Source organism: Megasphaera hominis (assembly GCF_014269395.1).
In the GTDB taxonomy this organism is placed as follows: Bacteria; Bacillota; Negativicutes; order Veillonellales; family Megasphaeraceae; genus Megasphaera; species Megasphaera hominis.
Genome location: NZ_JACOGK010000012.1, coordinates 1 through 57,671, shown reverse-complemented (window position 1 = coordinate 57,671; position 57,671 = coordinate 1). Strand labels below are relative to the sequence as shown.

The 57,671-nt window shown below is 50.2% G+C and carries 39 protein-coding genes (1 of these 39 running past the window's edge); 34 read left to right on the top strand and 5 right to left on the bottom strand.

Annotation, left to right across the window (positions count from 1 at the left end):
- From H8J70_RS05470 to H8J70_RS05450, 5 genes are all read left to right on the top strand, one after another.
- Positions 1-5,359, top strand: partial view of an autotransporter outer membrane beta-barrel domain-containing protein gene (locus tag H8J70_RS05470; RefSeq protein ID WP_186502852.1) — the 3' portion only. It extends 1,001 nt beyond the left edge of the window; 5,359 of the gene's 6,360 nt are visible here — the last part of the coding sequence; its start codon lies beyond the left edge, outside the window; the stop codon is at positions 5,357-5,359.
- Between the two features lie 471 nt (positions 5,360-5,830).
- A complete protein-coding gene (locus tag H8J70_RS05465) occupies positions 5,831-9,955 on the top strand; it encodes an autotransporter outer membrane beta-barrel domain-containing protein (protein ID WP_186502851.1) in 4,125 nt (1,374 codons plus the stop codon).
- A 438-nt stretch (positions 9,956-10,393) separates the two neighbouring features.
- Positions 10,394-13,879: a hypothetical protein gene (locus tag H8J70_RS05460; protein WP_186502850.1), complete on the top strand. Its 3,486-nt coding sequence runs from the start codon at positions 10,394-10,396 to the stop codon at positions 13,877-13,879.
- A gap of 557 nt (positions 13,880-14,436) precedes the next feature.
- Entirely contained in the window at positions 14,437-15,651 is a 1,215-nt protein-coding gene (locus H8J70_RS05455) for an MFS transporter (protein ID WP_186502849.1), read from the top strand.
- Between the two features lie 232 nt (positions 15,652-15,883).
- A complete protein-coding gene (locus H8J70_RS05450) occupies positions 15,884-17,047 on the top strand; it encodes an iron-containing alcohol dehydrogenase (protein WP_186502848.1) in 1,164 nt (387 codons plus the stop codon).
- A 177-nt stretch (positions 17,048-17,224) separates the two neighbouring features.
- On the opposite strand, the gene H8J70_RS05445 is transcribed toward H8J70_RS05450, so the two are convergent.
- Positions 17,225-17,680 (bottom strand): Rrf2 family transcriptional regulator, encoded by a 456-nt coding sequence (locus H8J70_RS05445; RefSeq protein ID WP_186502847.1) that lies wholly within the window; start codon positions 17,678-17,680, stop codon positions 17,225-17,227.
- Between the two features lie 119 nt (positions 17,681-17,799).
- Here H8J70_RS05445 and H8J70_RS05440 point away from each other — a divergent pair, with 119 nt between their 5' ends.
- From H8J70_RS05440 to H8J70_RS05380, 13 genes are all read left to right on the top strand, one after another.
- Positions 17,800-18,777 (top strand): SIR2 family NAD-dependent protein deacylase, encoded by a 978-nt coding sequence (locus H8J70_RS05440; RefSeq protein WP_186502846.1) that lies wholly within the window; start codon positions 17,800-17,802, stop codon positions 18,775-18,777.
- Positions 18,778-18,789: 12 nt separating this feature from the next.
- Positions 18,790-19,620 (top strand): SIR2 family NAD-dependent protein deacylase, encoded by an 831-nt coding sequence (locus H8J70_RS05435; protein ID WP_222433593.1) that lies wholly within the window; start codon positions 18,790-18,792, stop codon positions 19,618-19,620.
- Positions 19,617-20,171, top strand: coding sequence for a hypothetical protein (locus H8J70_RS05430; RefSeq protein WP_186502845.1), 555 nt, complete (start codon positions 19,617-19,619; stop codon positions 20,169-20,171). The genes H8J70_RS05435 and H8J70_RS05430 overlap by 4 nt, the downstream gene beginning before the upstream one ends.
- A 3-nt stretch (positions 20,172-20,174) precedes the next feature.
- Positions 20,175-21,635, top strand: a complete 1,461-nt coding sequence (locus H8J70_RS05425; RefSeq protein ID WP_186502844.1) for a nicotinate phosphoribosyltransferase — start codon at positions 20,175-20,177, stop codon at positions 21,633-21,635.
- A 323-nt stretch (positions 21,636-21,958) separates the two neighbouring features.
- Positions 21,959-22,534, top strand: a complete 576-nt coding sequence (locus tag H8J70_RS05420) for a class I SAM-dependent methyltransferase (protein WP_222433592.1) — start codon at positions 21,959-21,961, stop codon at positions 22,532-22,534.
- A 15-nt stretch (positions 22,535-22,549) separates the two neighbouring features.
- Positions 22,550-23,170 (top strand): undecaprenyl-diphosphatase, encoded by a 621-nt coding sequence (locus H8J70_RS05415; RefSeq protein ID WP_186502842.1) that lies wholly within the window; start codon positions 22,550-22,552, stop codon positions 23,168-23,170.
- Positions 23,171-23,845: 675 nt separating this feature from the next.
- Positions 23,846-24,127: a thioredoxin domain-containing protein gene (locus H8J70_RS05410; protein WP_186502841.1), complete on the top strand. Its 282-nt coding sequence runs from the start codon at positions 23,846-23,848 to the stop codon at positions 24,125-24,127.
- A 170-nt stretch (positions 24,128-24,297) separates the two neighbouring features.
- A complete protein-coding gene (gene hslO, locus H8J70_RS05405) occupies positions 24,298-25,182 on the top strand; it encodes an Hsp33 family molecular chaperone HslO (RefSeq protein ID WP_186502840.1) in 885 nt (294 codons plus the stop codon).
- Between the two features lie 15 nt (positions 25,183-25,197).
- Positions 25,198-25,992, top strand: a complete 795-nt coding sequence (gene mtnP, locus H8J70_RS05400) for an S-methyl-5'-thioadenosine phosphorylase (protein ID WP_186502839.1) — start codon at positions 25,198-25,200, stop codon at positions 25,990-25,992.
- Positions 25,992-27,053: an S-methyl-5-thioribose-1-phosphate isomerase gene (gene mtnA / locus H8J70_RS05395; protein ID WP_186502838.1), complete on the top strand. Its 1,062-nt coding sequence runs from the start codon at positions 25,992-25,994 to the stop codon at positions 27,051-27,053. The genes mtnP and mtnA overlap by 1 nt, the downstream gene beginning before the upstream one ends.
- A gap of 3 nt (positions 27,054-27,056) precedes the next feature.
- Positions 27,057-28,298: an adenosylhomocysteinase gene (locus H8J70_RS05390; protein ID WP_186502837.1), complete on the top strand. Its 1,242-nt coding sequence runs from the start codon at positions 27,057-27,059 to the stop codon at positions 28,296-28,298.
- 12 nt (positions 28,299-28,310) lie between these two features.
- Complete coding sequence (locus tag H8J70_RS05385; RefSeq protein WP_186502836.1) at positions 28,311-29,600, top strand: amidohydrolase; 1,290 nt, start codon at positions 28,311-28,313, stop codon at positions 29,598-29,600.
- Between the two features lie 94 nt (positions 29,601-29,694).
- Positions 29,695-30,102, top strand: a complete 408-nt coding sequence (locus H8J70_RS05380) for an arsenate reductase/protein-tyrosine-phosphatase family protein (protein ID WP_186502835.1) — start codon at positions 29,695-29,697, stop codon at positions 30,100-30,102.
- A gap of 44 nt (positions 30,103-30,146) precedes the next feature.
- On the opposite strand, the gene H8J70_RS05375 is transcribed toward H8J70_RS05380, so the two are convergent.
- Together H8J70_RS05375 and H8J70_RS05370 are read right to left on the bottom strand one after the other, a co-directional pair.
- Positions 30,147-30,329, bottom strand: coding sequence for a hypothetical protein (locus H8J70_RS05375; RefSeq protein ID WP_186502834.1), 183 nt, complete (start codon positions 30,327-30,329; stop codon positions 30,147-30,149).
- A gap of 34 nt (positions 30,330-30,363) precedes the next feature.
- Positions 30,364-30,522: a hypothetical protein gene (locus H8J70_RS05370; protein ID WP_186502833.1), complete on the bottom strand. Its 159-nt coding sequence runs from the start codon at positions 30,520-30,522 to the stop codon at positions 30,364-30,366.
- Between the two features lie 301 nt (positions 30,523-30,823).
- Between H8J70_RS05370 and H8J70_RS05365 the strand changes: the two genes are divergently transcribed.
- From H8J70_RS05365 to H8J70_RS05350, 4 genes are all read left to right on the top strand, one after another.
- Complete coding sequence (locus H8J70_RS05365) at positions 30,824-31,795, top strand: alpha/beta hydrolase (RefSeq protein ID WP_186502832.1); 972 nt, start codon at positions 30,824-30,826, stop codon at positions 31,793-31,795.
- Between the two features lie 13 nt (positions 31,796-31,808).
- The gene (locus H8J70_RS05360; protein WP_222433591.1) at positions 31,809-32,381 is read left to right on the top strand and encodes a nuclear transport factor 2 family protein; all 573 of its coding nucleotides are present in this window, start codon (positions 31,809-31,811) and stop codon (positions 32,379-32,381) included.
- A 13-nt stretch (positions 32,382-32,394) separates the two neighbouring features.
- Positions 32,395-33,801: an MBL fold metallo-hydrolase gene (locus H8J70_RS05355; RefSeq protein WP_186502831.1), complete on the top strand. Its 1,407-nt coding sequence runs from the start codon at positions 32,395-32,397 to the stop codon at positions 33,799-33,801.
- Positions 33,802-33,947: 146 nt separating this feature from the next.
- Positions 33,948-34,847 carry an AraC family transcriptional regulator gene (locus tag H8J70_RS05350; RefSeq protein WP_186502830.1) on the top strand — a complete coding sequence of 300 codons (900 nt, stop codon included), beginning with the start codon at positions 33,948-33,950 and terminating at the stop codon, positions 34,845-34,847.
- Between the two features lie 105 nt (positions 34,848-34,952).
- Here the strand turns inward: H8J70_RS05350 and H8J70_RS05345 are convergent, their stop codons facing one another.
- Positions 34,953-35,447 (bottom strand): RrF2 family transcriptional regulator, encoded by a 495-nt coding sequence (locus H8J70_RS05345; RefSeq protein ID WP_186502829.1) that lies wholly within the window; start codon positions 35,445-35,447, stop codon positions 34,953-34,955.
- Between the two features lie 180 nt (positions 35,448-35,627).
- On the opposite strand from H8J70_RS05345, the gene H8J70_RS05340 reads away from it, so the two are divergent.
- From H8J70_RS05340 to H8J70_RS05330, 3 genes are all read left to right on the top strand, one after another.
- The gene (locus H8J70_RS05340; RefSeq protein ID WP_186502828.1) at positions 35,628-36,011 is read left to right on the top strand and encodes a pyridoxamine 5'-phosphate oxidase family protein; all 384 of its coding nucleotides are present in this window, start codon (positions 35,628-35,630) and stop codon (positions 36,009-36,011) included.
- A gap of 219 nt (positions 36,012-36,230) precedes the next feature.
- Positions 36,231-37,007: a lytic transglycosylase domain-containing protein gene (locus H8J70_RS05335; RefSeq protein WP_186502827.1), complete on the top strand. Its 777-nt coding sequence runs from the start codon at positions 36,231-36,233 to the stop codon at positions 37,005-37,007.
- A gap of 207 nt (positions 37,008-37,214) precedes the next feature.
- Positions 37,215-38,096 carry a MaoC/PaaZ C-terminal domain-containing protein gene (locus H8J70_RS05330; protein WP_186502826.1) on the top strand — a complete coding sequence of 294 codons (882 nt, stop codon included), beginning with the start codon at positions 37,215-37,217 and terminating at the stop codon, positions 38,094-38,096.
- A gap of 64 nt (positions 38,097-38,160) precedes the next feature.
- Here H8J70_RS05330 and H8J70_RS05325 read toward each other — a convergent pair whose 3' ends face one another.
- Positions 38,161-39,087 (bottom strand): LysR family transcriptional regulator, encoded by a 927-nt coding sequence (locus H8J70_RS05325; protein WP_186502825.1) that lies wholly within the window; start codon positions 39,085-39,087, stop codon positions 38,161-38,163.
- Positions 39,088-39,442: 355 nt separating this feature from the next.
- Between H8J70_RS05325 and nifJ the strand changes: the two genes are divergently transcribed.
- The 9 genes from nifJ to H8J70_RS05280 all read left to right on the top strand — a co-directional run bounded on the left by nifJ (position 39,443) and on the right by H8J70_RS05280 (position 57,448).
- Positions 39,443-42,958, top strand: a complete 3,516-nt coding sequence (gene nifJ / locus H8J70_RS05320; RefSeq protein ID WP_186502824.1) for a pyruvate:ferredoxin (flavodoxin) oxidoreductase — start codon at positions 39,443-39,445, stop codon at positions 42,956-42,958.
- Between the two features lie 340 nt (positions 42,959-43,298).
- Positions 43,299-44,495 carry a trans-sulfuration enzyme family protein gene (locus H8J70_RS05315; RefSeq protein WP_186502823.1) on the top strand — a complete coding sequence of 399 codons (1,197 nt, stop codon included), beginning with the start codon at positions 43,299-43,301 and terminating at the stop codon, positions 44,493-44,495.
- Positions 44,496-44,730: 235 nt separating this feature from the next.
- A complete protein-coding gene (locus tag H8J70_RS05310; protein WP_186502822.1) occupies positions 44,731-46,044 on the top strand; it encodes an MFS transporter in 1,314 nt (437 codons plus the stop codon).
- A gap of 185 nt (positions 46,045-46,229) precedes the next feature.
- Positions 46,230-47,408 carry a M20 family metallopeptidase gene (locus H8J70_RS05305; RefSeq protein WP_186502821.1) on the top strand — a complete coding sequence of 393 codons (1,179 nt, stop codon included), beginning with the start codon at positions 46,230-46,232 and terminating at the stop codon, positions 47,406-47,408.
- Positions 47,409-47,705: 297 nt separating this feature from the next.
- Positions 47,706-49,292 carry a bifunctional aspartate transaminase/aspartate 4-decarboxylase gene (locus tag H8J70_RS05300; protein ID WP_186502820.1) on the top strand — a complete coding sequence of 529 codons (1,587 nt, stop codon included), beginning with the start codon at positions 47,706-47,708 and terminating at the stop codon, positions 49,290-49,292.
- A gap of 19 nt (positions 49,293-49,311) precedes the next feature.
- On the top strand, positions 49,312-51,042 hold the full coding sequence (gene aspT, locus H8J70_RS05295; protein ID WP_186502819.1) for an aspartate-alanine antiporter: 1,731 nt from the start codon (positions 49,312-49,314) through the stop codon (positions 51,040-51,042).
- A 231-nt stretch (positions 51,043-51,273) separates the two neighbouring features.
- A complete protein-coding gene (locus H8J70_RS05290) occupies positions 51,274-52,764 on the top strand; it encodes an ArnT family glycosyltransferase (protein WP_246415275.1) in 1,491 nt (496 codons plus the stop codon).
- A 154-nt stretch (positions 52,765-52,918) separates the two neighbouring features.
- Entirely contained in the window at positions 52,919-55,438 is a 2,520-nt protein-coding gene (locus tag H8J70_RS05285) for a 3'-5' exonuclease (protein ID WP_186502818.1), read from the top strand.
- Positions 55,439-55,870: 432 nt separating this feature from the next.
- Entirely contained in the window at positions 55,871-57,448 is a 1,578-nt protein-coding gene (locus H8J70_RS05280) for a tetratricopeptide repeat protein (protein WP_186502817.1), read from the top strand.
- Positions 57,449-57,671 lie beyond the last annotated feature (223 nt).

Genomic DNA, 57,671 nt, shown 5'->3' with positions numbered 1-57,671 from the left:
TGGCGGAGGCATGGTGGAGCTTATGACAGTCAGCCTCACAGCTTCGCTAGACGAAACTGCTACTGTAGCTGCCGCTTCTGATACCACCTTGCCGGAAAAGCTGACGCTTTCGGCCTACAAAAATACGGTTACCTTGAACCAAGGCAGCGAAATCAGTGATGCCGTCTATGGCGGTGCCGCTGCTCTCGGCCTTTCCTCTGAGGATTTTCCTGTAGAAGAAGAGTATGTCACCAATTCCAACCTGTCGTTGGCGGATAGCCTGACCGCAAACGGGACTGAGACCACTGGTGAACTTTCTTCCGACACAGCCAATCAATTGACAACCGTTTCCTTGAGTGCTGCAGAGAATGAAGTAATAGGAACCCAGGCAGCTGCGGGAGCCATTTATGGCGGGGCGGTGTATGCACCGTCTGTGTATACACCGTTTGTTCCTGCCAGCATTGCTGCAATTCAATATACGGATGGCGGGGCCAACAGCAACACGGTGACCCTGACTAATATGGAACGCGTTTCCTCTACATTTGGCGGCTATGTCGTAAATGGCGCACAAGCGGCGAACCTCACGGCTAATGCTAACCAGGTGAAAATCACAGGAGATGAAAATGGCCAGGGCAGCTGGTATGGGACCACTGTAGGCGGCTTCAACACCTTTGGCGAAGCGGCAAACAACTACGTGACCATTACGGGAACCCTGCTGTCCTACCCCGAGGAAATAGCCGCACTTCAGGTGCAGAGCACAGCTGCTGGAACCCAAAAGGTACCTAATATCGGACTGACAACAGTTTACGGCGGCGCCGTGGAAAGCGGCTCGGCCACGGAGAACCATGTGTCTATCACAAATGCTAGTGCATCCGGCGACCTCTACGGCGGTGCGGCTGGCGGCAGCGTAAGTGACCTTACCGACTCTAGACAGGTGGCTGCAGCAGCTTATACGAATACAACCTCCACCAGTGATATGACAGATTTACTGAGTTCATCTCTGGTGAGTGCGCAAGCGATTCCTTCATACGTAGACCCCGAAGGACTGACCAGCTTGCAGCTGCAGGCCGATAAAAATACTGTGCAGGCAAGCAGCACAACCGTGTCTGGATCCGTGTATGGCGGCGCAGCCGGGGATAGTTCGTCCTCGTATTTCTCAACCACTATGGCCACGCTCTCGCCGGAGATTTCTATTAAAGCAGACGGAAATACGGTCACCTTAGATACAAACACAACTATACAGGGGAGCGTCTACGGCGGCTATGCCGGAGACGGCGGCAGCCTATACATCCCTATCTATTTGTATACTGTGCAGACCGCGGCTGACGCCACAGAGACAGAAACACCGCTCACCACGCTCACGTCCAGCCAAAGCGCCAGCGGCAATAAAGTGATCCTTACCAATGCAGCTGTCACGAGCGAACTCTCTGCGAATTTCTGGCATAAGACATCGGACGGGGATGATTTGCCTCTTACGGGCAGGGTAGGCTATGTCTTATCAAAAGGCGATGTCTATGGCGGCTATGTTTCTTTGCCAACCCCGGACTCCCTTAATATGAATAGTGCCTCCACCCTCAAGGCGTCCTATACGCTGCAGGCAGATCACAATGCGGTGGGACTGACCGATTCTCCCGTTGCCGGCAATGTAGTGGGTGGTTTTATCGGCACCACGCCTTATAACTATTTTAATGAAACGGTGTATGATGAGGGGAATACCGATGCTACGAGCACCTCTGCTGCTGTGGATACGGAGTTACAGACAGATACGCTGACCATAGCCACCAGCGATTTACTGGGGACCTCGTTATACGTGGTCAGCACAGGCACCAATGCAGAGTCGCTTGCGTATACGCTCAGTGCCAACAACAATACGGTAAAACTGGTCAATAGTGACGTGAGCAGTTTCAACAAGTCTTTCTTAGAAGCGGCAAGAGAATTAAATTCATCTATTTCTGAGACGGCCACCGTTTCTCCTTATTCCACCCTGGTTTACGGCGGCAATGTCATCGGCGGCTATGTAAGTCTGGGCAGTAGCAGCCTTTCCGGTATGACAGGAGTTGCTGTTTCCAATGGATCGAGTGCAGCAGCCAGCCTGCTGGCCACAAGCCTTGTAGAAACCACTTCAGCTTCCACAGCAGACACGACGGCCGTAACCGGTACCGGCACCGCCAATACCGGCACCATAGAAACAGGGGCCAACCATAACACAGTGACCCTCATCAACTCGGCAGTAACTGGAGCAGTAGTACCCACTTCTTATGGAGATGAATTGCTTGGCGGCAATGTGTACGGCGGCTATGTAGATTTCGTGAGAAGCATCTATATGGACAGCACGAACCTTCCTACACTCAGTGCCAACGACAACCACGTCACGATTTCGTACCAAAAGGATGCGACGGCAGCCTTCGCCCAAGTCGGCGGCGGCCAGTCCTTTATGGGCGATGCCAGTGGGAATACAGTGGGCATCACGGGAAAAACTGTCACAGCTGACGGCGAAACGGCGCCCAATGTAACGATTTCCAGTGCCTTTGGCGGCTCGGCCTTCATGGGCAGCGCAGATAACAACAGCGTAGCCCTGGACCACGTAGACGTAGCCAATCCCTACCTCTCGTATCGATATATGCCGTACGGCTACAGCATGTCCTCGCCCTTTGGAGAGACTGCCGGTGTCATCGGCGGCGCAGCGTATCAGGGCAGCATGTCCCCACTGGAAACACCAGCCAACGCCACGGCCAGCGCCAGCAACAACCAGGTAGTGCTTATCGACAGCAGCGTGACAACTTATGCAGAAGAAATGGCTGACCTGCCTGTGGCTGCATCGGGGATATCTATCATCGGCGGCTACGCCTACCATGACTATGCAGCAGAACTCGCTGCCGATACAACAGCCTATACGGCCAGCACGCATGCCGATGGCAACCGGATTTCACTCGTCCGCAGCCAGGCAGACACGGTTCTGGGCGGCATAGCAATTGGTATAAGTGACGTCACCGTAGCGGAAGACGAAGCAGTCAGCCTCACGGAAGACGCGGAAACCCCGGCGTATAAACTGTCCCTGAACGTTAGTGCCAATGACAACCTGGTACAGCTCACAGACAGCACTGTTACCAATATTATCGGCGCCATGGCGACCGCCGGGTCAACGGACCAAGACACGGCTATCACCTATACCAATACGGAAACGGCAAACAATAATCGCGTCACCTTGTCCGGCTCTACAGCGACACAAGGCATCATCGGTGCCATCGCTGCCACAGGAACGGCTGCAGAAAACCAGGTCTACCTGGGCCAGGGCTCCCAGGCCGAAAGCGTCTTTGGCGGTTTTTCAGCTGCGGGAAATGCCCAAGGCAACCAGACAGTCCTGTCTGGCAGTACGTCCAAAAACGTCTTTGGCGGCTATACCCTGCTGGGCACGGCGACGGGAAACACCGTTTCTTTGGCCAATAGCCAGGTTGACGTTGTATACGGCGGGGGAACCGGCAACACTGGCCTGGACGCCATCCAATCCATCATGATGAGTATGGCCCAAGCCCCAATCTTCATGGCAGGCCCTAGTGCGATGCCCACGTCTGGCGGCATGACCGCTTCGGGCAATACCGTAAATATCAGCGGCGGCACCGTAGGCTCTGTCTGGGGCGGCTATGCACAGGACGCGACCATTACAACCTATAAAATCCCTACTACCGACCCTGGCACTATGATAACAGTATCGGATAGCCTGGAGGCCAGCCTGGTGCAGCAGGAAGGCACGGGAACACTTGTCCCGTCTACGCTGGAAACAGAAACCATTACCTATAAGAGCGGCGACGCCTCGAACAACACGGTGAACCTCTACAGCGGCACCATCACAGGTACCATCACCGGCGGCCAGTCCGATTCCGGCGCAGCTAACAACAACACGGTCAACCTCTACGGCGGCACCCTTGACAAGAATGTCAGCCTGTACGGCGGTGTCAGCTCTGTGGAAAGCAAGGGCAATACCCTGAACGTATATAGTAAAGGAAATTCCGTCACCAATTTGGGCGGTTTCCAGACCATCAACTTCTACATAGCTCCTGATGCGGTCGCCGGAGACACAATGCTCACGGTCACAGGTAACGCCGACGTCGATGGCGTCATCGTCCAGGCTGGGATTTCTGATGCGGTCAAACTAAACGTAGGCCAGCTCATCAACGTTGCCGTAAAAGACACGACGTCGACGACAGAAGATACGAGCACTACCGACACAGCCAGCACGGCTGGCACGCTCCGGAAGATGAGCCTCAAGAGCAACGTCGTCACTACGCCCACAACCACGAGCGACCTCACGAAAATAGCCTCTCTGAGCATGATTTCTGGTATGGACATTGTCATGGACGATGCCTTCATTCAGCATAAAGTAGAAATCCGCCGCCTGGACGACAACACCATTGTCCTGGAAATTCCTGAAGACGATGTGCCGACAATTAATCCGGATACGAAACTCTTTGCCGAAGACCGGGCAGCGGCCATCAATAACATCCACACGGCCTCTGACTTCGCTGCTACCAACGCCTATGACGGCGCACTTATGGCCTGGAACGATAACTCCGAAGTTAAAGAAAAATTCACGCCTTACCTCGTTGTAGGCGGCCACGACCTGCGTGCCGATACGGGCTCGTACATCGACACGTATGGCTTCAATGCCAACCTGGGCTTCGTCAACCGGACCTACCAGAAAGACTACACGGACACGTTCATGCCGTTCCTCGAATACGGCAATGGCAACTATACGAGCCACCTCGATGATGGCGCCCGCGGCGACGGTAACCAGCACTACGTAGGTGCTGGCCTCTTGGCCCGCCGGGACCTCAATAACGGTTTCCACTACGAAGCCATGGTCCATGCAGGCAAAATTACTGGTGATTTCCACGGCCTTATCCATGGTCATATGGTGAGCTACGACAGCAGTGCCACCTACGTGAGCGCTATGGCTGGAGCAGGGAAGATCGTCAAGAAAGACAAGGACTCCTTTGACTTCTACGGTAAACTCTTCTGGACCCACCTGGCTAGCGATGCCGTACAGACGCACTCTGATCAAGGCACTTCCCAGTACAACCTCGATGCGGTTAACTCGTACCGCACGCGTCTGGGATTCCGCTGGACGAAAGACCTGGATGCTACTAGTTCGGTCTATGCAGGCTTAGCCTGGAATTACGAATTCGGCGATAATGCTAAAGCCCGCTATAGCACCTTTGAAACACCAACAGCCGGTGTCAAAGGCTCTAGTGCACTCTTAGAAATTGGCTGGCAGAGCAAGATCACTAAGAACCATCCATGGGGTGCTGATATTAAACTCACAGGCTGGACAGGCGTACAACGCGGCGCGACGTATAGTGCCACTATTAGCCGGGCATTTTAAAAAGGCGCCACCTAGTGTATTTTTGTAGAATCAACCTCTATCCCCGCTTCGCGGTACTTTCTCCGGTCTCGGAGAAAGCCTTCGCGGCATCGCATCGGCGTTGGGTTACCAGTTGGCTCCATGCTTGGGTTTCTCAAGCATGGAGAAGTAAGGCCGCAATGACCGCACAGGGGCATTGCGCCTCTCTCGCCGGATGCTGCGCGTCCGGCACTCTCCCCGCAATGCGGGGAAAGCACGCTTCAATCATGAAGTCGTGACAGTGCAACTAAATCATTAGCAATACCAAATTAGCCAGGTCGTTCTCATCAAAGAGAGCGACCTGGCTTTTTTCTTATTAATTCCTTAATAATCGTTATACCTGAATGCATTCTAATATATATAAAAAAAATATATAATATAAAATAATGAGATGTTTTTTGTAGGCGTATTTGGGGGCGCATTCTGTGGAACTTAGTGGAAGGAGAAAGAGTTATGAAAAATCGAAGGAAGTTGCTAACTATACTAGTATTAGCCGGCCTTGCTAGTCTAGGACCTGTCGTCATGCCGGTTCAGGCGGAAGTGAAAGTGGATGGGCAAACGAGTACAGCAGCAATCTATGTAGGTAATGAAGAAAAAGAAGGGATTGTCACGGCCAGTAATAATACACTGACTATCACGAACAGCGCCGTCGGCGGTGCTGTGGCAGGTTCCACCATTTCCCAGTCTGACCTCAGTGCGGGTACAGCCATTACCAGCCCAGACGCTGAAACCATCGGAACGGGAATGACAGAAACCGTGACAGGCAATACCCTGACACTGAATGATACAACAGAAGGAGACAGCCCACTAATCTCCAAGTGGTTGGCAGGTGGCTTGGCTATGACCAAAACGGTAGATCAGAACAAGGTTACCGTAAACCTGCCCGACGCCCAGAAAGTTAACTATTTGGTGGGAGTACAAGGCGACATGATAGGTGGTTTTACTGTTATCGGGAATGCCACAAAGAATATTGTCACCTTGAACGGCGTTACGGAATTTGGCGGTACGTATAGTGACCATTTTGTAAGCAGCCTTTACGGCGGCTATTCCTATACGGGTACCGTCTCTGATAACGTCGTAAACATCGATGGCGGCAAGTTTGGTGGTACCGTTTACGGCGGCGCTCAGGGGCTGGTGGATGGTCAGTATGGTTTACCTCAATCCATGAGCAATTATTTTTCCGGGTATGTAGAAGATCTTACGTTTACCTCGACCGGCGATGTAATGAACAACTCCGTCACCATTAGCGGCGGGGGATATAATATATCGGCAGGTGTAGGTAACGGCGGCACCGTTTATGGCGGTCTCATTGAGGCCAATCTTCCCACTGCTGGAAATACCACAAGGTTTGGCGATGTGCATGATAACAAAGTAGAAATCTCTGGAACTGGTATGGCCAACAACGTCTATGGCGGCGCGTTTATAACGTATTTAGATACTGGTAATACTGATACGCTGCAAATGGGGTCGGTAACCAATAACCATGTGGATATTTTAAGTGGCGGCTATGGTCACGTTGTTGCCGGTGGGTATTATGCCATAGGCGGCACCACCGACGCCGACTTGGAATACAACAGCGTCACCGTTAACAATGGTACTGTGGGGAAAAACCTCTATGGTGCGTATTTGAACAAAGTAGGTGAGTACACCGGCACGGGTACTGTAGCCAACAACAGCGTACTCATGACCAACGGCACTATGGATGCAGATAATTACGCCTCAACGGTCCAGGTCTATGGCGGCTATGCGGATGGGGGCGAAGGCGACAACGTTACCGTCAGGGATAATACCACCACCATCCAGCAAAGTACTATTGGGGCTAATTACGAATATCATCAAGTAGAAATCGGTGGTGGCCATTCGGATTATTTTAACACAGAACATAATAGCCTGACCCTTTCGGATAGTAATGTGTATGCGTATTCCTCTGTATATGACAATGCGTATATTGTCTTATCCGGTGGCGATGGTTGGAATGACAATAATAATCAGCCCTCTAAGGGAAGCGTCACAAACAATACAGCGAATATAACGAACAATCTTATTCAAACGACAGGTGGAAACAATGAAGACAGTGACCTTACCATCGTCTTGGCCGGCGGTGTAAACGGAGAATATGTTGGCCCCTGGACGGGCATTAAGGACAGCACGAACAATACTCTCAATGCATCAGGGAATACCATTGGAGCTGCTAGTGAATCTGTACCCGGTTCCAAGAACTACATCGCCGGCGGCATTGCCGCAGGTCAATCACTTGTCTATGATAACAACGACGGGTGGATTCCAGGTGACCTCGTCCCCGTCAAAGCCACGGGCAATACAGCCACCCTCACGAACAATACCATCGGCACCACTAAAGCCGACAATAACTACGTAGCCGGCGGTATGGTCACCGTTGACGGCGATGCTGAGTCCAATTCCCTGACCATAACCGGCGGCGCCATCGAAGGTAATTTCTCCTATGTAGCCGGCGGTTATACGGCCAAGGGGACAGCTGGCAGCAATACGCTCCAGGTTTCAGGCGGTACCATTGGCACGGTACAAGGCAGCAAGCCCTTTGTAGCCGGTGGCTATACAGCGAGCGGGGATGCCACGGATAATACGGCAATCCTTAGCGGCGTCAGCATTGGTACCTTAAACGGTATCGATTCGTATACAGCCGGCGGCTATTCGGGAAAAGCTGGCAAGGCTGCAGGAAATTCCCTGACTGTCTTGAATAGCTCTATAGGCATAGAAAATGGTACGAAAGCCTATGTGGCCGGCGGTTATGCTGGCGCAGGGGATGCTACGGATAATACGCTCACCATTTCTGGCGGCACCATTGGCACGGGCAACAAGGCCTATGTAGCCGGCGGTTATGCTGGAAAAGGAAATGCCAACAACAATACGCTCACCGTTTTTTGCGGCACTATTGGCACTGGCAACCAGGCCTATGTGGCTGGCGGTTTGGCAGATAAGAGCGGAAATGCCAACAACAATACGTTGAACCTTTCCGGTGTCACCATTGGCACGAATAGCGCTGAGGGATATGTAGCCGGCGGCTATGCCAACAAAGGAGATGCTACGGGCAACACGGTCACTATTTCCGGCGGCACCTTTGGCTCTAGTGAAAACACTGAGACGAAAGAGACCACGGACATTACAAAATTTGTCAACTACATCGCCGGTGGCTACGCCGGTACAGGAGACGCCTCGGACAACACAGTCAACCTCCAAGGCGACGCCCTCAAGACCACGTACAGTCTCTACGGCGGCTTAGGCACTACCAGTACGGATAATACCTTGAATGTTTCCAATCTGAATAATAGCGTAAGTAATTTGGATTACTTCCAAAACTTGAATTTCTTCGTACCCAAGGGAAGCCGCGCTGGCGATACGCTCCTTACTGTAACCGATACAGCGACCATTACCAATGCTGCTGTTACAGCTAAATTACTGGCTCGGACACCCCTTAATCCGGGCGAATTCATTACCCTTTTACGTGATGAAAATGGTATTGACATGGACGGCATTACGTACAATATGGCCGCTGATTCGGCTGAAACCATTGATGCAGGCTTTGTTACTCGTCCGGCAGTTATCGAAAAACAAGGCACGACGGCCTTGGTTATTACGCCGGTTGATGCCACCATCGGTACCCTTTCGCCTGATACGAAACTCATAGCCGAAAGCCGGGCAGCTGCTGTAAGTACCTTGTTTAACGGGGCAGATTTTGCTGCGACAGATGGGTTTGCCGGTGCTGTTGCCGCTTATCAGGAAGAACACGGCTTGAAAGGTGCCTTTGCGCCTTTCGTTGCCATGGGTGGTTACAACCTGCGCGCCGACACGGGCTCCTACGTCGATACGAACGGCATCAATACAGATATAGGCTTCGTCCGCCAGAACTACGGACGCAACCATACAGATACGATCATGCCCTTCGTCGAATATGGCAACGGCAACTACACGAGCCATCTCGATGATGGCGCACGCGGTGACGGTAATCAGCGCTACGTCGGTGCTGGCCTGCTCGTCCGACGAGACCAGGCTGACGGCCTCCACTACGAAGGAATGCTTCGCGCGGGCCGCCTGAACGGTGATTTCAAGGGAAGCATTGAAGGCTATAGAGCTAACTATGACAGCAGCGCTGCCTACGTCGGTGCCATGGCCGGCTTGGGCAAAAGGATTCCGGCTGGAAAAACCTCGTCGTATGACTTTTATGGAAAATTCTTCTGGAACCATTTGGCTAGTGATAGTGTCCAACTCCACAGCGATATTGGCACGGCACAGTATGACTTCGACACTATCGACTCGTACCGTACACGTCTGGGCTTCCGCTGGACAGAAAACACAGATAAAACGACATCGTACTACGCTGGCTTGGCGTGGAACTACGAATTCGGCGGCGATGCCAAAGCCCGCTACCGCACCTTTGATACGCCCAGCCCGAGTACTAAAGGCTCCAGCGCCCTTTTAGAATTAGGCTGGCAGAGCAAGATCACGCGGGACAATCCATGGGGTGCCGATATCCGCTTTACAGGCTGGGCTGGAACACAACGCGGCGTGACCTACAGTGCGACCGTTAGCCGGGCGTTCTAAAAAAAAGGCGCCACCTATGGGGGAGCTGGGCCAGTCGCGGAGCGACTGGGTCTCAAGGGGTTTATTTCTGTGTATTCAACCTCTAGGGGCCGGTATCGCATCTACTAATTGGCTCCATGCTTGAGTTTCTCCATCAGGGAGAAGTAAGGCCGCAATGCCCGCACAGGGGCATTGCACCTCTCACCGGACGCTGCGCGGCCGGCACTCGGAAATAGACTAAAGCAATCTCTTTTTGTCATCACATTACGTGATGGACAGAAAGAGATTGCTTTTTTGTAATGTGTAAAAACAAAAGGAAGTGTAACATTTCAAATAAATATAAATTATAGTATAATGAAAACAGATAATCCAATCTGTCTCACGCCGTGGGGGCTGGAAAGCGTTGCTTTCCTTGCGGCAGCGTGGATATAGTTTTTCTTTTCACGGGGAGGAATACGTATGAAATACAGTAGAAATCTAGTAACAGGTTTGATTTTAGCCAGCGTCTGTGGCCTAGGTCTGCAACCATTGACCGTCCAGGCGGCCGATACGGTCGTCACAGGTGATAATACCCAGGTAGTCGGCGCTGCGTTATATGATGAGGACCTATCCGGCAATACGGTTACCATGCCTAGCGGTACGGCCAATCATATTTTTGCTGCCTTTACGATGAAGGGCAAAGCTACTGATAACACCGTGACCATTGGCGTACCGGGCTCTTCGGTAAAGCCGGAGGTCACGTCCACCATCAATGGCGGCGAATCAGGACTTAGCGATGCGATAAGCAATAAAGTGTATGTCTATAACAGTAATGTAGGAACGATTTCTTCTCAACTAAAGCCGGAAGATACTATAGGCAAATTGGCACCTGCAGCAGAAGGTATTATCGTTGGCGGTGCCGCCAATACGTTTAAACTGTACGTTACCTTGGGAAAATCCATGACCGACGAAGAATACTATGGCGGTCTGGCTAAGCAGAATGAAGTGCATATTTCCGACAGCACCGTAGGTCCAAACATTACCAGTATTTTAGGCGGCTTAGCAGAAGGACAGGCTAACAACAATAGGGTGACCATCGAAGATTCCGACGTCACCTTAGGAAATTTTTACCGGCACATCGGTGACCAGCAGAAGCTGGTCTATGGAGAAAATTCTATTGCAGGTGGTTTTGGTGTCAATGGTGCCGATAACAATACCATCACCATCAGCAATACGACGGTAGATGTCGGCGCTGTTGGCGAGCTCGAATATTCAGATACAATGGCAGGCCAATACGGCGTTTATGGCGGCGTGGCCCGCGGCGGTACGGCCTCAAACAATATTCTTTCCATTACAAACCAGAGCAACGTGGAAAACGTTCGCTTCCTCTATGCAGGCTCCACGAATAATCCGAAGCGTGGCCCTTGGGAATTTCCCAACTCAGATGGTGCAGCCAGTGCCGGCGGGGCGATAACAGATGATTTAGCCAAGGTATCCTATGCCAATGGCAATACTTTGAATGTTGAAAACTCCGCTATTTCCGGTAATCAAATGCTTATGGGCGGAGCCACAGGGCTCACCGGGGCCAATGATAACACGGTTACTATGACCAATGCCACTGTAACAGGTCTTACTGCGTTTTATGGCAGCGAGGCTACAGGTGGGGAAACTACGGGCAACGATATTACCATTACGGGCGGCTCCATGAGCGGCACTGACGACGAAGGCTGGGACTTTTTGGGCACAATCTCCTCAAAACTAAGCAGTGATAATACGCTCACCATCAAAGATGCTGTCATTTCAAATCCCCATGCAATAGTAGGGAATTTTGATACTACGGAACCTGGTAATGGATATGCAAATCCCATTGTTTCAAATAATACGATGACACTCTCCAATACGACCATTAACAATGTGATGGGGCAGATAACCACTGCTGTGTCATTTCAAAAAAGCAATTATAATACACTGGCCATTACAGGCGGCAATATCAGCTATAACGACTATGCCAAATTGGCGCAGGAGTATTACTATGGTTTGAATTTGGCAGCTGGAACAATTATAGGTTATGGAACTGATACCGAAGCCAGCCATAATACGCTGACTGTAACAGATGCGACCATCACGAATCTGCCGGCCCTGGCTGGTGGTGACGTATTTGGGGATGTTTCAGGTGCCGCCGATGATAACACCGTTACCATCACTGGTGGCTCCGTCGACGTAGGTGAAATCTACGGCGGCTACACTACCTCCGGCGAAGCCCTGCGCAACAGCGTCACCATGGGTGAGGGTATTATGGCGAAAAAGGTTTACGGTGGATTCGTTGCCAATGAAGGAAATGCCAACAAGAACACGGTCACCATCAACGGGGGTACGGTGGAAGAAACTGTCGTAGCCGGCACCACACCCTCAGGCGACGTCTCAGGCAACACGTTAAACATCAGCGGCGGCACCATCGGCACGACAGATGCCGTAGATGAAGAAGGCAACTCTATTGCTAACGGCAACCTCATCGCCGCAGGCTACACGGACAGTGGCAGCGCCGCAGACAACACGGTCAACGTTACCGGCGGCACCTTAGGGGAAATGATGAGCCTCTACGGCGGCTACACACCGACCAAAACAGCTAGCACAGGAAATACGCTGAATATGTACACCAAAGGAAATACAGTCGAAAATCTGGACTATTTCCAAAACCTCAACTTCTACGTCCCCGAAGGCACAACAGCAGGGGAAACGATGATCGAAGTCACGAATAATGCCGACGTCAGCGGTGCCGACATCACAGCCGGCGTCTACAACAACACGCAAATCCGCCCGGGTCAAGTCATCAACCTCATCCACGACAGCGCCAACGGCGTCACCACCGATGAAAACACGACCTATTCCATGATGCCGGACAAAGATTACGTCCTCACGCCGGGCCTGGTCCGCTACGACGTCCTCATCAAGAAACAAGACCCGGAAACGGTCGTCCTCTACATCCCCGAAGACAGTAAGGGCACCCTTATCCCGGCCACCAAGCTCATGACGTCCCAACGCAACCGCGCCATCAGCACCGTCACGGATGTCACAGACACGGCTTCTACCAGTGGCTACGAAACAGCCATATCTGCGTGGAACGCAGAAATGGGCAGCCATGCCGGCTGGGAAGACCACGAGGTCTGGAAGAAATACACACCGTACGTCCTCTTAGGCGGCAATGACCTCCGCTACGACACGGACTCGACCACCAACACGCAAGGCTTCAACAGCGAACTGGGCTTCGTCAAACGGTCCTATCACGACGACTACATCGACACCTACATGCCGTTTTTAGAATACGGCAACGGCAACTACACCGAACGCTATCAGGGCGCCCGCGGTGATGGTAACCAGCAGTACATCGGCGCTGGTTTCCTCGTCCGTCGCGACCGCACCGACGGCATGCACTACGAAGCCGTCCTCCGCGCGGGCCAGCTCAATACGGACTACCATGCCGATATCGCCGGGCACCACATCAGCTACGACACGGACACGAACTACATCGCAGCCCAACTAGGGCTGGGCAAACTCTATACCCATAAGGATAACGACTACGATATCTACACGAAACTCTTCTGGTCTCACCTCTTTAGCGACAACGTAGACATCTACAGCGATCTGGGTAAGGCCCAATACCAATTTGACAGCACCGACTCCGTCCGCAGCCGCATCGGCTTCCGCTGGACGAAGCATTACCAGGAAAACCAAACCTATTACCTAGGCCTGGGCTGGGACCACGAATTCGACGGCACGGCCCGAGCCACGTACAACAACTTCGACCTCCCTGAAAAAGATGGCAAGGGCGACGCGGGCTTCCTGGAACTGGGCTGGTCCAGCCAAAGTCACAAAGACAATCCCTGGAATGCCGACGTCAAACTTAGAGGCTGGGTAGGCATGAAGAAAGGGATTGATTATACCCTTACTATTGGCAGAGCCTTTTGATACTACCCGCTGATAGAGATACAAAAAGCAGGACCCAAGGAAACTACAAAAGCGGTTCCTTGGGTCCTATTTTTGTGTCAGATTTAACTTTTGGAATCAGCCTCTATCCCCGCTTCGCGGGACTTTCTCCGGTCTCGGAGAAAGCCTGCGGCGGTTCATTTTAGTGGTCATCTGACCGAAGCTTATTAACCGTGCATTTTGTGGATTCAACCTCTATGAGTTTTTTCACGGTATTTTCTTCAGTCTCGGAGAAAGCCTGCGGCGGTTCATTTTAGTGGTCATCTGACCGAAGCCTATTAACCGTGCATTTTGTGGATTCAACCTCTATGAGCTTTTTCACGGCATTTTCTCCGGTCTCGGAGAAAGCCTGCGGCGGTTCGTTTTGGTGGTTATCTGACCGAAGCCTGTTTCACTCAGTGCATTTTTGTGTAATATGAATTGTATTGACAGGGAATAGGGGGATTGATAATATGATGTACATACATCAAAAAGAGTAGTTTTAGCTAGAAAACGACGACGCACGAAGTGGTTTTAGTGTGGATTGGGAGGGGCTTTTAATGGAAACAAAAACGATGCAAGGGCGTCAGGAAATCTTGCTCATAGTCGTGGCGGCGTGTCTGCTTTTTGGCTATGGTGCGGGTGTGCGGGGGATTTATGGGATCGTGATTAAGCCACTGACGGCTCTGTCCGGGATTAGCTATGCTGATGCTGGCTTTTCCTTTGGCATTGCACAGCTCATGTATGGTCTGACCCAGCCTTTGTGGGGCGCATTTGCACTACGGAAAGGAAATCGCCTGGTTCTCTTGTGCGGTGTTCTCCTCATGGCTGCAGGCTTAATCCTGACGCCTTTGGCACATAGTGTTTCGTCGCTCACGTTATACTTGGGCATTATTCTGGCCTCCGGTACGGGTGCTCTCAGCTTTGGTCTCGTCATGGGTACGATTTCTCCCATCCTTGGACCTAAGCGGGCTTCGGCTGTTTCTGGTATTCTCAATGCCTCAAGCGGTATCGGCAGTGCTATTTTATCGCCAGTCATGCAAGGCCTCAATAGCGCTGTTGGCATTCAGGAGGGCCTTTTTATTCTGGGCGGCGCTATGGCCTGTTTGTTTCCTGTCGTTTGGTGGCTCTGTGGTCTGCAGAAAAAAGCCGGCATTAGCGTAGCTGCTGAAACGACAGCAGGAGAAGGCAGAATCAGCATTGCAGAAAACCTGAAACGGGCTTGGCGGACTTGGGATTACAAGGCACTCCTCATTGGCTTCAGTACGTGCGGCTTTCACATGGTCATTATTCAGACCCATTTAGTCCCACAAATGGAATCCTTGGGCATTCCTGGCGCTACAGCTGCCATGATCTACACGGGTTTTGGCATTACCTCCATTTTAGGCTCTATCCTCTGCGGAGTACTGTGTCTGCGCTTCCCGCTCCGCACCGTCTTGGGGACGCTCTATGCCTTGCGCGTCGTCACTGTAGGCGTATTCATTTTTCTTGTGCCGCAGACGACAATCTGGCTGGCTCTTTTTGCCCTCCTCCTGGGCATGACCGGTGATGCCACGGTGACACCGACATCACAAATCATTAGTAACCGCTTTGGCGCTGCATCTATGGCCTTTCTCTTTGGCCTGACCTTTGTTTGCCACCAAACGGGTGGTTTCATCAGTTCCTGGCTGGGCGGAATTCTTTACACGCAAACTGGTTCGTACGATATGATTTGGTTAGCCGATATTATCCTTTGTGCTATAGCTGCCGCTGCCAGCTATTCTATTCGAAAATGATGGATATCCTTCAATCAAATAGTAGTACGGCTGCAATGCCCGTATGAAGTTATTGTACCAGCCTGGTACGCAGCGCTTTCTCAAATCTTAGAGAAAGTACGTCAGGAAAATTAGATTTCATTATTGTATTCTCCCGAAATTCGAATTGATGTGCGTTTGCCTAATGACTATAATAGTGTATGAAAAGTAAAAGTAATTAAGCATATATTGAATGTAAGGGGGAAATGCCGTTATGAACGAGTTTGTCTATAGCTATCCTACAAAGGTTTTATTTGGTGAAAAAGCCGCGGCTAAGCATTTGCCGGCAGAGTTATCTAAGGTTGGGCAGACGGTCATGTTGGCGTATGGTGGTGGCTCTATTAAGCGGAACGGGATTTATGATGAGCTTCTTAGTGTCTTGCAGGCTGCTGGGAAACGGATTGTTGAGTTTTCCGGTATTATGTCTAATCCAACGTATGCCAAGGTTCAGGAAGGGGCAGCGCTAGCTAAGGCAGAAGGTGTTGATTTTATCTTGGCTGTTGGTGGTGGATCTGTCCTGGACTGCTGCAAGGTGGTTTCGGCTCAGGCTAAGCTAACGACGGACCTGTGGAGTTTTGAGTATGGTGAAAAGAAGCAGCCTGCGGAATTTATTCCTATGGGTGCTGTCGTTACGGCTTTTGGCACTGGCTCTGAAATGAATAATGGTGCCGTCATTACGCATGCGGAAAAGAAAATCAAAGGAGCCTTATGGGGAGCTTTTTATGATTTTGCTATTCTTGATCCGCTTTATACGATGACGATGCCCTTGAAGCAAGTTTTTTCCGGGGCTTTCGATTCGCTCAGTCATTGTATGGAAACGTATATGGGAAAACCGCGGACAAGCAATTTGTCCGATGAAATTAACGAAGCGTGTCAGCGCAATATTATCGCCCATGTACGGGCTACTCTGGCAAATCCCCAGGATGTGCAGGCCCGTAGCGAACTTATCTGGGCGGCAGCCATGGCGGAAAATGGTATTCTAAAAATCGGCAAGGCTACGGATTTCCAGGCTCATATGCTGGAACATCAACTCGGTGCTTATACGGATTGCAACCATGGCCAAGGCTTGGCGGTTATCCATCCTGTTTTGTATCGTCATATGCTCACGGAAGGGGAAGAGCAGTTCGCTCGTTTGGCTGTCAATGTCTGGGGAGTTGATCCCTCTGGAAAGAGCCAGGCAGAACTTGCCGAAGCGTTTGTTCAATCTTTGGCAGCTTTCATTAAAGAAGCAACTTTGCCAACCACCTTTGCTGAAATGGGGATTTCCAATGACGTAGATTATAAGGCTATTGCTCAAAGTACGGTTCTCACGCCCAACTGCTGCAAGAAATTCACAACGGAAGAACTTCTGGATGTGTTGATGGAATGCAAGGGATAGGGAAGATTTTAACTTTATCTTTTATTGGGATAGAATGTGGCCAGGGCCTAGGGAAATGCTTTTGCTATTTCCTTAGGCCCTGTTTTTGTGTGTGCAAATAAGTTAACAGAATCAACCTCTATAAAATCAACCACGATCCCCGCCTCGCAGTGCTTTTCCCGATTTTGGAAAAAGCCTTTATTTTTTTGCTGGCTTTACGGGATGTTCTAGTCTCTGAATTCGCTTTTCATATTCATCTAGGACATTTTGCAGTGTAATGTGGGCCATTTCTTCTTCGGCCCGATTTTGAACTTGGTCGAAGGAGTCCTGGAGTGCTTCTTGAATGTGGACGCCTACGCCGCAGTTGGGGTTAGTGTGGGTGTCCAGGTGGAGCAGGGGCTTGCGGCCTTCGACGGCGCGGTAGACGTCTAATAAGGTGATCTCCGTTGGTTCTTTTGCCAGTTCTGGTTTGGCGTGGCCTTTGATGCTACGCAGGAGACCGGCTTTGCGCAGTGTAGACATGAGCTGCCGGACGTAGCTGGCGTTGGTTTGGACGCTGATGGCAATGCGTTCACTCGTGAGGGGCAGGTCCGGATTCAAATTGATGAAGGCCAGAATGTGGACGGCGTCGCTGACTTTGGTTGAGTATTTCATGGGAATTTCCTCCTTGCTGTTGATTTTATTTTAACATCCTGTTGACGAAGATACAAGACGGTGTTACACTGTATTTGATGTTAGAAATAAATGTACAGCAAAGAAAAGAGGATATAGCCATGAGCTTTTACGAAGATCTTGTCATGAAAACGCAGATGAATTACAACAAATATTATCGCCTGTATATGATGGGCCGTACACCTTATGAATTGAGCGACAAGCCTTGTGCTCCGTATAAGGAGCAGATTGCTGCTTTGATTGAGAAGATCAATACGGCAGATTGTGTAATTGTCGGGGGTGCTTCGGGACTTTCCGCTGCCGGCGGTGGTGATTTCTATTATGAGGATTCGCCGTCGTTCCGTCAGTATTTCGGCAAGTTTGCCAAGAAGTATGGCTTTGCCGGTGCTTTTAATGGCATGCAGTATCCCTATGCCACGCGAGAAGAATTCTGGGCTTACTTGGCGACGTTCCTGTATACGACGCAGCATGCGCCGGTCCGTCAGCCTTATAAGGATTTGGATGTTCTCATCAGGGATAAGGATTTTCATATTCTGACGACGAATCAGGACACGCAGTTTATCAAGCTGTATCCGGAAGCCAAGGTTAGTGAAATTCAAGGGGACCATCGCTTTTTCCAGTGCGCCCGTCCTTGCTGTGATGATACGTGGGATGCCTTACAGCCTATTGAAGAAATTATCAAAGCGACAGACGATAACCTTTCTATTCCCAGTGATATGATTCCCCGTTGTCCCCATTGCGGCGGTGAAGCGTTCCCGTGGGTCCGGGGCTATGGCAATTATCTCCAAGGAACGAAGTATGAAGAAGAGTATGCCAAAATTTCCCAGTATGTCCAGGCACACGCAGATGCGAAGATTCTCTTCCTCGAACTCGGTGTGGGCCGCTTGACGCCTATGTTTATTCAGGAACCGTTCTGGAACCTGACGCTCAATTTGCCCCAGGCGTACTACGTGTCGGTAAACGACCGCTATGCTTTCTTGCCGAAGGATATTGAAGATAAAGGCTTTGTCATCCACGGTGATTTAGCGGAAGTGCTCCATGATGCAGCGGATGCCATGGTCAACAGGAAGACGAATTAAGGAGGTATAGGAATGGCAATGTATCAGGAAATTGCAGAAAAAATCAAAGCGGCCGACGCCATTCTCATCGGTGCCAGCAATGGCCTTTCCATTACGGAAGGGATTCATCTCTTTGCTGATAACCAGGCGCTGCAGGATCTCTTAGGTGACTTCAAGTCCCGGTATGGCTTGCGGTCTCTCTTGCAGGGCATGGGTGCCCGCTGGCCTGAGGAAGAAGTGAAGTGGGCGTTTTGGAGCCGCATTGTGCAGCATTATTGTAATGAGTACCAGCCTACGCCGGTCATGCATGATTTGAAAGCGCTCGTAGGGGACAAGGAGTATTTCATCGTTACGTCGAATGGGGAAGAGCACTTTGAGAAGAGTGGTTTTGCTAAAGAAAAAATTTATGAAATTGAAGGAACGTGGCTCGCTTTGCAATGTGCTCATGCCTGCCATGCCGGATTATATCCTTGGTCAGACCTGGCAGGGAAGATGGCGGATGCAGAACAGGATGGCCGCATCCCTGCAGATATGGTGCCAAAATGCCCACATTGCGGCGGTCCTATGGCAGTACACCTGTGCTTGGATCAGAACTTTTTGCCAGACCACGAAGCAGGACGGCGGTTCCAGGATTTCCTCACGCAATACCACGGCAAAAACCTGGTTATTTTAGAATTGGGAATTGGCAAAAATAACCAGCTTATCAAGGCACCGCTCATGCGGCTTACGGCGGCAGAAGCGCAGGCTACGTATATCACGATTAATTTGGGCGAAATTTTCATTACGCCGGATATTAAAGACCGGGCCTACGGTCTGGATGGGTATTTGGAACCGGTAGTCCATGAGCTGGTGACGTGCCTATGAGACAGGTAATTCCCGCTTCCATCCGGGAGGACTATGTGTACTGGAAGACGTATATGCATGAGCACGTAGATTTTTCCCATGGTGCCAGTGTCATCCACACGAAGGCCCACTGCGAGCGGGTGCTCTTGTATGCCCTCATCTTGGCAAGGAAGCTGAAATTGACTGAAGCGGAAACGACGAGCCTCTGTCACGCTGCTGTGTATCATGATTCGCGGCGTCACGATGATTGGCTCGACGTTGGCCATGGGAAACGGGCTGCTGAATACTACCGGCAGGCCTGCCAAGCCGAGGCCTTGCCCTTTTACCGCCTAGCTTATGATGTGATGGCTTGGCACGATCACGCTGACGAGGAAGGCCTGGCCGTCATACGTGAGCACGCTGCTTCGCCGCATGCAGGGCTCGTGTACCAAGCCTTTAAGGATGCCGATGCGCTGGACCGCTTCCGCCTCGGGCCAGATGGCCTGGATGTGCGTTATTTGCGCAGTGAAGCAGCGCGTCAGCTCTATGATTATGCCCATGCCGTCTGGACAGACGGTCTTGAGGAGGGATAAACGATGAAGCAGATGGACACACGCAATCTTTCCATGGTCATGGATCTCTATGAAATGACTATGGCCAACGGCTATTTTCACACGGCCGATATTTATGATCCTGTTACCTTTGATGTATTCTATCGGAAAAATCCGGATGGCGGAGGCTTTGCTATCTTTGCCGGATTAGAGCAGGTCTTGGATTATTTAGAAGGGTTGCACTTTGGCCCGGAGGATATTGACTATTTGCGGTCTCTTCGTCTTTACGACGAGAAATTCCTCGAATGGCTGGCTCACTTCCGCTTTACCGGTACAGTAACGGCCATGCCGGAGGGTACTATTGTTTACCCAAACGAGCCATTGGTGACCATCAATGCACCGCTCATTGAAGCCCAGCTTGTAGAAACGGCTATTCTGGCCCAGATTAATCACCAGTCCCTCATTGCGACGAAGGCGCGCCGCATTGTCCAGGCTGCCAAGGGACGGGCTGTTTCGGATTTTGGTGCCAGACGGGCACATAATATGGATGCTGCTGTCTACGGTGCACGGGCGGCGTATATCGGTGGCGTCAACAGTACGGCTACGGTCTTGGCAGGCCAGCTTTTTGGCATTCCCGTAAGTGGTACTATGGCCCACAGCTGGGTCATGTATTTCGACGACGAGTATACCGCATTCAAGCACTTTGCCGAAATCTATCCGGATCAGGCAGTCCTCCTGGTGGACACGTACAATGTCCTCACGTCGGGCGTGCCCAATGCCATCCGTGTGGCAAAAGAAGTTCTGGAGCCCATGGGCAAACGCTTGGCCGGTATCCGTCTTGATTCAGGCGACTTGGCCTACCTTTCAAAAGAGGCGCGGCGTATGCTCGATGATGCCGGCCTGACAGATTGCCGCATCGTCGTTTCTAATAGTCTCGACGAATACACAATTCGCTCCCTCCTCGATCAGGGCGGCTGCATCGACTCCTTTGGCGTCGGCGAACGGCTCATTACTGCCAAGAGCGACCCCGTCTTTGGCGGTGTCTATAAGCTTACGGCCGTTCATCACGGACAAGCGTGCCGCCCTAAAATTAAGCTCTCTGAATCCTTCGAAAAGATTACCAATCCAGGCCGGAAGAAGATCTGGCGTATTTACGACGCAATCGGTCATGCCCGGGCAGACCTCCTGACTAATCCCGACGAAAAGCCGGATGTGCGCACGGAATACGTCTTCGTCGATCCGGAAAAGCCTTGGAAACGGTCCCATTTCAGCCATTGCACAGCAAAAGAATTGCACCAGACGTACATCCAACAAGGCAAACGCGTCCAAACCCTGCCAGCACTTTCGGATATACGGGCGTACGTCCAGGACCAGCTGCGTCATGAGATTTGGCCGGAAGAACAACGCTTTGAAAATCCTCACCACCATTATCTTGATATGAGTCCGGCCTATTATGAAATGAAAATGAACCTTCTGCGTCAGACGCGGGGACAAGGCAGCCTGTAAAAAGGCTCTTCCACCTTTTTTTACTAAACTGTTCGGGTAAAAGAGAGCAAAAAAGCGCCAGCTTCGGATACAATGTATCCCGAGGCTGGCACTTTTTTTGTAACCTTTTTAGGAGGAGCTGATATTTGGCTTGTATTTTTCTTATTAGAAGAGGAAACAAAGAGTGAGATTTGCGGATACGTTGTTGCCGTTTTTTATCTTTCACCTCCAAGCTGGGATAAAGCTAAGAAAAAGTTATGTTCCTGTTTAGCTTTTAGAAAGGTTTATGATGCATACTTACAAGCATCAATCTTGAAGCAGTTTAGAGAAAGGCGGCGATTTGTATGCTAGCAACTCGGGCAGGTGTTTTGGAACGAGTAACGTTTTTTAGGAAGTTTGTAGAGCATCCCACGGAGATCGGTAGTGTTACGCCCAGTTCGGCTGCGCTGGTGGAGGCTATGGCTGACCAGGTTCCTTGGCAGCATGTGCAAAGTGTCATCGAGCTGGGTTCCGGTACAGGGACGTTTACGCGGGCTATGGCCGATCGCGTGCGTGCAGATTGCCGTGTAATCTTAGTGGAGCAGGATTGGCAAATGCGCTATGACCTGCAGCAGGAGTTTCCTGATTTTGTTGTAGAGGAGCGGGCTGAGGAACTGACCCGTATGGTTCACCAGTCTGGCTTACAGCATGTTGATTGCGTTGTATCCGGGTTGCCATTCCTTTCGTTTCCGAAAGCTTTGCGGGAAGAAATCATCCGTGAAGTTTGGCAGGTCCTTTCTCCGGAGGGAGTTTTTGTCCTCTTTCAGTATACGCCGTTTTTGAGGCCTCTCTTGGCCGGTTATTTCCCGTCTATTGAGACGAAGTACGTGCTCAAGAATTTCCCGCCGGCCTTGGTCTATACGTGCCGTTTCGGTCGATAAGAGGAGGGGACGCTTATGTTTCTGACACAACTGGGCGCTTGGGATTACCACGCCTTTACACTCATCAACAATATGGCCGGCCAATACGCTATACTGGATTGGCTCATGAAAGGCTTATCCCGCTACAGTCCGGAAATTCTTGTGGCATTTCTGGTCTACCTATGGTTTAAAGGCCGTGCAGGTACAGCAGATCAAAGAGATCACCGTACTTTCGTCATCTTAGCGATTGCCGGTACGGTATTCGCCTTGGCTATAGGCCAGGTAATCGGTACGCTCTGGTTCCGTCCCCGTCCCTTCACCGTTCACTTAGTAAATATGCTCTTGCCACACGGAGCAGATGCATCCTTCCCGTCGCATCATGCCTTGGCAGCCTTTGCCATTACGACAGCTGCCTGGTTCTATGACAAGAGGACAGGTATCGTCTTTGGTATCTTTGCCATTCTCGTCGGCATTTCCCGTCCTTTTGTCGGTGCCCATTATCCCCTAGATATCACCGGTGGTGCATTCATAGGCATTGCGGCCATGACAGTCGTCTACAAAGGCAGAGTGATTCTGATGAAACCGGCAGCTTTTATCGTACGTATTTATGAAAAAATTGAATTTACCATTCCGGGCCTGCGGGCTCTCCATTGGTGAATGTTTGTCTCTGAAATCAGACTTGGCAGGTTAGGACATATTTTGTCTTGATCTGCCATTTTTTTGTAAGGGGGAATGGTTGGAATACATCAGTTTCTTTGATATAATATAGCATATCGTATAGTTGGGAGGAGAGATAGTGAGAGCACTTCGGTTTATTGCAGGGACGATTATTTTTTGTGCCCTTATTTCAGTCGTATGTGTATCTGCGCCACTCGCGTTTTTGACGAGTCCCTTAGGGCTTTTTTCTTTTTTTGCCTGGGCTATGGGAGGCTGTATCATTATCGTGCCTTGCCTCTTGGTATTGACGTATGCCTTGCGGGCCTTGGGCGTTGTGCGAAGCCTGTGTTTTTGGGAAATTGCCAGTGTGTGCGTGAGTATTATGTATGTATCCCGCCTATTTCAGTTCAATTCTGTGCTTACCTTGCATGTTTGGCCTGTGGTGATGATTGGGAGCGTAGGACTGGGGATTATACTGCTGGTTTATGGTAAGGTTAGGAAACGCAGGGAGCCATAATGACGGAAGCACGAGTCGCAGGGGCTGAGGCTGTTCACTTGTGGTTTTTGTCTTCAACCTCAAGCACCTTGCGGGCCCTTTCGCTAAAGTTGGAGAAGACTTAGGATTGACAAATAATAATTTTTAGTTGATAATATAGGTAATTGGAGGCGATAACAATGCAGAAGATTATTGGCTTATATTTAAATGGCTGCCCGTATTGCAAGAATGCGCGGTTGTCGATAGAAGAATTGATCAAGGAAAATCCGGAATATGGGAAGGTTCCTGTTGAATGGTATGAAGAAACGGAGCATCCGGAAATTTCTAAGCAGTTTTCTTATTATTATGTGCCGTCTCTGTTTATTGGCCAGGAAAAGTTGTATGAAGCACAGCCTGGACAGAGCTACGATGAAATCAAGGCTCATGTAAAGGCGACGTTTGATGCTGCTTTGAAGGCTTGATATACGAGTACAAGACCGTTGGCGTATAAGCGCTGGCGGTCTTTTTTTGATTATATTTCTTCCGCGCCGGAGTCGCTACAGTGTGCCTTAGCTGGCGTGGTATATCTTGTAGAATCTATAGTGAAATAGTATAATAAAAAGAGCTTTTTGAATTAGAAAGGATACCCTATATGGCAACTACAAATGATAAAATTATTCACTATACAGCAGATGAATTGATCCGTGTTTCCGTGGCTGTGACGCGGGGAATTACGCAGAAAGCGCGGGAGTGCCACAATTTGTCGCCTGTAGCAGCTGCAGCATTAGGCCGGACCATGACCGGGGCGGCTCTTTTGGCAGGCGACTATAAGAGTCATGAAGGCGTGTCCTTGCGCTTTAGCGGTGGCGGTCCGTTGGGTGTGGTTCATGCCGATTGTTTCGATTCTCAGTATTTGCGGGGCTATGTCGATAATCCGATTGTCGATTTGCCACTCAAGGAAAATGGCAAGCTCGATGTCGGTACAGCTGTAGGCCGTGATGGCCAAGTGTCGGTCACGCGCTTTACGCCTCAGGAAATGACGTATACGAGCCAGTCGGATATTGTTTCTGGCGAAATTGCTGAAGATTTAGCTTATTATCTCCTTACATCCGAACAGGTTCCTTCGACGATCAGCTTAGGTGTTCTCGTAGACCGCGATTACTCCATTGCCGCATCAGGCGGTTTCCTTGTTCAGGCCCTGCCCGGTGCAAAGGATGAAGATTTGGTACGGGTAGAGAAAAATATTGCCGCTATCGGTCCGATTACGTCGTACCTGCATGAACACCAGGACGCAGAAGAGCTGGCCAGCCTCATTTACGGTGATATGCATTTCCACGAGCTGTACCGCATGCCTTTGTCGTGGCGCTGCACGTGTTCGAAGGAACGCATTGAAAATGTGCTGTTATCCTTACAGGAAGCAGATAAGGCAGAGCTCCTCAACGATCCGCAGGTTGAAATGACCTGCCATTACTGTAACAGTAAGTATGTCATCAGCCACGATGAGCTGGTGGAACTTTTTAAGAAAAAGGAAAAGTAAAAGGAGTGATGATCCATGGGGGATATTGCCATTATCGGTGGTACAGGCCTTTGTGACCCCAAAATGTTGTCCCATGTGACGAGTGGACAAATGGAAAACTTCTATGGTACGATCCGCTTCACGCGCGGAACGTATAAGGGAAAAAACGTCATCTTTTTGGCACGACATGGGAAATACCATTCCATTCCGCCCCATCTCATCAATTACCGGGCTAATATCTTGGGCCTGAAGAAATTGGGTGTTTCGGCCATCCTTTCGACGACGGCTGTAGGCGCTATCAATCCGGACGACCAGCCTAACGATTTTGTCCTGCCGAATCAGTTTATCGATTTTACGAGTCATTCCCGGCACGGTTCGTTCTTTGACGGCGGTATTAACGGCGTCGTGCACGTAGACATGACGGAGCCCTTTTGTCCGACCTTGCGTGAAGCCGTCCTCGAATCGGCGAGTGAATTGGGCTACGATGTGCACCCAACGGGGACCTACGTCTGTACAGAAGGACCACGCTTTGAAACGCCGACAGAAATCCGCATGTTTGGCATGCTCGGCGGCGATGTCGTTGGCATGACCTGCGTGCCAGAAGTTTGTCTGGCGCGAGAAGCGGAGATGTGCTACGCCACCATTTCCATCGTGACGAACTATGCCGCCGGTATTACAAAGCGTCCTATGGAACACAAGGAAGTCGTCGAGCAGATGGAGCAAAATGCCGAACGGCTGCGCCGCCTCATTTTGCACACAGTAGAACTGTATGACGACCGGGATTGCATGTGCCGTCATACCTTGAAGGAATACGGAGGCTTTACAATCTGATGGAGACCCTACGCTGGCAAGATCATACGTTATATTTGCTCGACCAGACGCAGCTGCCCCTGACGGAAACGTACCTGACGTGCACGCGCTGGCCCGCCGTAGCCGACGCTATTCGCTGCCTGGCTGTACGGGGCGCGCCTGCTATTGGCGTGGCCGCTACCTATGGTGCGGTCCTGGGGGCGCAGAAAATTGCCGGGGAAACGACGGACGCCGCTGCTTTTGGTGACCGCTTCCTGGCTGTTTGTGACGCTCTGGAAGGAACGCGGCCAACGGCAGTCAATTTGCACTGGGCCCTGGCACGTATGCGTGATGTAGCGGCTGCGGCCTTAAAAACAGACAGCTGCACTGCCGTCGTTGGACGACTGGAAGCAGAAGCGATGCGCATTGATGAGGCTGACAGGGAGATTAACCGCCGTATGGGCCAATTTGGCGCTGCCGAGCTGGCACAGCTGGGCCGGCCGTTGACGATCCTTACGCACTGCAACGCCGGCGCCTTGGCTACCGCTGCTTTTGGTACTGCCTTAGGCGTCGTCCGGGCCCTGCATGCGCAGGGGCTGGTGCGCATGGTATACGCCGATGAAACGCGGCCCCTATTGCAGGGAGCCCGCCTGACGACGACAGAACTGGCGGCTGATGGCATTCCCGTAACACTCATTACGGATAATATGGCTGCGTGGACTATGAAGACCAAAGGCATTGATGCAGTTATCGTCGGTGCTGACCGCATTGCTGCCAATGGTGATACGGCCAACAAGATTGGCACCTATGGCGTAGCCTTGCTGGCAGCTGCTCACGGGATTCCCTTTTACGTCGCCGCACCTGTTTCCACCTTCGACCGAACCTTGGAGGATGGGACAGGGATTCCTATTGAGGAACGGGCAGCCGACGAAGTGCGGCAGTGCGGTGGTCTCGCTACGGCCTTGCCGGAGATTTCTGTCTTCAATCCGGCTTTCGATGTGACGCCGCACGAATATATTACAGCTATCGTGACGGAGCATGGCGTCCTGCACCATCCGGACAGCCAGGTTCTGCATGAATTTTTTAGAAAAGAGGGTATATAGTTTATGGAATCAATCATCCGCGATATCAAACTGGCCAAGAGCGGCCACGAAAAAATCAGCTGGGTCAATCATTATATGCCGGCCTTGAACGCCATTGGTGATACATTAAAGGCTGACCAGACGTTTAAAGGCAAAACCGTTGCCGTAAGCGTTCATCTCGAAGCAAAAACGGCTTATTTGGCCGAAGTATTGCACCGTGCCGGTGCCAAGGTCATCGTAACGGGCAGCAACCCCTTGTCTACGCAGGATGACGTGGCTGCGGCCCTCGTCGAAGATGGCCTGACGGTCTATGCAACTCATGCCTGCACAGATGAAGAATACTTTGGCTATCTCAATAAAGCACTCGATCATCATCCGGACATTATCATCGATGACGGCGGCGACCAGGTAAACCTCTTGCACACGACACGGGCCGATGCCATGGAACACCTCCTGGGTGGCACGGAAGAAACGACAACCGGTGTCAACCGTTTGCATGGTCTCGATAAAGCAGGGAAATTAAAATTCCCTATGATTGCAGCGAACGATTCGTACTGCAAATACCTCTTTGATAACCGCTATGGCACAGGCCAGTCCACATGGGACGGTATTATGCGTACGACGAACCTCACGGTCGTAGGCAAACGCGTTGTCATTGCCGGCTATGGCTGGTGCGGCCGCGGCTGTGCTATGCGGGCGAAAGGCTTGGGCGCCCACGTCATCGTTACGGAAGTAGACCCCATTAAGGCTATTGAAGCTGTTTTCGACGGTTTTGAAGTCATGACCATGGAAGAAGCTGCCAAAGTGGGCGATATTTTTGTTACCCTTACAGGCGACAAAGACGTCATCCGCAAGGAACATCTGGAAAAGATGCACGACGGCGTCATCTTGGCCAATGCCGGTCATTTCGACGTAGAAATCAATAAAAACGACCTGAACGATCTGGCTGTACGCCATTTCGAAGCCCGTCACAATATTGAAGGCTATGAACTGGCTGATGGCCGCATCTTGAACCTCCTGGCTGAAGGCCGCTTGGTTAACCTCGCTGCCGGCGATGGCCATCCGGCAGAAATTATGGACCTTTCCTTTGCCGTACAGGCTCTGGCTGCCAAATATATTCTCGACCATCACGCTGAATTGGGGAACCACGTCTATGTCCTGCCTCACGAAATCGATACGGAAATCGCCAAGATTAAACTGGAATCCATGGGCTACCATATCGATACGTTGAGCGAAGAACAGCGTCAATACCTGAATCTCGACTAAGGAGGCCGTCGCGTGAAGAAGACGATTATCAAAAACGTAGGCCTCTATCAGGACCACGTCATTAAAGAACACCAGAACATTGAAATTACAGACGACCGCATCAGCGGTTTTCCTACTGATAAAGACCTCCTGGACCGGGTCTATGACGAAACCCTCGACGGCCACGGCATGCTGGCCACGCCAGGCTTCGTCAATACACACAACCATATTGCCATGACAGTCTTCCGCAGCTACGCTGACGACATGAACCTCATGGACTGGCTGCAGACGAAAATCTGGCCGGCTGAAGATCACCTGGACAGTGACGTCGTCTATAACCAAACTATGCTGGGTATTGCCGAAATGATTCGTTGTGGTACGACGAGCTTTGCCGACATGTATTTCTTCATGGACGACACAGCCCGTGCTGTAGCGGAATCGGGGATCCGCGCCTGCCTCTCCCGGGGCATGACAGGCATTACGCCCAGTGCTGAAACAGCACTCAAGGAAAACCGCCAGCTTTTCCTCGATTGGCATAAAAAGGGGGATGGCCGGATTACGGTCATGCTGGGGCCGCACGCTCCTTATACGAACACGGCTGCCTATTTGCAGCGTGTCGTCGCCTTGGCCAAAGAACTGGGTGCCGAAATCCACACGCATCTTTCAGAAACGAAGGGTGAAGTAGAAGAATGCCGCAAAAAATATGGTAAATCGCCGATCGCCTGGTTTGATGAACTGGGCCTCTTCGATACGGGCTGCCTGGCAGCACATTGTGTCTGGGTCGATGCTGATGATTTGGATATTATGGCCCGCAAGCACGTCCGCGTGGCCCACAATCCGGGCAGTAACCTGAAGCTCGCCAGCGGCATCGCTCCTATTGGCAAGATGCTGGAAAAAGGCATCACTGTCGGCCTCGGCACGGATGGCGCATCGAGCAACAACAACCTGGACATTATGGAAGAAATGCACCTGGCAGCCCTCATCCATAAAGCCAATACGCTTGATCCACTGGTCATTCCTGCTGAAACGGCTGTCAACATGCTCACTGAAGGTGGCGCCAAGGCTCTGGGCTACACGGATATTGGCCGTCTGGAAACGGGCTATAAAGCCGATATTACCCTTATCGACCGTTCTGGACTGCACTGGTATCCCCGAAACGACCAGATGTCCCTTCTGGCCTATGCAGCTAACAGCTTCGATGTCGATACTGTCCTGGTCAACGGCAAGATTCTCCTGAGAAATAAGGAATTTACGACCATAGATATAGAAAAAATCAAACACGAAGCAGAACGGACGAAGAATAAGCTCTTTGCGTCCCTCTAAACACTTGATACATGCTAAAACCGAACCACTGTCACTAGGACACGGTTCGGTTTTAGCTTCATAAACAACGCAACAGAAAGGAACCCGGAAATCAGTGAATAAACCACTCATTGCCTTTGTTTGCACGCATAATTCCTGTCGCAGCCAACTGGCTGAAGCTTTGTCCCGCCACCTCGCAGCTGACACCTGGATCAGTGTTTCTGCCGGTACCCATCCGTCTGGGGCCATCGACAAGGACGCCTGCCGGATTCTTAAAGATCGCTACAGCATCGACATGATAGCAGAAGGGCAGTACAGCAAAGCACTCACGGACCTGCCCGGCCATATCGACGGCGTCGTCACTATGGGCTGTGGTGTCCAGTGCCCATATGTACCGGCTGCCTGGCGGGAAGATTGGAACCTTCCTGATCCGACGGGCAAACCTGACGCTGACTATCTGGCCGTCATCGATGCCCTTGTGAGGCATATCAGTGTCTTAAAGAAAAAATATAACCAGACCTAACAAAAACATCCCAGCCTCATGCAGGCTGGGATGTTTTTTATCCTTCAATAGAGTTCATCTGTACTGTTGGCCAGCTTTTGCTGTTCTTCCCGGATGTAGCGCTTGACCAGTTGCTGCAAGACGAAGTTTTGTTTTTGCCCCTTGCGATTTACGATTTCCGTAAATTGTTCTTTTACGCTGCGGGGGACACGCATGTTTAAGACGACTACCTTTTCCTCGTTATCCATTTGCTCGCTCCTTTTTCTCATCGATTTGGGGGCGTCATGGTTCGCCTAGGGCCGATTCGTTGATGATGTATTCACGAATGAGCCGTTCTAACACAGTGGACGGAACCTGGCCTTTATTCGTCGCCAGGGTGACGAATTTTTCGTGCAGCTGCGTAGGAATGCGGACGATGACAATGGTTTTCTTTTCTTCCATTTCTTTCGTTTGCTCCTTTTTGGCATGTAAAAAAAGCATTTTTTATATGTGATTATAGTAACATAAAGAAGCAAAAAATAGCAAAACGAATAACTAATAGATGGAGCTAAAAAAACTTTGCTTGTGGTTCCGTGAATAAGGCATTATAGAAACTGCTAACGTATCCTAGCGTTGAAATGAGGAGCCTTTGGTTAATAGAATGATAGGAATAGGCAAGAGACATGAGAGAAATGATATACCGTACTACTTCTGAAAAAAGGTAAAATAGAGGCGTAAGGATATGTGAAAGGAGAGGTGATAGATGAGGAAAATATTGGTTTGTGCAATAGCCACCATACTGGTATGGGGGACCGGCATGGTAGCTCCTGCAGGCGCAGCGGCTCCCAGCCAGCATCTGAAATTCGGCATTACCCGGCCTCAGGTTCGGGCCATTTCAGACGTTACCTACGCCCAGTATTTCGCTTGGCCGAAGACCTTCCTAAAGATGGACATCCTGCAGCCACAATTACAGCAGAAAATGCCGGCCGTCGTATTTGTCACCGGCGGTGGCTTCGTGGCTTCGCCAAAAGAAAACTACCTGCAGCAGCGTGTGCATCTGGCAGAAGCGGGCTATTTCGTGGCCAGCGTAGAATACCGTGTCATTCCTAACGGTATTTTTCCGGATCCTGTCGTTGATGTCAAAGCAGCCATCCGCTATTTGCGGGCCCATGCTGATGAATTCAACATCGACCCAGAGCGTATTGCCGTTATGGGCGAGTCCGCCGGGGGCTATCTGGCCGCTATGGTAGGGACGACGAACGGCGATAGGGACTTTGACAAGGGCGATAATCTGGACCAGAGCAGCGACGTCCAGGCCGCCATTGACATTTATGGCCTGTCAGATCTCAGCAAGGTAGCTGCAGATTTTCCGAAGGAAGAGCAAAAGCGCCATGAATCACCGGCAGCGCTGCAAGCCTTATTCATCAACGGTACATCCTTTTCTGCTAAAGGTGGCGGCAGCGTCCAGGACCATCCGGAAAACGTAAAAGCAGCCAATCCCGTGACCTATATTTCACCAAAAACACCGCCGTTTCTGCTCATGCATGGGGATCACGACCAGGTTGTTTCGCCCAGCCAGACTGAACTCCTATATAATGCGTTACAAAAAAGAGGGATTCCTGCTACGCGTTATGTCGTAGAAGGAGCCGGTCATTCCGACCAGTACTGGGTGCAGCCGGAGGTTGAACAGGTGATTTTGGGTTTTCTGAATACAAATTTGAAGAATAAAAAATAAGGAGGAATCATACATGAAACACATGAAGCATATAGGCATCGTCGCCGCAAGCTTAGCCACCGTCGTAGTATTTTTAGGGCAGCCTGCCCCGGCCCATGCTGCCACTGTACCCGTAGCAAATGCTGCAGCGGTCCAGACACAGAAAGAAGCTGGCAGCCTCGTAGCCGATAAAATCGCCCTGAAGGAACTGGTCGATACCTTTTCTATCTTGGCCGATCAGAAGGATGGCATTGCCCAGGAACCGCTTTTCACCAAGGATGCCGTCGTAGAAAACTACTCCGATGGCAAGCTCATGACCTCCCTGAAAGGCCGGGAAAACATCGGCAAAGCCTTTGACGATTTTCTCAAGACCCAGGACGTCGTCTACCACATCAACGGCCAGCAGGTCGTAGACATCAAAGGCAATACGGCAACCGGCACGAGCTATTGCTACGTCGTACTGATCAGCACACAAAATGGCAAGCAGGTCAAACGCTCCGGCGGCGTGCGCTACCATGACGAATACGTCAAACAGGACGGAAAATGGCTGATTCAGAAGCGAAAGGCCGATTTCGTCTGGACAGAATACAGCGATTTACAAAAATAGGGGGAGAATATGTATGAGAAAATCAAGAAATCTGGGAATCCTAGCGGCCGGTTTTGTCGCAGCACTGGTGCTCTTTGGCCAGCCTGTACCTGCCCATGCTGCAACTACGCAGGTAGCAGGGGCTGCGCAGCAGACTGTAGGGACAGCTAGAAGCACTACGGCCGGTCAGGGACTAACCGCCGCTATACCAGGTCAGGCCGGCCTGGCAAAGACCAACGTGCCGGATCCGGCGGCTCTTCCCAAGACGGCCATGCCCGGTGCCTATCCTATGCCTGGGACGTACGAAATCAGCTTTAGCCATATCCGTTTAGGCTCAGCCACGCCCAACGCAGTCATCCACTATACTCTCGACGGCAGTGAGCCTACAAAAGACAGCCCCGTCTTTGATCCTGCAAAGGGCGCCATCCCCATCCTGGAATTTGGCGCCGGCGCCAATAATACGAGACAGACAGAAAAGACTGTCGTCGTCAAAGCTATTGCCTTATCGGCAGGCGCCGCACCCAGCGACGTAGCCACGCTACGATACAATTTCGTCGTCAACCAGCCGGGATACTTCAGCTATGAAGTCCTCCGCGAGGCTGCACCGGACACGCCGGCTCTGATCCGGATCTCCGATTACGCCCGTGTAAACATGTTCCTCGTAGTGGGCTCCAAACGGGCCTTGCTGATTGATAGCGGTCTCGATTCAAAAGGAGATTTGTATTCTCTCATAGAAAAGCTCACAGGTGGCCTCCCCTTTGATGTTATTTCTCTCCATGGCCACGGCGATCATGCAGCGCAGACACAAAACTTCTTAGACAAACACATCCGCGTCTATGTTCCGCACAAGGACCTCAGCTGGTTTGGTGACAAGATTCCGCAAGGTACGCTCGATCCTAAAGAAGGGGACACCTTTGATTTAGGCAATACCGTACTGACCGCCTATGCTGTACCGGGTCATACCGTAGGCAGCATGGTCCTCCTGGATCCCAAGACCGGCGATTTGTACACATCGGACTCGCTGGGCAGTAACGACCCCATTGGCCCTAATTCGGGACTCCTTGACGATGTTGGCATCGAATGCTCTTTGGACCGCTATTACACGGCGCTTGTTGACCTAAGGAAAAAAGTAAACGGCCGGGCTAAACGCATTTTCACAGGCCATAATCCTTTACCCTTAGATATGAAATATCTGGATAATGTAATCGCCACCGTGAAAAATGCCCTGGACAAAGGCGAAAGCGCCTTGGTTCCTTCCATCAGACCGCCGGAATCGACCTACGGCTCCACGACCATGTTCGCCTATGGCGACTACCGCGTCGATCCCAATAGCGTTGCTATCAACCCGAAATACCTCTACGCCAAAGACGCCGAAGCCAATCCGCCCAAGATTATCAAAGGCTACCTGAATCCCCAGGCCAGAGCCTATCCGAAACAGTAGAACTCCACAAGGGGACTTGCTGGTCACGAATGATATGCTAAAATGTGAAATAAAGAAAAGTCGTGTCCCTGCTATGCTTCTCTGCATACCTTTTGTAGGAGCATGGCACACCTTTTAGTTCTGAGACAGAAGAGGAGATGAGTGCTATGGAAACGAAGTTGTCTGCATACAGACAGGAAATGGCTGCAATTGTCAGTCGTCACATGAAGCGGGAAACGTGGATAGAAACGGCTGTCCCGTCGCTGTACTTCGTGCGGGAATTTTCTGCCAGCGAGCCAAGTCATATTTTCCAGAAGCCATCCCTTTGTATCATCCTGCAAGGGAAGAAGGAAATCTGTCTGGCTAAGGAATGCTTTCAATATGGCCCTTCAGAATATCTCATTTCCGCTGTAGGTCTGCCAGTTATCGGGCAGATTATGGAGGCTACCGAGACAGAGCCCTACATTTCCTTGAAACTGGAATTTACTATGAATCAAATCGTCGATTTGATTCATGATAAGTATCAGGAAAATCCCAAAAAGAAACAGGACAGGGCTATCCACGTCAGCCCCATTGAGGTGCCGCTCATGGATGCCATGGCACGCTTGGTACGTCTCGTGGATGCGCCGGATAACATTGACGTATTAGCGCCTATTTACATTAAAGAAATCCTCTATTACGTGCTCATAGGCCCGCACGGCCATGTGTTGCGGCAATTCGCTATGAAGGGCAGCACTGCCTGCCAGATTCAGGAAATCGTTCAGTACGTCATTACTCATTATAATGAAACTATCCGCGTAGAAGAACTGGCGGAAAAAGCAAAGGTCAGCGTGCCGACACTACATCGTCAATTTAAAGAAGTGACAGCCATGAGTCCGTTACAATTTCAAAAGAAATTACGCTTGCAGGAGGCTCGCCTCCTTTTGTTAAAGGGTACTGTAAATGCAACTGATGTGGCCTTTCAGGTCGGCTATGAGAGCCCGTCACAATTTAGTCGCGAGTACTCTCGGATGTTCGGCTACCCACCTAAAAAGGACAGCAAGCGCTTATTGGCAGAATATGTTTAAACATAGTTTGGCTGGCATTCTATATTGTGCTACATGTACCGGAGCAAACAAAAAAGACCCTGGCGGCATGCTTTCTCTGCATGCTGCCAGGGTCTTCGTACATTTTTACTCTTTTATAAACCAATCTTGCATAGCTTTTCTGTGGTCTTGAGGAATCTTAGTCATGGTCTGGCCATGGAGCCAGGCCAGTGTTTTTTCGTTAAGGTATTGCCGCATGCGGTCTTCTGCTTCGTTCATGACCGTGTGTATGAGGCATGGGCATTTCGTGTACGCGTCAGGCAGATTGTCCTGATCGAGGAGCAACTCCCGTTGCCGTATTTCGTCGCATTGGAAGAGGGGCGTTTTGCCCTCGATGGCTTCGACGACGTGCCAAAACGTGATGTCCTGCGGTGCTAAGGCCAGCTCGTAGCCACCGTTTACACCAGGCGCAGCCTTGACAATGCCGGCTTTGCGCAGTTTTGTAAAAAATTTTGCCAAATACGTTTCTGATACACCCTGATAGTGTGCCAGCTCGCGCACACCGACAGAATACCCTTCCGGCAGGTCTACCATGTAGAGCAGACAGTGCAGTGCATATTCCAGGCCTACTGAAAATTTCATAGGGGCAGTCCCTCCTTATCTCTTTTATGATAAGGTATAAGTATGGTTATGGTCAACCTATTTTTTAATAATTACAGATATAAATTATCTGTATTCCGAATTGTCATTTGACGAAGTAAAGACTTTCCTGTATGATAATCACAGACAAAAAATATCCGTAATTAGGAGGGCCTTATCTATATGGCAATTTTAAATGATAAATTTCGCGCTGTTCTTGCTCATGAAGGTGTAGTGACTGTTCTCTCCTGGGGCGCTACGGCAGAACCACATTTGGTCAATACGTGGAATTCGTACCTCGAAATCGTCGACGGCGACCGCATCCTCATACCGGCCTTTGGCTACAGACAGACGGAAAAGAATGTAGCTGTCAATCCGAAGGTACAGCTTTCTGTAGGTTCAAAAGAGGTGGAAGGCTACAATGGCTACGAGGGTACAGGTTTTATCGTCGAAGGTACAGCCCGTTTCCTCAGCGAAGGGCCGGAGTTTGACCTCATGAAGAAGAAACTTGATTTTCCGAACCGCGTTATGGAAATCACCGTGACCAAGGCTACCCAAAAAATATAAGCTACGGCAAGCAGATGGACGCCGGCCTGCAAAACAGACTGGCGCCTTTTTTTACCTATTTTGCCGGGCCTGCAAAAAAGAGAAATGACTTATAATACAGGACAAAAATAAGTCGAAATTGTAACAATCCCGACATATTTGGCGATATGGCTTGTGGTATAATGGAAAAGATATTTTCCTTGTACCTTGCCAGTGTACAAGAGAAAGGAAACCCATTAGATGATCAATTGGAATTTGAAACGCAAAGCAGCAGTCTTAGTTTTCAGCCTCATGGCGATTTTACCAGCTACCCAGGCCATTACACCGGAAGAATTAGTGTATGACCAGGTGAGCAAGTACGTTAGTGCCCAACAGGCTGCGGATATTTCCCGGAATATTTGTGATGCTGCGGCAACGTATCACGTAGACCCGGTCTTTGCGACGGCTGTCTTTACGACAGAAAGCCATTTTGACAATACGGCAGTTTCCGGCGTTGGCGCTATCGGCATTGCGCAGCTCATGCCCGATACGGCAGCGTATCTCAACGTCAATCCCTATAATGTACGAGAAAACATCTTTGGCGGCGTAAAATACCTGGGCCAGATGATGGATCGTTACAAGACCTGGGATAAGCCCTTTATGTATGCAGCGGCTGCGTATAATGCCGGTCCCGGAGCTGTAGACCGCGCCGGTGGCGTGCCTCATTATGCAGAAACCATGAACTACGTCCAGACTGTAGAAAATACACGCCAGGATATTTGGCGTATTGCCGGTATGCAGGCTAATACAGGCCGCATGGACGAAAGCCCTGTAGCGACGACTAAGGTTAATGCTCCTGTTTTCCCGGCCCTTAAAGAATGGCACGAAAACCAGACTGCCAGTGCAGTGAGCCCTAGTGGCGCGACGGCAATGGCCCAGGAAAAAATCGGCACGGCCAGCCACACGGAACACGTCCTACAGCGTTCGGGAAAGACCAAAAACAACGACAACACGCATTTGACAAGCTTTGCCAAATAAGAAAAGTCCTTGCCGGCTCGCAAGAGACCGGGACTTGCAAAAAGACCTGATGCAGGAATCAGGTCTTTTTGTCGTACAAGGGGGAAGGAAATTTTCTCAGAGAAGAAAAAAATCCGCTGGAAGTGCCGGGCCGGTCTGTCACATTGTCCCATAACATGATAAAATATACTAAGACAAACTGATGGAACTTGAATGGAGGCTATGACGATGAAAGAACGTTTAGATGAAATGCTTGTTGGCAAGAAAATGGAACCGCGCTATTTGGAATATAATTGGCGCGATATTATTCTGTATGCTTTGGCTGTTGGCGCGCACAGGGAAGATATTTCTTATACGTATGAAAAATTCCTGAAGGCCATTCCTACGTACGGTACTGTTCCGTATTGGGGCACTGTCAATGTACGGCCGTACCAGTGGATGCCCTTGCCTGCGTCTATGCTGGCTAATGACATTATTAAGCCGACCATCTCTTTCCTCAATATGGATCACGAAATCATTATGCACCGGCCCATTGACCCGATCAAAGGGACCTTCCAGTGGCAGGATGAAATTACGGATGTATACGATCGCGGTGAAGGCAAAGGCGCTGTCGTCAAGACGAAGATTGTCGTCCGTGACGAAGCGGGCCGCGATGTGTGCACGAACTATTCGACGACGTTCTTCCACGAAGCCGGCGGCTTTGGCGGCGTACCGATGCCCAAAAGCTCCGTCGTTATTCCCGACCGCGAACCGGACGTAACCGTCGATGATTACATCAGCCCTGTACAGAACCTCTTGTACCGCCTTACAGGTGACACGAACCTGGTTCACGTCGATCCGGAATACACGCAGAAAATGGGTTTTGAAAAACCCTTCATGCAGGGCCTCTGCTCCTTTGGCTTCTCGTGCCGTATGGCCATTAGCGCCCTCATTCCAGGGGAACCGGAACGGATGACCCGCATGGCTGCCCAGATGACGTCGGTTCTTTTCCCCGATACGCCAGTGCAGCTGCAGCTCTGGAAGATGAGCGATCATCAGGCGTACTTCAAATTCGTCAATAAGAATACGGGCAAAGCGGTCCTTAACCGGGGCGTCTTTGAATGGAAATAAGCTACTCGTACCTATGCTGCCTCACACTGCTGTGTGGGGCAGCTTTTTTATGTGTAGCCCGGCCTTACAAGATGGGCGTATGGGGCGCGTAGGTACGCAGGGAATGCTCAATGCCCTGGACAAAGGTGGACATGAGTTTTGTGATTTCCTGTGTACGCAAATGAACCCAGCCAAGTTCCGACATCTGTGTGTTACCGGATAGAGGCAGGGCTGTGATTTCATCGGGAATGATGCCGGGAATAATGTAGCCCGTACCAACATTGAAGCAGTCTGTGTGGGCAAGAATGTTGTTCGTCGTACCGCGGTCGTAGGAGTAGACGACTTTAGTATGATCTTTCAGGACGAAGAGTTCTTCCTGAGCAAGCGTATTCGTCTGGCTGCCCTGGGAGAAGATGAGCATAGGATAGGGGGACAGGTCCTCTAGGGCAATCGTCGCTTGCCGGGCCAGGGGATGGTCCTTACGCAGGAAAACATAGGGCTGTACGCTGGCTAAGGGGTGAAAGACGAGATCCCATTTGTCCAGGATTTGCCGCAAGTAGTGCTCGTTTTCCGGCGTCAGACAAATGACGCTGAGGATACTTTTTTTGAGGTATACGTCTTCCAGTGCTGTTATGGTTTCCGTCTCCTTCAGGGACAGGGAGAACGCTGTGGCATCGATGTGGTTGAGGAACTGAACGAAGAAGTCGACGACAAAGGCATAGTGGTGACAGGAAATCTGAAATTCCAGGGGCTTCTTCTTTTTCGTATAATGATTGTAAATTTCCTCTGTATCGGCCAGCACCTTTTCAGCCAGGTTGAGAAATTCAATTCCTTCACCGGTAAGGGATACGCCTGAGCGGGAACGGTCGAAAATGGTAATGGACAGCTCGGCTTCCAGGTTGCGGATGGCTTCCGACAAGGTAGGCTGGGAAATGTAGAGATTGACGGCAGCTTTATTCATCGAGCGGCAGCGGGCGACTTCTTTGACATAAATAAGTTGTTGTAGTTTCATGATAATTCCTCTTTTGGCTTGAAATATGCAGCTTCGTTGTGTATAATACTCTCATATACATCTTGTCAGACATGATATAAATAAAAGGAGTGGAAATGTATAAGCACATATACACAGTTATAGCTTTTATATATAATTGAAAACTATATTATTTCATAATAAAATTATATATAACACCTGATTTTCAATCGATGAGCGGGCCTAAATGCCGCCAAATAAAGGGATTTTAGCGAGAAACGGCAGGCTCTTGCAGTGCTTTTTGAAGAAAAGGGTATCTTGAAATTAGTTATAGCTATGATATATAATCATGTCATAGAAAAACAAGATTGATTTAAAGAATTGGAGGGTTTGTACAATGGGAATGAAAATGATGACGATGGATGGTAATACAGCCGCGGCCTACGTGTCGTATGTCTTCACCGATGTGGCTGCCATTTACCCCATCACGCCGAGCTCGACCATGGCAGAAAAAATGGATGAATGGGCGACGAAGGGCGTCAAGAATATGTTTGGCCAGGTAGTCAAGGTACAGGAAATGCAGGCCGAAGGCGGTGCTGCCGGTGCCGTGCACGGTTCCCTCGTTTCCGGCGCTTTGACGACGACCTATACAGCATCACAGGGCCTTTTGCTCATGATTCCGAATATGTATAAAATCGCCGGCGAACTCCTGCCGGGTGTCTTCCATGTAGCTGCCCGGGCACTGGCTACGAACGCCATGTCCATCTTTGGCGATCAGCGCGACGTCATGGCCTGTCGCCAAACGGGCTTTGCTCTCCTGTGCGAAGCCAGCGTTCAGGAAGTCATGGACCTTTCGGCTGTCGCTCATTTGTCAGCTATCAAGGGCAGTGTACCGTTCCTCAATTTCTTCGACGGCTTCCGTACGTCTCACGAAATTCAAAAGATCGAAGCCTGGGATTACGACGATCTGGCTAAACTGGTGGATATGGATGCTGTCAAAGCCTTCCGTGACCGCGGTTCGGCACCGGATCATCCGACCCTGAAGGGCTCCCTGGAAAACAGTGACGTCTACTTCCAGCAGCAGGAAGTACAGAACAAGTACTACGAAGCCTTGCCGGATATTGTCGAAGAATACATGCAGAAGGTCTTTGAAATGACGGGCCGTGAATACCATCCCTTCACGTATTACGGCGCACCGGATGCGGAATACATGGTCATTGCCATGGGCTCCCTCTGCGATGCCACGAAGGAAACCGTCGATTACCTGAACGCCCACGGCGAAAAGACGGGCCTCCTTTCGGTACATCTCTATCGTCCCTTCTCGCTCAAGTATTTCTTCAAATACATTCCGGAAACGGTCAAAAAGATTGCTGTTCTGGACCGCACGAAGGAACAGGGCTCCCTGGCTGAACCGCTGTATCTGGATGTTACCCAGGCCTACAGCACGGTTGCCAACAAACCGCTCATCGTCGGCGGCCGTGCCGGCTTAGGCGGTAAGGATACGACACCGACCCATATTCTCAGCGTCTTTGAAAACCTGAAGCAGGAGCAGCCGAAGGATCATTTCACGGTAGCTATCGTCGACGACGTAACGCATACGTCCTTGCCGGTTACGCAGGATATTGATACGACGCCAGAAGGCACGACGGCCTGCAAGTTCTGGGGCCTCGGTAGTGATGGTACAGTCGGTGCCAACAAGTCGGCCATCAAGATTATCGGTAACCATACGGATATGTACGCCCAGGCCTACTTTGCCTATGACTCGAAGAAATCCGGCGGCATTACCGTATCGCACCTGCGCTTTGGCAAGACACCGATTACGGCGTCGTACCTGATCAACAAGGCCAACTTCGTTTCGTGCTCCCAGCAGACGTACGTACAGAAATACGACGTCCTGGCCGGCATCAAAGAAGGCGGCACATTCCTCTTGAATACCATTTGGGATGCAGCGGGCCTCGAAGCCAACTTGCCGGCAGCGATGAAACGGACCTTGGCACAGAAACAGATCAAATTCTATACGATCAATGCCGTTAAGATTGCTCAGGAAATCGGCTTGGGCGGCCGCTTCAACATGATCATGCAGTCAGCCTTCTTTAAGCTTGCCGATATCATTCCTGTAGAAGATGCCGTAAAATACCTGAAAGACGCAGTGGTCACGAACTATGGCAAGAAAGGCCAGAAAGTTGTCGATATGAACAATGCCGCCATTGACGAAGGCATTGCCCAAGTCGTTGCCGTCGACATTCCTGCCGCCTGGGCCAGTGCAGCCGATGCACCGCAGGCCGCACAGGATGTACCCGAATTCATTACGAAACTGCAGCAGCCCATTAACCGTCAGGAAGGGGATTCCCTCCCGGTCAGCGCCTTTGCCGGCCTGGAAGATGGTGCCTTCCCGCAGGGCACAGCAGCCTATGAAAAACGCGGTGTTGCCATTATGGTACCAGAATGGCAGACTGAAAACTGCATTCAGTGCAACCAGTGCGCCATCGTTTGCCCCCATGCCGCAATCCGTCCTGTCCTTGCGACAGATGAAGAATTGCAGCACGCACCGGCCGGCTTTGCCGCCAAAGACGCCGTCGGCGCCAAAGGTCTCCATTTCACTATGTCCGTCAGCGTCCTCGACTGCCTCGGCTGCGGCAGCTGTGCCGAAGTATGCCCGGCTCCGCAGAAAGCCCTGGTCATGAAACCCTTTGGGACACAGGAAGAAAAAGCACCTCTCTGGGAATATGGCCAGAAAGTCGTTGCCGTCAAAGACAATCCGTTCAACAAGTTTACCGTCAAAGGCAGCCAGTTTGAAGAACCGCTTCTGGAATTCTCCGGTGCCTGCGCCGGCTGTGGCGAAACGCCCTATGCCAAACTCGTTACGCAGCTCTTTGGCGACCGCATGATGATTGCCAATGCCACGGGCTGCTCCTGCGTCTGGGCTGACAGCGTACCGTCTACGCCGTACACGACGAACAAGGACGGCCGTGGTCCGGCCTGGGGCAACAGCCTCTTTGAAGATAACGCCGAATATGGCCTGGGCATGTACCTCGGTGTGCACCAGGTACGGGAAAAACTGGCCATGGACGTATGGGAAGCCATTCAGCACGCTGACCTGTCTGAAGCAGACAAGGCTGTCCTGCAGGATTGGTATGACCATCGCGATGATACAGAAGACACACGGGATCGCGCCGATAAGGCAACAGCCGTAGCAGCAGCGGCTAAAGATCATGATGCAGTGTGCCAGCGCATTTACGACCGTCGCGATTACCTCGTCAAACGGAGCCAGTGGCTCTTCGGTGGTGACGGCTGGGCCTATGATATTGGCTACGGCGGTCTCGACCACGTCCTGGCACAGGATGAAGACGTAAACGTCCTGGTCATGGATACGGAAGTGTACTCCAACACAGGCGGCCAGTCCTCTAAGGCTACGCCGACCAGTGCCGTTGCAAAATTTGCCGCCGGCGGCAAACGGACGAAGAAGAAGGATCTGGGCCGCATGGCTATGACCTATGGCTACGTCTACGTTGCCCAGGTAGCCCTCGGCGCCGATATGAACCAGTGCATCAAGGCCATCAAAGAAGCCGAAGCGTATAAGGGACCGTCTTTGGTCATTGCCTATGCACCGTGCATCAACCACGGCATCAAAGCCGGCATGGGCTTTAGCCAGAAGGAAGCAAAGAAGGCCGTAGAAAATGGCTACTGGCACCTCTATCGCTACAACCCGGACGATGAAGCAGCAGGGAAGAACGGCTTTACCCTCGATTCGAAGGATCCGAAGGGCGAACTGCGGGACTTCCTCATGGGCGAAGTACGCTATGCATCCCTGGAAAAGGTCTTCCCAGAAGCAGCGGAAGGCTTCTACGAACAGACGGAAAAAGATATGAAAGACCGCCTGGCATCGTACAAAGCACTGGCTGAACGCAAGTAATTTCTCTAAATAATCACCACACTCCTTAAAAATAAAACACGCGCAAAAGGGCTTGCAGAGTTGGGACTGCAGGCCTTTTTGTGTTGGTGAAGGGCGCCGTATGTGGCACGGAGCAGATTGCTGATACTGTAATGCAGCAACATGTTGGCTGCTTACCTCTCTTTTATCGCCCTGCGGATAGTCATCTTACGCAGGTGATACTTAGGAAAAACCTATTACTTTATTGTGAAAAACTATTATTCTTCTGGTTTATTATATAGTATTATATTTGTAAGCACAATTTTTTTATTGTTTTTTGAAACAGGTAATAGGTTTTTATTGTAAGAGGGGGAGTTTACATATGAGTACTTCAGATTTAACGACTCGCATTTGTCATGCCGGCGGCCATGAGCTGGCTAAGAAGATTCAGTCTTCTGTTTCCGTGCCGAAGGTGATTCCTATTTTTACGTCCAGTGTATTTAGTTTTGATGATGTACCGACGCTGGATAGTGTCTATGACGGAAGTGCTGACGGCTATGTATACAGCCGTATGGCAAATCCGAGCCTGGATGCCGTAGAAGAAGTATTGAGTGCTGCTGAGGGGACCGATGGGGCTATCGTCTTTTCGTCGGGCATGACGGCGATTACCATGGCTATCATGGCGAATGTCAGCTCTGGTGACCATATCATTTCTTCGCCTGTCCTCTACGGTGGTGTGTATGATTATTTCGCTAATGAATTACCGCGCTGGGGTGTAACGGTCGATTTTGTCGACTTCGATAAGGAAGATCTTGAAGCGTATATTAAGCCGAATACGAAGGTCATTTATACGGAAACGATTACCAATCCGTCTATGGACGTGATCGATATTGCCAAAACGGCAGAAATTGCTCATAAGCATGGATGCAAGATGATCATCGACAATACCTTTGCTACGCCGGTGGTTTGCAAACCGTGCGAGCTCGGTGCTGATATTGTCGTCTATAGTGCGACGAAGTTCCTCGGTGGCCACAGTGATATTACAGCCGGTGTCATTGCATCGGATGCAGAAAATATCAAGGCCATGCAGCGTTATGCAACCTTGTATGGCGGCCTCCTTAGTCCCTTTGATTCGTTCCTCTTGACGCGGAGCCTGCGGACGCTGGAATTGCGCGTTCGCCAGCACAGCGAAAATGCCCAAAAGGTAGCTGAATATCTGGAAAATCATCCGAAGATTGAAAAGGTGTACTATGCAGGCTTGGCCAGTGCACCGCATCATGACCTGGCTGTCAAACAGTTCACTGATGGCATGTGCGGCGGTATGCTCAGTGCCGATATCAAAGGCGGCGCAGCCGCAGCGGAAGCTTTCATTGCTGCGTGCCAGTACATTAAATTCGTCCCCAGCCTGGCCAGCTTCGAAACGACCTTGTCCTATCCGGTCAAGACAAGCCATCGTGCCTATCCGCCGGAAGCCCTCAAGAAAGAAGGCATCTCGGCCGGCATGATCCGCTTCTCCATTGGCCTGGAAAAAGCCGATGACATCATTGCTGATTTGGAACAGGCTTTAGCTAAAATCTAAGCCCGGGAACTCGTTCTCTTAGTACTACAATCGTTGAAAAATCCCTTTCTTTGCACGCGTACTCCTGTCCGCGAAGCAGAGAAGGGGATTTTTGTATTATGCGAATCTTGCATAGGAAAGCTATTTTCTTTACAGAATCTTGACACAAACTTTACATTTCTATATGATACGTGTAGAAAACGTATATTATATGATAATAAAAATTACTTATACTTAATGAAAGAGAGGTCATTCTATGGATCAAAATCAAGAAGCAGCCTTGCAAGCGAAATTTAATCGATTCAAGTATGAATCGCTTTTGGGTGTCTTTATCGGTTATGCAGCGTACTACATCGTTCGCAATAACTTCATCTTTTCTACGCCTTACTTAAAGCAGGAACTTAATTTGAGCGCTACGGAAATCGGCCTGCTTACGAGCTGCATGCTTATTACGTACGGGTTGTCCAAGGGCTTCATGAGTATGCTGGCTGATAAGGCCAATCCCCGCTACTTCATGGCTACGGGCCTTTTCTTATGCGTCCTCGTCAATATTGCCATGGGTTTCAGTACGAGTTTTTATCTCTTTACAGGACTTGTCGTGCTCCTGGGCTTGTGCCAAGGCATGGGCGTCGGACCGTCTATCATTACGGTTGGCCATTGGTTTCCCCGTTCTCAGCGCGCCCGGGCTAGCACCATTTGGAACGTATCTCACAATCTCGGTGGCGGCCTCGTTTCACCGCTCGTTGGCGGAGCTATGGCCTATGTCGGCACAGAACATTGGCGTACAGCCGCGTATCTTGTGCCGGCTGGTGTGGCGGTTATTGTCATTTTCTTCGTCCTGTATCTGGTCAAACGTCGCCCTGTTGAAGAAGGGCTGCCGCCAGTAGAAGAGATGTATCACGAAGAATCGGTCACGACAAAGGTGCTGGAACACACGGCAGAAGCGCCGAAGGATATGTCGCCATTCAAGATTTTCTGGGAATACGTTTTCAAGAACAAAAACTCGTGGTATCTCGTCTTTGTTGATATTTTTACATACATGGTCCGGTTTGGCATGATTACGTGGATTCCCTTGTACCTCTTGACGGAAAAGGGGCTAACTCGTGGGGAAATGGGATTTTCCTTCATGCTCTTTGAATGGGCAGCTATTCCTTCGACGATCCTGGCTGGCATTATCGTCGACAAGTACTTCAAAGGCCGTGTCATGCTCCTGCCTATGTCGTGTCTCGTCGTCGTCCTCTTGTGCGTCTTTGGTTACATGACATCTAATTCCGTTGTAGCCATTACGCTGTTTGCGACCATTACAGGCTGCCTTATTTATATCCCTCAGTCTATGGTTGCCGTACAGGCTATGGAAGTCATTCCCAGTTTCGCCCTCGGTTCGGCCGTTGGCCTGCGCGATCTCATGAGCTACCTCGTAGGCAGCTCTTTAGGAACGACGCTTTTTGGCTTTGTCGTCGACCATTGGGGCTGGAACTCTGGCTTCTATACAATCATGGCAGGTGTCGTTATTTGTTTCCTGTCGTGCTATCTGTCGTATCGTGGCGCTAAAGAAATTTACGGCAAGTAAAGAAAGCATTCCTATAATATACGTAGTATAAAAATAAAAAGGAAGGAAATTCCCTGTATCCAAAAAAACGTGCCATTGCGATGGAAACGAAATAGGGAATTTCCTTTTTCTTTTCATATTTGTCTAATGGTAGTACAATAGGAAGCGACACGCGTAGCCCGCGTGGGAAGTAAGGGGGAATCATTATGCATACAACAGTAGTAAAAGAAGTAGAAGCCTATGTAAGAGAGCATAGGGAAGAAATCCTCGCTAAATACGAGGAACTCGTCAATTTGAAGGACTTTTGGCGTGATGCCAGAGCCGTAGATGACGTTGGGGAATGGTTGAAAAAGGAATTCACTAACGCTGGCTTTGATTGCAGCCTCGTGAGCTTTACGCCGGAAGCAGGCAATGCCCTCGTCGGCACCTTAGGGGCTGACCGTCCCGGTAAGCCTATCTTATTCAGCGGCCACATGGATACGGCCTTAGCTTCGGAACTCTACGCAGAACAGCCGTTCCGTATCGAAGCAGGTAAAGCCTATGGTCCTGGCGTCGTCGATATGAAGGGCGGCCTGATTATTGCTTTATACGTAGCGAAAGCATTGAATGCCGTAGGTTATGACGAACGGCCCTTGAAAATTCTCTTCGTACCGGATGAAGAAGGGTCCCACCAATTTACAAACGTTGCCGACTACTTGACGGAAGAAGCGGCAGGCTGTTTCTTTGCCTTCAACATGGAAACAGGTCTTATGGACAACTCCCTTACAGTCGGCCGTAAAGGCGGTATAGGCATTGATGTGGAAGTGACGGGCAAAGCGGCCCACGCTGGCCAGGCCTTTTTTGAAGGTGTCAATGCTATTGAAGAAATGGCCCATAAAATCGTAGCCTTTCAGGCTTTGACGGATGCCGAAAAAGGCACTACCGTCAATACAGGCGTCATCAAAGGCGGTACAGTGCCCAACGCCGTACCTGGTGTCTGCACATGTGAACTCGACGTCCGCTTTACGACGCTGGATGAACTGGAACGCGTACGTCAGGCTATTGAAGTCATTTGCGCCACAAGTCACGTCACAGGCGCCACGTGCTCGTATAGAGAACAACACCTGTTCCCGCCCTTTGTAACCGGCGAAAAGGAAATGAAGCTCTTTCATTTTTTGGAAAAAACGGCAGAAACCTATGGCTATGCCCGGACGCAGCCTGCCCAAGTAGGTGGCTGCTCCGATGCGGCATTTATCCAAAAGGCAGGCATTCCCGTCCTTTGCTCGTGTGGTATCCGAGGTGACCGGCATCACACGACAGATGAATTCGCCGTCGTAGACTCCCTGTTTGAACGAATCCATTGGCTCACAGCAGCAGTCATCGATGCAGACGAAATGGCAGAATAATACGGCCGATAGGATTAAAGGAAAAAAAGCCCTTGACGTGAACCTAAAAGGCAGAACATCTTGGATTAAGAACGAGTATACTATATAATGGAATCTGAAAAATACACATTTTCGGTGACTGCTCGTAAATTGTGCAACGGAGGAAACTCATGCTTGCTTACCTTTGCGGCCCGGGAATGTGTATTTTTATTTAAATGAATTATTAAGAAGTAATCCAAATTGTTTATAGTAACATAAAAGATTATAATATAAGAAAATAAATATTTAGCTTTTATCTGGCAAAGGAGGTTGACCGTTATGATTACCAAGGCATTTGAACGGAAATTGGAAACATTAGGTGCATTTGAAATCAGTAATAATATGCTTACACTGGCACAGGGAAATGAGAAGCATAAGACCTTTCTCAATGCCGGCCGGGGTAATCCGAACTGGATCAACTCCTTAGGCCGTCTGGCTTTTAACAAGTGGGTAGAATTCGGTGTGAGTGAGTCGGAACGGAGTATGCTTGAAGGAGATTTAGCCGGTTATATTGATGGCGAAGGCATTGTCGAACGTTTCGCAGACTTCTTTTCCGGCAATGACAAGGTTAGTACGTTTATCAAAAAGTCCGTTGATTACATGGTTGATACGTTGCAGCTAGACCGGCAGGCAGTTATTCTCGAGTTTGCTAACGGTGCTGTAGGCAACAATTATCCTGTTCCCAGCCGTTGCCTGGTCAACCTGGAAAAGGTCCTCAATGCATATTTGGAACGGGCTTTATATCCGGGAACGGGTTTGGCCCAGCATACGCGCCTCTTCCCTGTCGAAGGCGGCACCGCAGCTATTGTCTATATCTTTGATTCATTGAAGCATAATGGACTTCTTAAAGAAGGGGACAAGATTGCCATCAATATGCCTATTTTTACGCCGTATATTCAGATCCCTCGCCTCACAAATTTTGAATTGGCTGAGATTAATGTTACGTCAACAGAAGACGATTTGTGGGAAATTCCGGTGGGAGAAATGGAAAAGCTTCTGGATCCATCCATTAAGGCATTCTTCCTCGTCAATCCGTCTAATCCGGGCTCCCATGCGTTTGGGAGGGAATCGCTGACACGTTTTAAAACCATCATGGACCAGCGCAAGGATATGATCGTTATTACAGATGACGTGTATGGTACCTTTGTCAATGGCTTCACGTCCGTCTATGGCATAGCTCCGTACAATACATTGCTTGTATATTCCTTCTCTAAGCTCTTTGGCTGCACGGGCTGGCGTCTCGGCGTCATTGGTATTCACGATGACAACGTATTCAATCATATCTTGGATACGTTGCCTGAAGATACAAAGAAGATCCTCGACTCGGATTATTCTATCGTCACGATGGAGTCGCGGCAGTTACACATGATTGATCGCATTTGTGCCGACAGCCGTTCTATTGGCCTCTATCACACGAGCGGCCTTTCGACACCGCAGCAGATCCAAATGGGCCTTTTTGCTTTAACGCATCTGCTGGCACCAGATCCGGACCCGTACTTCACAGCGGCAGACAACCTCGTAGCCAGACGCTATCATACGCTTTACAACGCGTTAGGTATTCCTGAAGACGATAGCATAACGAATGCCAAGTATTACACAATCCTCGACATGTACCACATTGCCGAAGTCAAATACGACAAAGCTTTCCGGGAATACCTGGAAAAGAATTACGAACAAATTGATTTTCTCCTGCGTTTGTCTAAAGAGGAAGGCGTCGTTCTCATGGAAGGATTAAGCTTCGATGCACCGTCAGGTACGATGCGTGTCTCTCAAGCTAATCTCCCGGAAGCAGCCTATGCCAAGATTGGCCACCGTATTTTACAGCTTTTGGAAGAATATCATGATGAATACGTAAAACAGGGCTAAGAAAGGGGAGCGATCTATCATGACCTTGACATTTTGGTCCCAAGAAGCACTGGAATTTACCCGGCACGCTGTTGCTGTTGCCCCAGGTGATGTAGGACATTATCTTTTGGCCAATGCTGCCATTGCCATTTTTCTCTGCCTGGCCGTCGGCTACTGGGTAGGGAAAATCAAAATCGGTTCCTTTAGGGTAGGTGCTACTGTAGGCACCCTCCTGGCGGGGCTGCTCCTCAGCCTGGCCTTGGCATCTGTCGGCCGCTTTGAAATTTCCGGACTTGTGAAGACTATTTTCTTCAGCCTCTTTATCTTTGCTATTTGCTATGAAGTAGGACCGTCGTTCTTCCATAGTCTGAAAAGCTCAGGCGTGAAGATCATTATCTTTTCTGTTTTTTTTGCCGCCGTCGCCTTTGCTACAGCATACGTCGTCTTCACTACAATGCACATTGGTGCCGGTGAGGGCGCAGGCATTATTGCCGGGGCGTTGACCCAGTCGGCGGTCCTTGGTACCGCCGATTCTTCCTTAAAAGAAGTGCTGACCGGGGCGCAGCTGGCTCAGGCCCAAAGTAATATGGCTGTAGCCTATGCACTGACGTATGTTTTTGGTACAGCCGGTGTAATTATCTTTATCCGTAACATTGCTCCGGCTCTGTGCGGTGTCAATCTGAAAGAGGCAACGAAGAAAAAGATCGAAGCCATTCATTATAAGGAAGCCAGTGCTGCCGGCCAGACGGTGAGCCTGATTAAGGCACGGGCATTCGTTGTAGATGACAAGACGAATTTCGTCGGTAAGACAATTGATGAATTAGAAGCTTATCACAAGAATACACTTACAGTAGAAAAATTGATCCGTAATGACAAGGAACTGCAGCCTTTTGGCGACGTTCTCTTGGAAAAAGGGGATCGCGTGACCTTCATGGGTTCCCTGGCCTCTATGGTAGATGTAGAAAAATCAGGAGCTCAGGAAATTGTTGATGCAGATAGTTTATCTTTGCCTTTAGTAAAGAAAACTATCTTCCTGACAAAGGGTTTTTCTCAGGACACGCTGGACCACCTTGCAGCCTTGGGTATTTACGTTGTCAGTACGAGCCGCAACGGTTCGCCTATCCCGGACGGAGCAGCCTATGCCGTAGGCGACGAGCTAGAACTGGCAGGGCCGCCAAAGATGATCAGCCAGGTTCAGAAGAAACTTGGCTATGCAAAGGATACAGGCGACGATACAGATGTAAGTTTTCTCTCATGGGGGATCGTTGCAGGCCTTCTCATCGGTGCTATCTCTATTAATATTGCCAAGGTCCCTATTACCCTTGGTTCCGGCGGTGGCGCCCTCTTTGCAGGCCTTTTCTTTGGCTGGTATCAAAGTAAGCACCAAAACACGGGTCTGATTCCGTCGGCAACACGCTGGTTCCTCAAAAGCGTGGGCCTCAATCTCTTTATTGCCATCGTTGGCCTCAGTGCCGGAGCCGACTTCCTTTCGGCTCTGCAGTCGATGGGCGTCTCTGTTCTCCTCATTGGTGCCGTTATTTCCATTGTGCCGCACTTTATCAGTGTATTCTTTGGAAAATACGTCCTGCACATGGATCCTGTTGATATTTTTGGCTCCCTTACCGGTGCCGGAACGATTACAGCCGGCCTGAATGGTCTCGTAGAAGAAACCAATTCCAGTGTTTTTGCCCTGAGCTATACTCCGGCTTACGCGGCAGGCAATATTCTCCTTACGGTTATGGGGCCGCTCATTGTAGCACTATTGGCATAAATTAGGTAATGCTGGACAATTAATAGATGATACTATAAAAAGGATTCCCGACTCTCAGTAAATGTGTCAGGAATCCTTTTTTATAGAAATAGAAATATGAGACCAAGCATAGCGTATAATTTGTTCAAATTTTTGTTATCTTTCTTTATCTTTTCTTTAGGAGACCTTACATTTCCAGTAAAAACCGACTGCTATACTAGGAGGCAACAACTTGGAAGGAAGGTATCCCTCATGCAAGCTTTGGAGTATTTGAAACGGCATCCCTATGTGTTGCTCACAGTATGCGCTTTGACGTTGTTCCTGGTGGCCAATAATTTTCTGGCCATTACCGATTCGGCTGAGTCGAATTATGCCTTGACGGCAAAAGAAATGGTTTTGTCGGGAAATTGGATTTCACCGCAGATTTATGGTCATTATTGGTATGATAAGCCTATTTTTTATTACTGGGAATTGGCAGCGTCTTTTGCGGTCTTTGGCTTTAACGAGTTTGCTGCCCGTTTGCCGGCGGCTCTCACAGGGACGGTAACAGTACTCTTTACGTATTGGTTTACAGCTCGCGTCTATGACAGGAAAATCGCCATGGCGGCAGCCGTCATTTACATGACCAGTGTCGAAGGCTGGGTTATGTCTAAGGCCGTCATTACAGATGCGACGCTGTTTCTCTTTCAAAGTGCAGTTGTAGCCTTCTTTTACTTGGGATATACGGAAAACCGGCGCTGGTACTGGCTCTGCTATGTCTTTGCTGCTTTGGCGGTACTTACGAAGGGGCCTGTCGGTCTTGCCTTGCCGGGATTGGCGGCTCTCATCTTCCTGGCACTGAAGCGGGACTGGAAAGAGCTGGTTCATGTCCATCTCCTGGGCGGTATGGCCTTGTTCCTTGTTCTCGCCGGTTCCTGGTATGTGGCTATGTATGAGCTGCACGGTAATGACTTCCTGCTCAATTTCTTTGGTGTTCATAATTTCCTCCGCGCCACAGTACCGGAACATCCGGCACAGGATGTATGGTATTTCTACATTGCCATGTTCTTTGCCGGTTTTGCACCGTGGAGCTTTACGTGGCCTTACGCTCTGTGGAAGTACAAGAAGAGCCATACGTGGCCTGTAACACGGCAGGATACGTGCGCTGTTCTCCTCACTATATATGCGGCAGTGGTCTTTGTCTTTTTCAATATTGTAGCGACGAAATATACGACCTATACCTATCCCATGGTCTTTTCCCTGTCCATCCTGACAGCCCGCATGTTCCGCGACTGGCACATGGGGTGGAGAAAAATCGCCTGGGCCACGGGTATGGCCTATATGGTCATTGCTGTCGTAGTAGCACCGCCGTTGATGCTGCAGCATTCAGGCAAGGAAATCGGCTTGGAGCTAAAGCAGATGGACACGGACAATGCCGTCATTTGTTATTACAAAGATTATAGTACAGGTGCCGTCTTTTACAGTGGCAAGACAATCTACCGGGGTGAACCAGCCGGAAAAATTGCCGGCATGGAACCGGGAAAGATCAGCTGGAATGCTAAAAACGTCATGCCTTTTATGGCCATTGAAGACGTACTGCCTCAAAAAAATAATATCGTCATTATCAATGAAAAACGGAACAATGAAGCGGTAACGAATTACTACGCAGCCCATACACTGTACCTGAATAAGCTTTCCCTGCCAGGGAACATCGACATCTTCTCCGTCGTAGCACGAAATGATGACGGCAGTGAGCATATGTAGGTTTGATTTTCTAAAAGCTCATCTTCAGTCTTAAGGCTGAGATGGGCTTTTAGCATGGGAACGGGTGTGTGGTACCGTTATTTTTGGCATTGAGCGTGTCTGTAGTATAATGTGGGTAAACATAAGAAATATATTATAGGTAGGATGTGAAACTATGGAGCTTAATGCAGCGCAGCGTGACGTCGTATACGATGTGACGGAGCCTATACTGTTGTGGGCACCAGCCGGGACGGGCAAAACGAGTGTCCTGGCGCAGCGGGTGGCCCATATTTTAGCGGCCGGCCTGGCAACCGGACCGGAGATCTTGTGCCTGACCTTTACGAACCGTGCTTGTAAGGAGCTGAAAACGCGGATTTTTTCAGAGGCTAAAGACAATGGCTTGTCTGTGGAGGTGCGTACGATTCACAGCTTTTGTTACAACCTGGTGCGGGAAGAAGCCAAGGCGAGTGAAAGCATGTACAGTGATTTCCTCATCTTAGATGACGAAGACTGCCAGCAGATCGTGAAGGATCTGGCCCGGGACATGGGAGCGCCTTTGCGCGTGCGGGCCTTACAGTCTTATTTGGAAAACGAGAAGAAGCACCGTATATTGCCTGACCTGGTTTTGCCCAAAGCGTCTGACGAGGCGGTGCAAAGCTGGCTGGAGGCACACGGTAAAGCCTTCGCTCAGGCATATGAACAGCGCCTGGCAGCTAATCACGGTGCCGATTATTCGGACCTCATTACGATTGCTTACGAGCTCTTACAGGATGAAGCCTGTTGCCAGCGCTGGCGCGAGCGGTATAAATATATAGCAGTCGACGAGGTACAGGATACGAGTGAAATTGAGTATACTCTTTTAGAGCGCTTGTTTCCCGGCCGGGTAGTGCTGCTCTGCGGCGACTGGTATCAGACGATTTATGAATGGCGCGGTTCGTCGCCTGATTATATTCTCAAGCGGTTCCGGGCCGGGTATAGGCCACGGGAAATCACTTTTACGACGAATTACAGGGCTACACCGCTTTTGCTGCAGGCCAGTGAAGCCTATTTAAAGACCTTCTTTAAGGACGTCGGCCATATTCACAGCGAGGCCGGCCAGACGGATCCGGGTGAACCTATTTATCGTCACGAAGCGCCTACATTTATGGCTGAAGGACGCTGGATTTTTGCTGAAATCGCTAAGCTTCCCAAGGATACGTGGCAGCGCATTTGTATTCTCGTGCGCGCTAATAAGGATGCCAAGATGATCTGGAACTGCGTGCGCGCGCACAATGAAAATGTACCGCCTGCAGGGCGGCTGCCTTTTACGACGGTAGATCAGTTCCAGCTTTTTAAGCGGCAGGAAAGCAAGGATGTCGTTGCCTATTTGCGCCTCTGCCTTAACCGGCACGATAGTCTGAGCGTGCATCGCATTGCCGATCGTTTTGTCCGCGGCGTAGGCGGGCAAGCCCTAAAGACGATAGAAAGTAAGGAATACCGCCAGCTGGGTCTGACGCTGGCTGATTTTGCCGATAGCCAGAGCCTGCGCTATGGTGATCCCTACGGCCTTTTGCAGGAGGCCTTGAAGGCCGGGCGGATTGTCGTCTTTGACGTAGAAAGTACGGGTACCGATACGACGACAGATGATATTATCCAGATTGCAGCTATCCGTCTCAATGGGAGCTGCTCTGTGCAGAAAAAGTTTATGACCTATGTAAAGCCGACAAAAAGTGTAGGCCTTTCCTATTACGTTCATCACATAAGCGACGAACAGCTGCAGCGCGAAGGGAAGGAGCCCGGCGAAGCCATAAAGGAGTTTATGGACTTTGCCAAGGATGCCGTCATCGTCGGCCACAATGTAACGTACGACCTGTCTATTCTTTACAGTGAACGGCAGCGCCTTCATATAGGCGGACCGGCGACGTGGCCTTACTATGACACACTCGATATATATCGCCGCTTTGAGCCCAATTTGGTCAATCACAAGCTCGCTACGATCAGTGAGTTCATTGATACAACGGACCAGCCCAGTCACGATGCCTTCGATGATATCATGGCTACGGCAGCGATTTTGCGCTATGCCCTGGCCAGCTATATTGTGCCTCAAACAGAAGCACGGCGTCAGGCCATGGCGCGGTATGCTCCAGCATTTACGGACTTTGCCGCTTTTATCGAACGTCTCCGCGGCCTGTCCTATACGGCACGGCCTCAGGACCTGGTGGCGACGGTCATGAATGATGGCGGTGTCAAGGCCTATTATGAACAGCATAAGCCTTTCGATAACGCAGCGGCTGAATATCCAATGGATCGTGTAGAAACCATACGCCGTCTCTACCGGATTGCTGCTGAAGGGGATGATGCGGCACAGAACAGCCGTGACGCCTTGACGGAATTTCTCAAGGTTACGTCCCTGTCGAATAGCGAACTCGATACAATGCTCGCAAAAAAAGTACAGATTCCCATCCTGACGATTCATCAGGCTAAAGGCCTGGAGTATGACTATGTCTTCTTAGCGTGTCTTGAAAATGAACATTTCCCTACGTACCAGGCCGTGCGTCGCGGCGACTTGTCGGAAGAAGAACGTCTTTTTTATGTGGCTATGACACGGGCGAAAAAGCGCCTTTATCTGAGCTGGCACACAGGCGAAGGCGACCATGCCCTGGCCGTAAGCCCCTTTGTAAAAGCCATTCCGAATGAGCTTTGCCAGGACGTATGAGTGGTAATAGAAGAACAGCCTTTACGGTATAATGCCGCAGGGGCTGTTTTTCTGTTATAGGGCATTATGCTAAAATAACATAGCGATTTATGACGAAAGAGTAAAATATGTTGTATTTTCCCTTGACGAAAACAAAATGTTTACTCATAATAGAAGGAGAAGACGGAGATATCAGTTGAAACTATGGCTGATGCGGCCCCTTAGAAAGGAAGCGCAGAATCATCTCGACGCAGGGCCAGTCTGCCGGGAAGGGCAGATTTTCTCCGTAACGAACGGCTTGTTTTTATCTTGCAACGGGCATATCAGAGACGGACGAGGATAGGCATACAGGCAGGATAAGGGATACATACGAGAAAGAAATCAGGTGTAAAGTGTGTGACGCTGTTTCGTATATGAAATAATAACAAATCGTTATGGAGGGGAGGGAGTTGTATGTATCGTACTGAAGGTTTGAAATATACATCGCATATTAGCAGTAATCTGCAGGAATGTGAACTCCATACGGTCATCGATCAGGCGACACAGGGCGATATTCATGCTATGGTGCAATTAGGGAAATATTATCTTACCCGTGGTGATCATTACGACGAAAAGAGCGGGAAAAAGTGGCTCCTCGCAGCTAGTGACGCTGGCAATTCGGATGCCATGCTCCTCCTGGGAGAAGATTCGTATATGGATGAAAAGTACCGCCTTGCCCGGCGCTGGTACAAGGCCGCGGCCGACCTTGGGAATAGTGAAGCCATGCGCCGGATGGGTGATCTGTATTTCCAAGGTGAAGGAATCCGGGAAAACATTAAAATTGCCCACATGTGGTATCGCAAATCAGCGCAGGCCGGGAATGGCACGGCAGCCTTCCAGCTGGCTATGAATTACCGTATTGGTGAAGTCGTGCCTTGTAATTACAGCGAATCTCTGACGTATTTTATCCAGGCGGCTCATTTGGGTGTAGACGCAGCGTGCACGGAAATCGGCAATCTCTATAGTCAGGGCGGGCCTGGTTTGGATCAGAACCTGCAACAGGCTATACGCTGGTATAAGCAGGGCGTCAATGCCGGTGATGAATGGGCTATGCTGTTTTTGGGTGAGCTCTATGAATACGGCATGGATCCGCCGCACTACGACGACGCCTTCACGTGGTATAGTGATGCCAGTTCTCACGGCAATGACGATGCCATGATCCATTTGTGTGATCTCTATCGCTATGGCCGGGGACAGCAGCGGAGTCTCAATAAATTCTTGCATTGGGCCGTTAAGGCGGCTACGACGGGGAATGAACGGGGACGCATGTTCCTGTATGACCCGTTCTTTTATTATAATGAACCGGATCTCATGCCCTATCGCCGGCCTGCCGCAGTGGCGAAGCTGAAGGCAAACGGCTCTGCCAGGGATAATTATCTCCTGGCTAAGCTCTGTGCGTCCGATATTAATACGCAAGGGGCGACAGATGAAAAGGATGCCTTTGTTTACATGCGTAAGGCTGCTGAGCAGGGGGAACGGAATGCCCTTTATGAAGCAGGTCTCATGTATGATCTGGGCATTTATACTAATAAAGATGTTACCCAGGCCGTGTCCATGTATCAGCGTGCGTCCGAAGCCGGCCATTTATCGGCTATGGAACGCCTGGCCGTGCATTACCTGAGCGGCAGTGGCGTTGAAAAGAATCCCGAAAGGGGATTGCATTGGATTCGTCAGGCTGCAGCAGGCGGTCATCCTTCGGCCTGTCTTACCTTGGGTTATCTCTATATGGAAGGCTCGTTCGCCGGCATGACTGTGCCTCTGGACGACGTACAATCGTACAAGTGGATGCAGCGCGCCGCTGACCATGGCAATGCGGAAGCGATGTTCCAGCTGAGCTCCATGTATTTCCTAGGTGACGGCGTGCGTCAGAATCGGGAACAGGGCCAGTACTGGATGCAAATATCGGCAGACCTGGGGTATAAGAATGCTATTCAGTTTTTGGCCGTCATGAAAGAAGAAGCGGCTGATTCGCCGGGGAAACATTTAAGCTAACAAAATAAACACTCTTATACTCGTTCATAGCGGTCTGATATGCTCCCTTCTAGGTAGACATGAGAAATAATAAAATCTCACTCTACTTGGAAGGGAGCATTTATTATGCATAGAACTAAGGTTTGTGCAGAAGAAAAACTACATACGGTGCTAGATATTCTTGCAGGAAAAGAATCAGTATCTCATGCTGTAGCACGATTGTCAGTAAACAAATCCTCTGTAC

Bases quoted from the DNA above. Each gene is read 5' to 3' on its own strand.
- H8J70_RS05330 (WP_186502826.1), top strand. From the start codon at position 37,215: ATGAAAGAACGTTTAGATGAAATGCTTGTTGGCAAGAAAATGGAACCG.
- H8J70_RS05280 (WP_186502817.1), top strand. From the start codon at position 55,871: ATGTATCGTACTGAAGGTTTGAAATATACATCGCATATTAGCAGTAAT.
- H8J70_RS05460 (WP_186502850.1), top strand. From the start codon at position 10,394: ATGAAATACAGTAGAAATCTAGTAACAGGTTTGATTTTAGCCAGCGTC.
- H8J70_RS05375 (WP_186502834.1), bottom strand. From the start codon at position 30,329: ATGGATAACGAGGAAAAGGTAGTCGTCTTAAACATGCGTGTCCCCCGC.
- H8J70_RS05455 (WP_186502849.1), top strand. From the start codon at position 14,437: ATGGAAACAAAAACGATGCAAGGGCGTCAGGAAATCTTGCTCATAGTC.
- H8J70_RS05450 (WP_186502848.1), top strand. From the start codon at position 15,884: ATGAACGAGTTTGTCTATAGCTATCCTACAAAGGTTTTATTTGGTGAA.
- mtnA (WP_186502838.1), top strand. From the start codon at position 25,992: ATGGAGACCCTACGCTGGCAAGATCATACGTTATATTTGCTCGACCAG.
- H8J70_RS05360 (WP_222433591.1), top strand. From the start codon at position 31,809: ATGAAACACATGAAGCATATAGGCATCGTCGCCGCAAGCTTAGCCACC.
- H8J70_RS05445 (WP_186502847.1), bottom strand. From the start codon at position 17,680: ATGAAATACTCAACCAAAGTCAGCGACGCCGTCCACATTCTGGCCTTC.
- H8J70_RS05365 (WP_186502832.1), top strand. From the start codon at position 30,824: ATGAGGAAAATATTGGTTTGTGCAATAGCCACCATACTGGTATGGGGG.
- H8J70_RS05335 (WP_186502827.1), top strand. From the start codon at position 36,231: ATGATCAATTGGAATTTGAAACGCAAAGCAGCAGTCTTAGTTTTCAGC.
- H8J70_RS05285 (WP_186502818.1), top strand. From the start codon at position 52,919: ATGGAGCTTAATGCAGCGCAGCGTGACGTCGTATACGATGTGACGGAG.
- H8J70_RS05340 (WP_186502828.1), top strand. From the start codon at position 35,628: ATGGCAATTTTAAATGATAAATTTCGCGCTGTTCTTGCTCATGAAGGT.
- H8J70_RS05425 (WP_186502844.1), top strand. From the start codon at position 20,175: ATGAAGCAGATGGACACACGCAATCTTTCCATGGTCATGGATCTCTAT.
- nifJ (WP_186502824.1), top strand. From the start codon at position 39,443: ATGGGAATGAAAATGATGACGATGGATGGTAATACAGCCGCGGCCTAC.
- H8J70_RS05465 (WP_186502851.1), top strand. From the start codon at position 5,831: ATGAAAAATCGAAGGAAGTTGCTAACTATACTAGTATTAGCCGGCCTT.
- H8J70_RS05440 (WP_186502846.1), top strand. From the start codon at position 17,800: ATGAGCTTTTACGAAGATCTTGTCATGAAAACGCAGATGAATTACAAC.
- hslO (WP_186502840.1), top strand. From the start codon at position 24,298: ATGGCAACTACAAATGATAAAATTATTCACTATACAGCAGATGAATTG.
- H8J70_RS05355 (WP_186502831.1), top strand. From the start codon at position 32,395: ATGAGAAAATCAAGAAATCTGGGAATCCTAGCGGCCGGTTTTGTCGCA.
- H8J70_RS05345 (WP_186502829.1), bottom strand. From the start codon at position 35,447: ATGAAATTTTCAGTAGGCCTGGAATATGCACTGCACTGTCTGCTCTAC.
- H8J70_RS05350 (WP_186502830.1), top strand. From the start codon at position 33,948: ATGGAAACGAAGTTGTCTGCATACAGACAGGAAATGGCTGCAATTGTC.
- H8J70_RS05290 (WP_246415275.1), top strand. From the start codon at position 51,274: ATGCAAGCTTTGGAGTATTTGAAACGGCATCCCTATGTGTTGCTCACA.
- H8J70_RS05370 (WP_186502833.1), bottom strand. From the start codon at position 30,522: ATGGAAGAAAAGAAAACCATTGTCATCGTCCGCATTCCTACGCAGCTG.
- H8J70_RS05390 (WP_186502837.1), top strand. From the start codon at position 27,057: ATGGAATCAATCATCCGCGATATCAAACTGGCCAAGAGCGGCCACGAA.
- H8J70_RS05435 (WP_222433593.1), top strand. From the start codon at position 18,790: ATGGCAATGTATCAGGAAATTGCAGAAAAAATCAAAGCGGCCGACGCC.
- H8J70_RS05315 (WP_186502823.1), top strand. From the start codon at position 43,299: ATGAGTACTTCAGATTTAACGACTCGCATTTGTCATGCCGGCGGCCAT.
- H8J70_RS05420 (WP_222433592.1), top strand. From the start codon at position 21,959: ATGCTAGCAACTCGGGCAGGTGTTTTGGAACGAGTAACGTTTTTTAGG.
- H8J70_RS05325 (WP_186502825.1), bottom strand. From the start codon at position 39,087: ATGAAACTACAACAACTTATTTATGTCAAAGAAGTCGCCCGCTGCCGC.
- H8J70_RS05415 (WP_186502842.1), top strand. From the start codon at position 22,550: ATGTTTCTGACACAACTGGGCGCTTGGGATTACCACGCCTTTACACTC.
- mtnP (WP_186502839.1), top strand. From the start codon at position 25,198: ATGGGGGATATTGCCATTATCGGTGGTACAGGCCTTTGTGACCCCAAA.
- H8J70_RS05310 (WP_186502822.1), top strand. From the start codon at position 44,731: ATGGATCAAAATCAAGAAGCAGCCTTGCAAGCGAAATTTAATCGATTC.
- H8J70_RS05305 (WP_186502821.1), top strand. From the start codon at position 46,230: ATGCATACAACAGTAGTAAAAGAAGTAGAAGCCTATGTAAGAGAGCAT.
- H8J70_RS05430 (WP_186502845.1), top strand. From the start codon at position 19,617: ATGAGACAGGTAATTCCCGCTTCCATCCGGGAGGACTATGTGTACTGG.
- H8J70_RS05300 (WP_186502820.1), top strand. From the start codon at position 47,706: ATGATTACCAAGGCATTTGAACGGAAATTGGAAACATTAGGTGCATTT.
- aspT (WP_186502819.1), top strand. From the start codon at position 49,312: ATGACCTTGACATTTTGGTCCCAAGAAGCACTGGAATTTACCCGGCAC.
- H8J70_RS05410 (WP_186502841.1), top strand. From the start codon at position 23,846: ATGCAGAAGATTATTGGCTTATATTTAAATGGCTGCCCGTATTGCAAG.